Here is a 55,129-nt window from a genome sequence, read left to right as displayed (position 1 = left end):
GATGACTATGACTTCCGCAAGCCAAACGCGTGGCTGTTCCAGGCGCAGCAGAACCCGGCGTCGCCGAAACCGGGCAGCATTGATGTGTACGACTGGCCGGGGCGCTTTGTGGACAAAGGGCACGGGGAATTTTATGCCCGCATTCGTCAGGAGCGCTGGCAGGTTGAGCATCAGCAGATTCAGGCGACGGCCACGGCGGCTGGGATTGCACCAGGGCATACATTCACATTAACCAACGCGCCGTTCTTCAGCGACAACGGCGAGTATCTTGTAACTGCCGCGGGGTATCACTTCGAAGAGAACCGCTATGCGAGCGGCGAGGGTGAAACTATTCACCGTACCGACTTCAGCGTTATCCCGTCGTCTGTATCGTTCCGTCCGGCACAGTCCACGGCATGGCCACGCACCTACGGCCCACAGACCGCGAAAGTCGTCGGGCCGCAGGGGGAAAGCATCTGGACGGACAAATATGGCCGCGTGAAGGTGAAATTTCACTGGGACCGTCTGGCGAAGGGCGATGATACCAGTTCCTGTTGGGTACGTGTTTCCAGCGCCTGGGCGGGCCAGGGTTATGGTGGTGTGCAGATCCCGCGTGTCGGCGATGAAGTGGTCGTGGACTTTATCAACGGCGACCCGGATAGACCAATTATCACAGGCCGCGTGTACAACGAAGCAAGCATGCCGCCGTGGGCGCTGCCTGCTGCGGCCACGCAGATGGGCTTTATGAGCCGCACGAAAGATGGTTCTGTCGACAACGCCAACGCCCTGCGCTTTGAAGACAAGGCTGGCGCGGAGCAGGTGTGGATCCAGGCTGAACGCAATATGGATACCAGCGTTAAAAATGATGAAACGCACAGCGTCGGCGGCGAGCGCAGTCATTATGTGAAGAAAAATGAGCTGCACCGCGTGGAAGCAAATCAGATTCAGGCCGTGAAAGGCGGTACTGAGATCCTCACCGGCAAAGGCAAGCTGGATGCGGCGGTCGAACAATATGTGCTTGCCTCTGGCACGAAACTGCGGCTGGTCTCGGGGGAAAGCGCGATTGAACTTAATGCTAACGGCAAAATTAACCTGATTGGAAAAGAGTTTAACTTCTTTGTTGAGGGTGATGGTCATATCACCACGGGCGGCAAGCTACACCTGAATACCTCTGGCACCCAGCCCGGCACGACGGCACCGGGAGCGGGGCATAAAGGAGATATTGATGCGGCGGTGCAGGCGTATTTCTCTCCGGATAAGGCTAAAAAATCTGCTGGTGCGGTACTTGCAGGAGGAGCAGGTAAAGCGGCTCCGACGCAAAATAATCCAGCTGCCGCACCTGGCACAGACAAAACCAGTGAATATGATTATTCGTTGCAGAACATGGTGGATAAGCAAAGGAATTTAAAGGCTAAACCTCAAAAGTGGACACGACGCGGCTTTGTTGATGCTTCCGAAGAAGATATAAAGAAATATGCAAATCCGGATAACTACAATACTGGAACCGATAAATATCAGTTCCTTGATCTTTCATCTTCGTCAGGTGTTTCTGAAACTGATATGGCTTCCTTCCTGAAAGGGAAAGGTGTACTTGAAGGTCAAGAAAAAACATATCTGGATGCAGCAAAGAAATATAATGTCAGTGAAGTTTACCTGGCTTCACACTCTGCTCTCGAAACAGGTAACGGAGCGAGTGAACTGGCAAAAGGTGTCGATGTAAAGGGTGTAAAAGTTTACAACATGTATGGAGTTGGCGCTTTAGATGGCAATGCCGTTAAAACAGGTGCCAATTACGCTTATAAAATGGGATGGACTTCGCCAGAAAAAGCGATAGATGGTGGTGCGAAATGGATTTCCGAAAAATACATTAATAATGCGGATTATACACAAAACAATCTTTATAAGATGCGATGGAACCCGGCTTCGCCAGGAACGCATCAGTATGCAACTGATGTCAACTGGGCTGTAGCCCAAACATCAAACATGAAGAAAATGTTTGATAATTTCCCGGGGGCAAACCTATCATATGATATTCCAAAATTTAAGTAATGGATCAACTTATGAGTAAGAAAATTCTGAGTGTCTTCTGTTCGATTCTGGTGCTCTGCAGTTTGAACAATTATGCGGCGGCTGCTCAAATCAATAAAGAAGTTGGAAGTTCATCGCATTATCTTTTAGCAAAACCCGATTTTTCTGTACAAATAAACAAACAGTCTATCGCATTGGGCGACAGATGGACTAATGACGTTGCACGTAAAATTGAGTTGCCGGTTGAAGGTCATTTTGTCGGAGAAGTTCCTTTTGACGGAACCAATTATAAATTCTTCCAGCATCAAAAGTCTGGGTTAGAAATATTCAGTTCCAATCTTTGGTGGGATAAAGCGGAGCGAAGCGTTGATGATTATATCGTGTCGCAGATTACGCTAACTGCTACGGATAGCAAAACAGTTCGTGGGATTCATGTTGGTTCAACAATAAATGAACTTAATAAAGCTTATGGGGCCGGTCAAGTCGAAAATGATTCCGGGGAGCAGTGGGTTTCCTATGAATTGGGTAAAAAATTGCTCTCTTTTGAGATTAAAGACAGTAAGGTTGTGAAAATAACAATGAATTACGACAATGGTATTTCAGAGTGATTTATGATCAAAAAATATTTGGCGGTTGCATTATTCTCAGCCTTATTTACAGGCGTTGTTGAAACTTCATCGGCGCTTGAATTATCGCAATATAATAAATTCGATACGGTAAGTCGCATCATTAACGACAGCGAAGTGACAGACAATCTCAGGAAGATGCTGGAAAATCACTACCAGACCTTTATTGATAACTTTGATGTCTTTGGTGAACCGCATACCACCAAAGGTGGAGGATTGTTTGTTGAAGGCTGGCTAAAGGATCTCTATCGGGAGAACGCGTCAGCGCTGGTCATCAATCCTGACGGCAAAATCTTTGCGGCCTGGGTGGTTCCAGAGTCTGATGTTATTCAATATCAGTCATCTGATAATAGTCAGGTTATTAATGCCGATATTCAGCGATGGGCAGTCAGATTTAATACGATGCATTTCGCGACGACGGAGCAATCCTTGGTTGTGGGTTCTGAAACCAAAAAACTGGATACCGAAAAGTTCACTATTTCTCTGATAAATAAGTGCGGCCATTTTGATAGCGAATGTGACAAGATGTATTATCTCGGCATGCGCAAAAGCGATAACAGTACGATCTCTTTAAAGGGAAAAACGGTGCACGACTCCGCAGGTAAAATAATCGGCTCAACGTACAAGAATGGCGAGATCGCTTACACCGTGACGTATGCACCCGTGAAATTGGTTGTCAGCAAAGGCAACCATGTTTTAGTCGAACAGTCAGGTCAATGGCTTAAATAATAAAACAACCAGCCAAAAGGCCAGCATGGATTGGCCTCTTTTGTTTCTCACAATATTAATCATCCCGAGTTCACTTATGAAATACACCCTCCAGGAAGGTTCCTTTTCCCTGTTCCCTGCTGCCTGGCAGGATAACAGCATGAACATTATTCGTGATGACGAAAGCGGCTTATCCGTCGTCGTCAGTCGCGGTGCTATCCCGGATGGCAGCGACTATGAGAAAGAGTTTCACCGCCAGTGGGATTTATTGCGACCTCAGATGGGCGAAATTACCCAAAGCGAATTCCACCGCGTAAATGCAGGGCCGAAAAGCAACATTGACGGCATAGAAGTGGAGACCGCCTTCGACCGTAACGGCCAGCGCCTGTGGCAAAAACAACTTGCCGTACAAACGCCAGGCAAACCGGTATTAATGATATTTACCCTCTCTGCGCTACGGGCATTTACCGAAGAAGACGGGGTGCGCTGGAGCGCGCTTAAGCAAAGTTTGACGCTAAACGACAACCGGAATGTGTAAGGCATGAGCGATAACAACGCGGCCCGTCAGGGCGACGAGATTATTCACTCCAGCATTTTTGCGGATATCACCAGCATTGTGGCAGAAGGTGCCGCCTATGCGGTGATCGGTGCGGCCGTTGGTGCAGCGGCCACCGTGGCCGCGCCGTTGCTGGGGGCAGGAGCCGCTGCTGCAGGCGTTGCGGCGATTGGATCCAGCTGTCTGTTGAGTGGGATTATCGGTGGCGTGCTGGCAAATGTGGCGGGAATAACGGATGACATCAGCAACGCGGCTGAAGGTTTAGGCAATGCGCTTTTCCCTCCATCACCCGCGGGTAAAATTACCTCGGGTTCCGACAACGTGCTGACCAACACGCTTCCTGCCGCGCGTGCGGCCGGGACGCTGACGCCTGCCGATACCCCGTCACCTGAGCCGCAGTCTCCAGGCAGTTTTGCCGATTACGCGGGCATGTTGCTCTCCGCCGCCGGGCAGTTTGGTAGCGAAATGTGGCAGCCGAGCGTAGCCTCTGCGGCATCGGGTACTTCACCGCTGGAGCAGGATAAGGTGGCGTGCGAAAAGCACTCCGGACCGCAATATCTGGCGGAAGGTTCTAAGAGCGTCTTTATTAACGGCCAGCCTGCAGTGCGTGCGAAAGACCGTACCACCTGTGAAGCAACCGTTTCTGACGATGTTTCCCCGAATGTGATCATCGGTGGTGAGACGCTGACGGTTCGCGATATCAAAAGCGGTAAGACGCCTGGTCTTGCGCTGGGGATGATTGCACTCTCTTTGCTGCGTGGGCGACCAGGCAAAATATTAAAGAATATGCCCTGTGCGCTGGCTGCCGCGGGGGGCGGCATGTTGGCCGATATGGCCGTCAATGCTGTATTTGGTTCCTCGCACCCGGTGCATGCCGCGACCGGCGTGAAGGTGCTGAATGATGACGATGAACTCGATTTCTCACTGCCGGGGCGCTTCCCACTTCGCTGGCAGCGCAGCTATAACAGCCTGACCACGCGTGAAGGGCTGTTTGGTTTAGGCTGGGCGACCACCTTTGATAGTTATCTCGCCCTGGAAGAGAACAACGCGACCTGGTTCGATGAAACCGGACGCGAACTGAGCTTTGAGCTGCCGCCAGTCGATCGCGCGTTTTACAGTATCAGCGAAGGTATCATTATCCGCCGTAACGACAGCGGCGATGTAGCGATTGCCGATGACGACGGTGCGGTGTGGCGTCTGTACAAACCTACTCGTGCTAACCCTTCCGTGCTGCGTCTGGCTTCCCTCAGCGATGAGTATGGCAACGCACTGCTGACGGAGTGGGACGAATACGGCAGGCTGGTCAATCTTCACGACGAACCGAGGACGATAGACCTGACGCTGCGCTATGAAGATGAACGCTTCCCGCAGCGTGTGACGTCAGCCAGCCAATTTGACGGCAGCCGCAGTTGGCCATTAATGCAGTGGCGCTATGATGCGCGCGGTCAACTGGCGAGCGCGACAGATGCCTCTGGCGTGATAACCCGCGAGTATCGCTATAACGACAAGGGGTTGATGGTCTGGCATCGTTTACCGGGTGGGCTGGAAAGCGAATATCGCTGGCAAAAATTTGATCACTGGCGGGTGGTGGAAAACCGTACCAGCACGGGCGATGGTTGCCGCTTTACTTACGATTTAGACGCCGGGCTGACGACAGTCGAACACTACGATGGTCAGACGCGACTGCACTACTGGAATGCGCAGAGTCTGATCGTCTGCTACGTTGATGAACGCGGTGAAAACTGGCGCTACGAGTGGGACGAAAATGAGCTACTTACGCGCCGCATCGATCCGCTCGGGAATGCCGTCACGTTCGTCTATGACGAGATGGGTAATCGGGTACAGGAGATCGACGCCGAAGGCAATGCCCGTACGACAACCTGGCTGGAGCATCGCGCGTTGCCTGCGGCCATCATTGAAGCGGATGGCAGCGCCACCCGTTTCTGGTATGACGAACATCACGGCTTAAAGCGCGTGGTCGACCCGCTGGGGCAGACCACGCAGTTGCGCCGGGATGAGTTTGGTCAGGTCGTTGAGGAGGTTGATGCTGCCGGAAACAGTCGTTATCAGGAATACAATGAGGCAGGACAGGTTGTACGCGCGACAGACTGTTCAGGACGCATCACCCGCTACCGCTATCATCCGCTGGGCTGGCTGACGGCTGAAACTGGCGCTGATGGCGAAGAGACGCGTTATCGCTACGACGCTGCCGGGCGTCCGGTACAGCTTGAGCGCCCGGAGGGCTGGTCAGAATCATTGACGTGGAACGAACGCGGCCTCCCGGTTCTGCACCAGGGGGCCGACGGTAAAGAGAGTGCATTCAGATATGATGCTGCCGGTCGGTTAACCGCCACACGCAATACGCAGGGTGAAGAAGTTCGCCGCCGCTGGGACAGCCGCGGGCGGCTGGTGGCGCTGGAAAATGAAAACGGTGAAGCGTATCAGTTCCGTTGGGGGGCAGACTCGCTGCTGCTGGAAGAGGTGGGGCTGGATGGCGTGGCTTCGCAGTATCGCTATGATGCCTGCGGACGCACGGTAGCGCGTACCTTCGCTGCCGATCATCCGCAGGCCATCACCCACGCCTTCGCCTGGAGCGCAAGCGGCCAGCTTGTTGCCCGTACCACGCCGGAAGGACTGACCCGCTATCATTACACATCGTCAGGGCTACTGAGCCGGATCGGGCTGCATCCTGCGCTTTCAGCCAGCGTATGGAGCAATGAAGCAGAGCAGGAGCTGGCGTTCGAGTATGACGCGCTGGGCCGTGTTACGCGCGAACAGGGTGAGTATGGTGAGCTCGCATGGCAGTATGATGCCCTCGGCAACCGCACCTCGGTAACGCTACCCGACGGCCGTGAGCTGAAACAGTTTTACTACGGCAGCGGGCATCTGCTCGGCATTGCCCTCGATAAACTGTCGGTATCCGACTTTACCCGCGATGAACTGCACCGGGAAACCAGCCGAACTCAGGGGCTGCTGACCACCCGCAGCGAATATGACCGACTTGGCCGCCTGCATCGTCGGGATGTCTTTACCGGCAATGCCCAGCGCCCGTCGCCAAGACGCTGGTCGCGGCGCTGGGACTACGACTACCGCAATAACCTGGTGCGTGAAGAGCGTGACGATAACCCCTTCAACTGGTATCGCTGGCAATACGACAGCGCCGGGCGGTTGCTCGTTCAGGATGGCACGCTTCCCGGGCAGGAACAGTGGCGCTGGGATGCCGCGGGTAACCCGTTAGAAGGCATTGGGGAGACGATCACCCATAACCGCGTAATGCAGCTGAACGGCATTCGCTGGCGCTACGACATCCACGGCCGCACCGTGGAGAAGGATAACGGCCAGACGCGCTGGCAGTATCGCTATGACGGTGAACATCGCCTGACGGAGGTCATCAGCCAGCCGCGGGACCGCAACAAACCGCAGACCGTGGTCAGCTTCCGTTACGATCCGCTTGGCCGACGTATTAGCAAAACGCGACGCCAGATCCTCGGCGGACAACCTACAGGTAAGCCGGTTACAACCCAATTCGTCTGGGAAGGGTTCCGACTGCTGCAGGAAGTTCACGATGATGTGCCGCTGACCTACGTCTACAGCGATCAGGACAGCTATGATCCTCTGGCGCGTATTGATGGCGTTGATGCGCCGGAGATCTTCTGGTTCCACTGCCAGCCCAACGGCACACCGGAACGGATGACGGATGTCGAAGGACAGGTGCACTGGGAGGGAGTGAACAGCGCATGGGGCAAGCTGCTGCGGGAAAGTGAGACGCAGCTATCAGGATATTCTCAGAACCTGCGAATGCAGGGGCAATATCTGGATCGAGAAACAGGGCTGCACTACAATCTGTTCCGGTATTATGACCCCGACAGTGGGCGGTTTACGCAGCAGGACCCGATAGGGCTGGCGGGCGGGATAAACCTTTACCAGTATGCGCCGAATGCGCTGGGGTGGGTGGATCCGTGGGGGTTGTCGAGATGTAAAGCTCCGAATGGATACAAAACTGGCGATGTTGATCCACATGGTAATCTTTCTCCTGGTGTAAACAGAGCGTCGGGCCATACAAATAATAAAAATGATGGGTTTGTACAAAGCCACCATCCAATTCAAGACGCTTGGGCTAAGAAAAGAATAAACGGTTACCAGAGAAATACTGCACCTGCAACGTTACTTAAATCCGCATCAGGTAGTCCACACGCTAATATAAGTTCTGCTCAACGAACACGTAGAGCTATGCCTGGAGGTTGGGATACAACGTTGAAACAAGAGTTTCATATTAGTTACAAAGAAATGATTGATGCAGGTGTTCCAAAACAGCAGGCAAGAAAATCAATTGGTGATTCGTATAAATATTTTGACCAGTTGAGAGAGTCTAATAGTAATAACGTTTATTTTGATATATAACTTATTCTTTTTATAGGTAAACCGATATGGAAAAGCAGGATGTAATTGATCAGTTGAATAAAGTTGAAAAACTCATGCATATGTCCTTACCTTCTGAATATAAGCGCTTTATGATAGAGAACGTCAAGGACACTGACTCTTATGAAATTCAACGAGCAAATGGGGACCAGCTTTATGTATTCAATTGTTTTGATTTACTTGAAAGAAATGCTACATACACAATTCAAGATGTTGAACCTGACTTTTTATTGATTGGTCAAGATGGTGACTTAGGTTATTTTTTGAATTTTCGCAAGGGAACTGATGAAATTTATTCTTTAGATCTTGGGGCGTTGGGGAGTTTAGATATGGACAAAGAAAGTAATAATATATTTATGTTATAAGGTTTTTTGACCCATTGATGAAACACTAGTTTAGTATAACGGAAAAAATCCACGCCAAAGCGTGGATTTTTCATACATGCAAAACAAATCAAACGTTAAACAGGAAGTTCATGATGTCGCCATCTTTAACGACATAATCTTTCCCTTCCGCACGCATCTTGCCTGCTTCTTTCGCGCCTTGTTCACCCTTGTAGGTGATGAAGTCTTCAAACGCGATAGTCTGCGCACGGATGAAGCCTTTCTCGAAGTCGGTGTGGATTTTACCCGCCGCCTGTGGCGCTGTTGCGCCAACAGGGATGGTCCATGCACGCACTTCTTTTACACCTGCGGTGAAGTAGGTCTGCAGGTTCAGCAGCTCGTAGCCTGCGCGGATCACGCGGTTCAGACCAGGCTCTTCCAGACCCAACTCGGCCATGAACTCTTCACGGTCAGCGTCGTCCAGCTCTGCGATATCAGATTCAACGGCGGCGCAAACGGCCACAACCACAGAACCTTCAGCCGCAGCGATTTCACGTACTTTGTCCAGGTACGGGTTGTTCTCAAAACCGTCTTCGTTGACGTTGGCGATGTACATGGTTGGCTTCAGGGTCAGGAAGCTCAGGTATTTGATTGCCGCTTTGTCTTCTTCGGTCAGGTTTTTCAGCGCGCGCAGCATGCCTGCGTTTTCCAGCTGCGGCAGACATTTTTCCAGCGCGGCCAGTTCTGCTTTCGCGTCTTTGTCACCACCTTTGGCTTTCTTCTGTACGCGGTGAATAGCGCGTTCACAGGTGTCCAGGTCAGACAGCGCCAGTTCGGTGTTGATTACGTCGATATCGTCAGCCGGATCCACTTTGTTGTTTACGTGGATAATGTTGTCGTTCTCGAAGCAACGCACAACGTGACCGATAGCTTCGGTTTCACGGATGTTGGTCAGGAACTGGTTACCCAGACCTTCCCCTTTGGACGCGCCTTTAACCAGGCCCGCGATATCCACGAATTCCATTGTGGTAGGCAGAATGCGCTGCGGCTTAACGATTTCCGCGAGCTGGTCCAGACGCGGATCGGGCATAGGTACAACACCGGTGTTCGGCTCAATGGTACAGAACGGGAAGTTTGCCGCTTCAATACCTGCTTTGGTGAGCGCGTTGAACAGGGTGGATTTGCCAACGTTTGGCAGACCGACGATACCGCATTTGAATCCCATTTCTAAATCACCTTAATGTCTTGATAATCAATCCGTTAGTGATAACCGATTGAAGAAAAGTAAATAACTACGCCCATTATACACGTAACCCGCAGGCCGCGCGGTAAAAAAGCCGTATTGCGTGGATTATTGCGCTTTGAAGGCATGTAAGCGGTTTGTTGCTTTGGTTAAGCCTTCTTTCAGCCAGATTTCGGTGCAACGTGTCGCTTCGTCTACCGCCTCGTCAATTAATTTCTGTTCAGAAACCGGAGGTTTACCCAGCACAAAACCGACAACTTTGTTTTTATCGCCCGGATGGCCGATTCCTACGCGCAAACGGTGGAAATTAGGGTTATTGCCCAGTTTGCTGATGATGTCTTTCAGACCATTGTGACCGCCATGACCACCACCCAGCTTGAACTTTGCAACGCCAGGAGGCAGGTCAAGCTCATCGTGGGCAACCAGAATTTCATCCGGGTTGATGCGATAAAACGTCGCCATTGCCGCAACGGCTTTACCGCTCAGGTTCATGAACGTGGTTGGCACCAGCAGACGCACATCGGCACCGGCAAGGTTGATACGTGAGGTATACCCGTAGAATTTCGGTTCTTCACGCAGGGGAGCACGTAACCGTTCGGCCAGCAGGTCAACGTACCAGGCACCGGCATTATGGCGAGTGGCAGCATATTCAGCGCCCGGGTTGGCTAGACCGACAATCAGTTTAATCGTCACGATTCAATTCCTAATGGGTTCCAGATCTGGCGCGTAGTTTACTGTCTGGCGAGCCGCTTGACAAAATTCTGCAACCGGAACGGCAAAATACGAATAATTACTGAGTTGAACCATTAGAATTTCAATCTGTTCAGTTGCTTATTTGTAAACTTTTGTTCCAGCGTTGCCCATTATTGTGATCATTCACGCAACTCATAAAAGCAGTGTTGTCTATACTTTACACACAAGGATCAGGGGCTTTTCCCCTTACAACCCAAAGTTCCGGAGGTGACATATGAAACGCAGAAACGCTTCGTTACTCGGTAACGTGCTGATGGGGTTGGGGCTGTTCGTGATGGTAGCCGGTGTGGGGTATTCTATTTTAAACCAATTGCCGCAGCTTGACCTTCCACAATACTTCGCGCATGGCGCGGTACTGAGCATCTTTGTGGGGGCGGTATTGTGGCTCGCAGGGGCGCGCGTGAGCGGCCATGAGCAGGTCAGTGACAGATACTGGTGGGTGCGCCACTTTGATAAACGTTGCCGCCGTGACCAGCATAAGCACAGCTAGTGCGTTAACATAAAGAACACCGAAACGGCTCCAGATGGAGTCGTTTTTTTTTTTTGCATGATGGGTTGACCCTCACGTAACGTAAGGCTCCAGAGTTGCATCACTGGCAAAGAAAAGGAGCAGCTATGTTGATTCAGGTAGGGGAACTGGCAAAACGTGCCGGGATCACCGTGCGAACGTTGCATCACTACGAGCAAACAGGGGTATTGCTCCCTTCGGCCAGAAGTGCGGCAGGTTACCGGCTCTATAATCTGGCGGATGTGCAACGTCTGCTTATGATTCAGGCGCTGGCAAAAGCAGGGCTGGAACTTGCTGAAATCAGGGATTTTCTGGAGCAGGAGTCACTCCCGTTAGCCGGATTGCTCGATGCACAAATCAGCTTGCTGGAAAAGCAGTTGCGCAGCATTGACACGCTACGCGACAGACTTGTTGATTTACGTGCCGGGCTTTCCACCGGTGAGGCTCCCGATCTGGAATCCTGGCTACAGACTCTGGAGTTCATGAATATGTACGATCGCTGGTTTAGTAAAGAGGAATTACAGCAGTTGCCATTTGCTGTGCAAAAAGATGCGCTGGCGGCCATCTGGTCAGGGCTGGTTACGGAGGTGAAAACCCTGCAGGAACTGAGCGTTGAGGTTTCTGACCCGCGAGCGATGGATCTGGCTACGCGCTGGATGGTGCGTCTGGAGCAGGATACGGCAGGCAAGCCGGAATTTCTCACTCGTCTGAACGAGATGCACTGTGCTGAGCCCCAGATGCGGGAACAGACGGGGATCACCGCGGAGATGACCGATTACATTACGCGGGCGTTTGCGGAATCAAAACTCATCATCTGGCAGAACTATCTGTCACCGGAGGAGATGGCCTTTACCCGGGCACACTATTTTGACCGCATGCTGGAGTGGCCGCCGCTGGTGGCGAAACTGCACCAGGCGCAGCGCGAAGATCTGGATCCAACGTCTGATGCAGCGCAACGTCTTGCTGAAAACTGGCTGGCATTGTTCCAGTCATATGCGGGAACGAACCCTGAAACACAGCAGAAATTTCGCATCGCCATGCAGCAGGAGCCACATCTGATGAAGGGAACGTGGATGACGCCTGCCGTGCTCGGGTGGCTACAGCAGGCGATAGGCGTGATGATGCAGAGACGTTTCTCTGCATCAGGCCAATCACAGGTCGGCTAACGCGGCGTCGCGGTTCGGATAAAAGGTCAGGCGGCCAGGGATCGGCTGCACACCCGCGCGTGCCATCGTGCGCAGCGGCTGAAACTCCAGGTTACTCACCCGCAGCTCACAGCCTTCTGGCAGGCGCTTAACAAAGCGCTGGAAGGCATCCAGCCCGCCGGCATCCAGCACCGGTACTGCATCCCACTTCAGCACCACAATGCGTTTACCCGCGATACGGGACTCCAGATCGCTAAACAGACCTTCGGCAGCAGCAAAGAACAGCGGGCCTATCACGCGCAGCACCAGCACATCGTCCGGCACCTCAACGTTAACCGGAGAAAGGCGAGTCATCTTTGCAATGCGGCGCATAAACAGCAGCGATGCCAGCACGATGCCTACGCTGATGGCGATAACCATGTCGAACAGGACGGTCAGGGACATACAGATGAGCATCACGATGATGTCGTCTTTCGGCGCGCGACGCAGAAGATTAACCACCTTATGCGCTTCACTCATGTTCCAGGCGACCATCAGCAGCAAAGCCGCCATTGCGGAGAGCGGGAGCCACGAGAGCAGAGGCGCAAGAATAAGCAGAGCAAGGATCACCAGTACGGAGTGGATCACCGCTGACACGGGGGACGTTGCCCCCGCACGCACGTTTGCCGCAGAACGGGCAATCGCCGCCGTTGCCGTGATGCCACCGAAGAACGGTGCAATGAGGTTACCTAAACCCTGGCCGACCAGTTCGCTGTTCGCTTTATGTTTGGTGCCGGTCATACCGTCCAGTACCACGGCGCAGAGCAGGGATTCAATCGCCCCCAGCATCGCCATAGAGAATGCGGCAGGAAGCAGGGCACGCAGTGAATCCCAGCTCAACGTAAAGCTGGAGCCGGGCATATCCCACGGCAGAACCAGCTGCGGCAACAGCTGTGGAATGCCGCTGCCCTGTGATCCATCTGCCAGAATATAGTGGAACTGCGAGCCAATGGTGGCCACATGCCCGCCGAGTAAATTAACAATAGCCATCACCGCGCAGCCCAGCAGAAGTGCGGGTAGGTGACCCGGCAGGCGAATGCCTAAACGGGGCCAGACGATAAGCGTCCCTAGCGTAACAATACCGATGGCGGCATCGCCCAGGTTGGCGGTTGGCAGCGCCATAAACAGCGCCCCGACTTTTTGCAGGTAGTGCTCAGGGACGTGGGCTATCTGCAGGCCCAGGAAATCTTTGATTTGCATCGTCCCGATGGTGATACCAATACCGGATGTGAACCCCAGCGTCACGGAAAGGGGGATATATTCAATCAACCGGCCAAAGCGGGCCAGACCGAACAAAATTAAAAAGACGCCGGACATCAGCGTAGCAACCAGCAGGCCTGCCAGACCAAATTGCTGGGATACCGGATAGAGGATCACCACAAAGGCGGCCGTCGGGCCGGACACGCTGAAGCGAGAACCGCCCGTCAGTGCAATCACAATCCCGGCGACGGCCGAGGTATACAGGCCGTACTGCGGCGCAACGCCGCTGCCAATCGCCAGTGCCATCGCCAGCGGGATGGCGATAATACCGACGGTGATCCCGGCAATAAGGTCACGGACAAAACGTGACGAGGTGTATTTCTCTTTCCAGCAAGCGTCGATGAGGGCGCGAAAGGGCAGAACATGTGAGGAAGCTATATTTTTCACAATTATCTATTATCCGTGTGCGCATCATCTGTCATGTGAATGGCAGGTGAAGGAGGCATTAGTCATACAAATAAATACCAGAGACAAAAAAACCCGCCGCAGCGGGTTTTTTGGCCGTGTTCGATCAGTGCTCGAACATTGCAGAGATGGATTCTTCGTTGCTGATACGACGAATCGCTTCGGCCAGCATCCCGGACAGGGTTAACGTACGTACGTTTGGCAGTGCTTTGATCTCATCACTCAGCGGGATGGTATCGCACACTACCACTTCGTCGATAACGGAGTTACGGAGATTATTCACCGCGTTGCCGGAGAAGATCGGGTGAGTCGCGTAAGCGAACACGCGCTTGGCACCACGTTCTTTCAGCGCTTCGGCTGCTTTACACAGCGTACCGCCGGTATCGATCATGTCGTCAACCAGCACGCAGTCGCGGCCAGCCACGTCACCGATGATGTGCATCACCTGAGAAACGTTAGCACGCGGACGGCGTTTGTCGATGATGGCCATGTCGGTATCGTTCAGCAGCTTAGCAATAGCACGTGCACGTACTACGCCGCCGATGTCCGGAGAAACCACAATTGGGTTGTCCAGGTTCAGCTGCAGCATATCTTCCAGCAGGATTGGACTGCCGAATACGTTATCAACCGGAACGTCGAAGAAGCCCTGGATCTGCTCTGCGTGCAGGTCAACGGTCAGAACGCGGTCAACACCGACGCTGGACAGGAAGTCAGCGACAACTTTGGCCGTGATAGGCACACGCGCGGAACGAACGCGACGGTCCTGACGAGCATAGCCAAAGTAAGGGATAACAGCAGTGATACGGCCTGCGGAAGCACGACGCAGCGCATCGACCATAACAACCAATTCCATCAGGTTGTCGTTTGTTGGAGCACAGGTGGACTGGATGATGAAAATATCACCACCGCGTACATTTTCGTTAATTTGTACGCTGACTTCGCCGTCGCTAAAGCGACCTACGGCGGCGTCGCCGAGGGAAGTGTACAGGCGGTTGGCAATACGTTGTGCTAGTTCCGGGGTGGCGTTACCAGCAAAAAGCTTCATATCAGGCACGAGAAGAACCTCAGGCATGCGTCCAGTGGTGGATAACCTTCGCCAAAAACTGTGCGGGCCAGGCGAAAACTATCCAGGCGGTGTATTAATGAGCGCGATGCAACGTCTGGAACAGGGTGACGTTGTCACCGAAACTCAGTCTGCGCCAGAATGGCGTGCTGTAGTGGGGAGGTGTTCATCCCGCGTGCTACAAAACCATGCAGCCAAACCGGCGCTTGCTCAAGCACCTGACGAGCGGCGGATTCGGTGTCAAATTCAGCAAAGACACAGGCCCCTGTACCAGTCAGGCGCGACGGCGCGTATTCTAACAGCCAGGAAAGCACTGCATCAACCTCGCGAAAACGTTTTCTTGCGATATCCTCGCAATCGTTGCTGAATTCACAATTTAATAACGTTTCTATTGACCGCACCGGAGTATTTCGTGGCAGGTCAGGATCTTTGAAGATAACCGGGGTTGGAATGCTGACACCCGGGTGGGCAACCAGATACCATTTTTCCGGCGGTTCAACCGGGGAGAGGATTTCGCCAATCCCTTCCGCGAAAGCGGCATGGCCGCGCACAAACACCGGCACATCAGCACCCAGCGTTAACCCTAAGGCCGCCAGCTCGTCTTTCGACAACCCGCAGCCCCAGAGATGGTTCAGTGCAACCAGCACGGTGGCCGCGTTCGACGAACCACCACCCAGACCACCGCCCATCGGCAGACGCTTCTCAATGCGGATATCCGCGCCGCTCCCCGCAGGTAACCGACCCGTGTCGGCTGCCGCTTTCATCAGCAGTCGCGCGGCGCGAACGATCAGATTGTCTTCGTGCGCGACACCTTCAACGGGCGTCAGCAGGCAAATCTGGCCGTCATCGCGCAGCTCAATGGAGATGGTGTCGCCATAATCGACAAACTGAAATAGCGTCTGCAGGGTGTGGTAACCGTCAGCACGCTGCCCGGTGATGTATAAAAACAGGTTCAGTTTTGCAGGAGAGGGCCAGTGGGTCATCATTTAACGATCCAGTTGTCCATTTTCAGCTTGATGCGCTGGCTGCCCTGCGTCAGCTCCATATTGGATGGCAGCGACGGTTTACTGTTGCTGTCATAGGCGTTGTACACCACTTTCCAGGTTTTGCCGTTCTGAGCGTAGTTCACCTGGCTCAGACGGTACTGATCGTCGAGGGTGTAGTCGGTCGCCTCACCCGGCAGGCCAAGGATCCACTGGCGCAAACTGTTCAGCGGGATTGGCATACCGGTCAGCTTGCCAATCATCTCTTCGGCATCGGTGGCCGTGTAGTGCTGGCCTTTGTTATCGGTTACCTGCGCTTCACCTGGTTTGGCGACAAGCTCCAGCTCGGTGCTGCCCAGCGGGTTTAACAGCAGCAGACGGTAGTTGTCCTGACCCGTTTGCTGCCAGAAGAATCGCGCATACACTTTTTGCTCGTCAGACAGATAAGCAAAGGCACCACGGGTCTGATACTGACTTAAATTGCGCACATCTTGCTGGTGCTGACGCCACTGCGGCGAGTCAGGACTTTTACCTGGGCCTTTGGGTGGGGTGATTGAACACGCGGTCAGAACCAGCGCCGCCAGAGGCAGCAGGCGAATCAGTCGGGTCATAATGATGACAAATCCTTGAGATACGTTGCAGTTATAACTGTTAATGCTAGCGTTGAAGGGTGCCACCGTCTACGTTCAAATTATCTCAAAGCGTTGTATAACCTATTACTCCGAAAGGGTGCAGTCTCTTTTATTGATCTCGCGCATCCTGTATGATGCATCTTGCTAACCTTATTAACGCTGGTACTACTCCCGCTCAACATGACCCTATTAGCACTCGGTATTAACCACAAAACAGCCCCGGTTTCGCTGCGAGAACGCGTAACGTTTTCGCCGGATACGCTCGACCTGGCGCTGGATAGCCTGCTTGCACAGCCGATGGTGCAGGGCGGCGTGGTACTCTCGACGTGCAACCGTACCGAGCTTTACTTAAGCGTGGAAGAGCAGGACAACCTGCATGAAGCGCTTATCCGCTGGTTATGTGACTACCACAATCTCAATGAAGAAGAGCTGCGCACCAGTCTGTACTGGCATCAGGACAACGATGCGGTCAGCCATCTGATGCGGGTGGCCAGCGGGCTGGATTCACTGGTGCTGGGCGAACCACAAATTCTCGGTCAGGTGAAGAAGGCGTTTGCAGATTCACAAAAAGGACACCTGAAAGCCAGCGAACTGGAGCGTATGTTCCAGAAGTCTTTCTCTGTGGCAAAGCGTGTGCGAACCGAAACCGACATTGGTGCCAGTGCGGTTTCTGTTGCTTTCGCGGCCTGTACCCTCGCGCGTCAAATCTTTGAATCCTTGTCGACTGTCACCGTGTTGCTGGTTGGCGCAGGCGAAACCATCGAGCTTGTGGCGCGCCATCTGCGTGAGCACAAGGTGAAAAAGATGATTATCGCTAACCGTACCCGCGAACGTGCGCAGGTGCTGGCGGACGAAGTGGGCGCAGAGGTGGTTGCGCTGAGCGACATCGATGAACGCCTGAAAGAGGCGGATATTATTATCAGTTCAACTGCCAGCCCGCTGCCCATTATTGGCAAAGGGATGGTGGAACGAGCGCTGAAGTCCCGTCGTAATCAGCCGATGCTGCTGGTGGATATCGCCGTCCCGCGTGATGTCGAGCCTGAAGTCGGCAAACTGGCTAACGCCTATCTTTACAGCGTGGATGACCTGCAAAGCATCATTTCGCACAACCTTGCCCAGCGTAAAGCGGCGGCGGTTCAGGCGGAAACCATCGTTGAGCAGGAAACCAGCGAATTTATGGCCTGGCTGCGCGCGCAAAGCGTCAGCGAGACTATCCGCGATTACCGCGGGCAGGCAGAGCAGGTGCGTGATGACCTGACTGCCAAAGCGCTGGCGGCCCTTGAACAGGGCGGCGACGCACAAGCCATTCTGCAGGATCTGGCCTGGAAACTGACCAATCGCCTGATCCATGCACCAACCAAATCTCTCCAGCAGGCTGCCCGGGACGGGGACGATGAACGCCTGACTATTCTGCGCAACAGCCTCGGGCTGGAATAGCGCGCTATACCCATTTTCTATTACAAGGTGCATTTACGCCTATGAAGCCTTCTATCGTCGCCAAACTGGAAGCTCTGCATGAGCGTCATGAAGAAGTACAGGCGCTGCTCGGTGATGCCGGGACTATTGCAGACCAGGAACGTTTTCGCGCACTGTCGCGTGAGTACGCGCAGTTAAGTGATGTTGCAAAATGCTTTACCGACTGGCGACAGGTCCAGGAAGATATTGAAACCGCGCAGATGATGCTCGACGACCCTGAAATGCGTGAAATGGCGCAGGAAGAGCTGCTGGACGCGAAAACGCGTTCAGAAGAGATGGAGCAACAGCTCCAGGTGCTCCTGCTGCCAAAAGATCCGGACGATGAACGTAACGCCTTCGTGGAAGTCCGCGCCGGTACCGGCGGTGACGAAGCGGCGCTGTTTGCGGGTGATCTGTTCCGCATGTACAGCCGTTACGCGGAAGCGCGTCGCTGGCGCGTGGAAATCATGAGCGCCAACGAAGGCGAGCATGGCGGTTTCAAAGAGGTGATTGCCAAGATCAGCGGCGACGGCGTGTACGGCCGTCTGAAGTTTGAATCCGGTGGTCACCGCGTACAGCGCGTTCCGGCTACCGAATCACAGGGACGTATCCACACTTCCGCCTGTACGGTGGCGGTCATGCCTGAGCTGCCGGAAGCGGAACTGCCGGACATCAATCCGGCGGATCTGCGCATTGATACCTTCCGTTCCTCAGGGGCGGGTGGTCAGCACGTTAACACCACCGACTCCGCAATCCGTATTACCCACCTGCCAACCGGCATTGTGGTTGAGTGCCAGGATGAACGTTCCCAGCACAAAAACAAAGCCAAAGCCCTCTCCGTGCTCGGGGCGCGTATTCGTGCCGCCGAAGTGGCAAAACGCCAGCAGGCGGAAGCGTCTACCCGTCGTAACCTGCTGGGCAGTGGCGATCGTAGCGATCGTAACCGCACCTATAACTTCCCACAGGGGCGCGTGACCGACCACCGCATCAACCTGACGTTATACCGTCTGGATGAAACGATGGAAGGTAAACTCGATATGCTGATTGAGCCTATCGTGCAGGAATATCAGGCCGACCAGCTGGCGGCATTGTCCGAGCAGGAATAATGGATTTTCAACACTGGTTACGCCATGCCGCCAGTGCGCTTTCTGAAAGTGAAAGCCCTAAACGCGACGCTGAAATTTTGCTGGAGTATGTGACGGGGAAAACCCGTACTTACCTGCTTGCCTTCGGCGAGACGGTGCTGACTGCTGAACAGGAAACACAACTTACCGCGCTGCTTGCCCGGCGTAAAACCGGTGAGCCGGTGGCGCATCTGGTTGGTGAGCGTGAATTCTGGTCATTGCCGCTGTTTGTCTCACCCGCCACCCTGATCCCCCGGCCGGACACCGAGTGTCTGGTGGAGCAGGCGCTGGCGCGTTTACCGGCAAACTACTGTCGTATTCTCGATCTCGGTACCGGTACTGGCGCGATTGCGCTGGCGCTTGCCAGCGAACGCCCGGACTGCGACGTGACGGCGGTTGACGTGATGCCTGACGCAGTGGCACTGGCACAGCGAAATGTCGAACACCTCGGATTCCGCAATGTGACGGTGCTGCAAAGCAGCTGGTTCAGCGCACTTGAGAACCGCGCGTTTGAGATGATTGTCAGTAATCCTCCCTACATTGACGAACACGACCCGCACCTCGCGCAGGGAGATGTTCGCTTTGAGCCGCTGACGGCACTGGTTGCGGCCAACGAAGGTTTAGCCGATCTTGATCACATTGTGACAACGTCACGACAACATTTGCTTCCCGGTGGCTGGCTGCTGGTGGAACATGGCTGGACGCAAGGAGAAGCTGTCCGTGCTCTGTTTACGCAAGCAGGGTACGCCGCGGTAGAAACCTGCCGCGATTACGGCGGCAATGACCGTCTGACGCTGGGGCAGTGGTCATGAGTCTGTTTACCGTGCTGATAACTGTTCACCTGCTCGCCGTTGCGATGACCATCGGTTTTTTCATCGTGCGGTACTGGTGGCGCTACAGCAATAATCCACTGATTGACGTCCGCTGGGTGCGAATTGCACCGCACTGTATCGACACGGTGCTGTTTCTCTCTGGAGCCGGGTTAATGTGGAAGACGGGCTATCTGCCTTTTACTGATAAAGGTACATGGCTGACTGAAAAGCTGTTTGGCGTTATCATCTACATCGTTTTGGGTTTTATCGCGCTTGGGCGTCGTCGTCCGCGCAGCCAGCAGACCGGGTTTATTGCCTTTCTGCTGGGTCTGGTGGTGCTGTACATCATCATTAAACTCGCCACCACAAGAATACCGTTACTGGGGTAAGTCATGAAGTCCTTAGCCGATTTCGAATTTAACAAAGTGCCGCTCTGCGATGGAATGATCCTGATTTCGGAGATGATCCGCGACGATTTTACGTCGCAGTACGTCTACGCGGAGCTGGAAAATCTGGTCAGTCTGGCGCGTGAAGAGATCAATCAGGCGCGCCCGCAGGACTGGCAATTAGAGAAGCTTATTGAGCTTTTCTACGGCGAATGGGGTTTCTGCGACACGCGTGGCGTGTATCGCCTGTCTGACGCATTATGGCTGGATCAGGTCTTAAAAAATCGTCAGGGCAGCGCTGTGGCGCTGGGTTCTATTTTGCTGTGGGTCGCACACCGTCTGGATATCCCGCTGGTGCCGGTCATCTTCCCGACGCAGATGATCCTGCGGGCGGAGTGGCTGGACGGCGAGATGTGGTTAATCAATCCATTTAATGGCGACACGCTGGATGAACATACGCTGGACGTGTGGCTGAAAGGTAATATCAGCCCGGTGGCCGAACTCTTCAACGAAGATCTCGACGAAGCCGATAACTCAGAGGTTATCCGCAAGCTGCTGGATACGCTGAAGTCTGCGCTGATGGAAGAGCGGCAGATGGAGCTGGCGCTGCGTGCCAGTGAAGTGCTGCTGCAGTTTAATCCGGAAGATCCGTACGAAATCCGCGATCGTGGCCTTATCTATGCCCAGCTCGATTGTGAGCATGTGGCGCTGAATGATTTGAGCTATTTTGTGGAGCAATGCCCGGAAGACCCGATCAGCGAAATGATCCGCGCGCAGATCAACGCGATCTCGCACAAACAAATTACACTGCATTAATCTTAATTCCGATTCACACCTGAATAAGGCGATCCTATGAAACAAAAAGTGGTTAGCATTGGTGACATCAACGTGGCAAACGACCTGCCGTTCGTGCTGTTTGGCGGCATGAACGTGCTGGAATCACGTGATCTTGCGATGCGCATTTGCGAGCACTACGTGACCGTGACCCAGAAGCTGGGCATTCCGTACGTGTTTAAAGCCTCTTTTGACAAAGCCAACCGCTCCTCTATCAACTCTTACCGTGGCCCGGGCCTGGAAGAGGGAATGAAGATTTTCCAGGAGCTGAAACAGACCTTTGGCGTGAAAGTGATCACCGACGTGCATGAAGCTGCGCAGGCGCAGCCAGTGGCTGACGTGGTGGATGTGATCCAGCTTCCTGCGTTCCTGGCTCGCCAGACCGACCTGGTTGCCGCAATGGCGAAAACCGGTGCCGTGATCAACGTGAAAAAACCACAGTTCGTAAGCCCTGGCCAGATGGGTAACATCGTCGATAAGTTTATCGAAGGGGGTAACGACAAGGTTATTCTGTGTGACCGTGGTTCAAACTTCGGTTATGACAACCTGGTTGTGGATATGCTGGGCTTCAGCGTGATGAAGAATGTGTCCAACCAGTCTCCGGTGATCTTCGATGTGACTCACGCCCTGCAGTGCCGCGACCCGTTTGGTGCAGCGTCTGGTGGCCGTCGTGCGCAGGTAACGGAACTGGCGCGCGCCGGTATGGCAACTGGCCTGGCAGGTCTGTTCATTGAAGCGCACCCTGATCCGGCTCACGCGAAATGCGATGGCCCATCGGCGCTGCCGCTGGACAAGCTGGAGCCGTTCCTGAAACAGATCAAAGCAATTGACGATCTGGTGAAAAGCTTCGACGAGCTGGATACCAGCAACTAATAAAAAAACCCGCTTCGGCGGGTTTTTTTATGTTTTCTCCCTCTCCCACAGGGCTGAGGGTTCCCCACAAATGAATGCGGGCAGTGCACCATTCCCTCGCCCCTCTGGGGAGAGGGTTAGGGTGAGGGGAATATACGGCAGTGGTGGTGATTCCGTTCACTTTATGTCGATTGCTACTCTGTAACGACAATACCCGTGAACGTGCCAGGGTGGCTCAGTCGCCACCACCCTGGCAACCCGGGCTCCCGGCGGTAAATCGCCGCTTCGCGGTACCTTCGGCTTATTCCTTTCGGCTTATCGGGTACGGGCGGAGGAAACATCCCTGTAAAGCCCGCCCTCTCGGCGCATCCATGCGCCTCGCCCCGGCCTGCAGGAAGCGCCTCAGCGATTTACAGCCGGACCAGGCATCGCTGTAAGTCATTTATTCCGCATAAAAAATCGTCATCGCTTCGGATAATAAATTTACTGGGGAACCCTTCACCCCACAGGGAGAGAGTTGGGGTGAGGGCATCAGGCCGCAGCGGATGAAAACTACGCAAATATCGTCATCAGATACGCCACAAACAGCGCCATATGTGCCGCACCGTTCAGCACGTTTGTGCGTCCGGTTGAGAAAGAGATATGGCACAGCACCAGCGACGCTACCATCACAATCATCTCCGGCGCGCCCAGCGCAAACTGCAACTCATTTCCGGTCATAAAGGCAATCAGCGTCACCACCGGAACGGTGAGTGAGATAGTCGCCAGCACGGAGCCGAAGAACAGGTTCATTGCACGCTGCACCTGATTGCTCAGCACCGCCTTCAGCGCCCCCAGCCCTTCAGGGGAGAGAATGAGCAGCGCCACCAGGAAACCGGTAAACGCCACCGGAGCATTCAGCTCAGTTAGCAGTGTCTCCAGCGGGTTCGCGTTCATCTTGGTCACGGCGATAACCGCAATCAGATGCACAAGGAGCCAAACGGTGTGCCATAGGCTGCTGTGGGCGGACGGCTTACCGTGGTGCGGATCGTCGTCGTCGCTATCATCTTCATGCTCGTATACAAACAGGCTCTGGTGCGTTTTGGTCTGAATAAGCAGGAATACGCCATACATAGCCGCAGAAATCAGCGCCACCAGTAAGGCCTGCCCGGTAGTGAAGTTCGCGCCAGGCAGTGCCATCGGGAAGACCAGCACGATAATGGCCAGCGGGAACAGGGCGATAAGATACTGTTTAATGCCAAACAGGTTCATATATTGGGTGGCAAATTTACGGCCACCTAATAACAGAGAGAAACCCACCAGACCGCCCGTTACAATCATAATGATGGAATAGAGCGTGTCGCGCATTAGCGTGGGGGCAGCATCCCCGGTTGCCATTAGCGCGGAAATCAGGCTGACTTCGAGAATAACAACGGAAAGACTTAAAATTAATGAGCCATATGGCTCGCCCAGACGGTGGGCTAAGACGTCGGCATGGCGTACCACGCTAAAGGCACTGCTTAAGATCCCCACCAACGCGAGAATATTGATACCAACCACCACTGGCAGTGACTGACTGCTTCCCCAGAAGAGCAGCACCGCCAGCGCCAGAACCGGGAAAATGAGAGACGTCTCCTTGTGGCGGGTCTTTACCGCCTCGTGTGTTGCTGTCATGTGCTTCTCCATCAATGCAGGTGCTTGTAATTATAGATAGAATTTTGAGGGCGTTAAACTAACAGAACTCTGTTAAATTCCCTTTAATTTTTACTTAATTTTACCTTGATAAGGACATTGCCACTCAGAGTGACATAATAGCGACTCTTTTATGAATAAACATTAAATAACAGTCAATTAATGATTGTAATAATTCATAATTTTAATCTTTATTAGCGACAGGAAAGCGCTATTCAGTAGTGAAAACAGGACGTAGTGATACTATATAAAATGAAGTATACGTTACCAGATAACATGCCAAATGAGCTTCCCGCCATGAAATAATTAGCTGCCTTTGTTTTGACTTTTCAGGCGGTTGAACTTCCGTTGTATTGCAACTGGCCTGTGAATTGCTTATCGTTAATTAACTGCTGGCAAAATGACCAGCACATAATGCCGGGAAGGCGAATTACAGATGTCGCAAGGAAGCATGCAGTGGCGGAGGTGTAAAGTGTTAACGCGTGATTTCTTAATGAAGGCAGATTGTAAGACGGCATTTGGTGCTATTGAGGAATCGCTTCTCTGGTCGGCTGAACAACGTGCAGCATCGCTCGCTGCTACGCTGGCGTGTCGCCCGGATGATGGCCCGGTATGGATTTTTGGCTACGGTTCGCTGATGTGGAACCCGGCTCTGGAATTTATTGAATCAGCAACAGGTACACTCCCTGGCTGGCACCGCGCATTTTGTTTGCGCCTGACCGCCGGGCGCGGAAGTGCCTGTCAGCCAGGACGCATGCTTGCACTGAAAGAGGGCGGACGCACCACGGGCGTGGCATACCGTCTGCCGGATGCAACTCTGGAAGATGAGCTGACGCTATTGTGGAAGCGCGAGATGATCACCGGCTGCTATATGCCAGGCTGGTGCAAGCTGGAGCTTGACGACGGTCGCACCGTCAATGCGCTGGTGTTTATTATGGATCCGCGCCATCCGCTGTATGAAGCGGATACCCGCACGCAGGTAATTGCTCCGTTAATTGCTGCCGCCAGCGGGCCGCTGGGTACTAATGCACAGTATCTTTTTTCACTCGATCAGGAACTGACGCGCCTCGGCATGAAGGACGATTGTCTGGATGAACTGGTGGTGAAGGTGAAAGCGCTGCTGGAAGGAAATGTGCTGAATAACCCGCTGCACCCGGGTTTTGCCTGATAATACGCCCGGCTGCAAGCGTGCAGACCGGGCGTTCGTGTATTATGCCGCAACGTAGCTGACTGAATGCTCCAGCGACTGGCTGTGGCTGTCAATCAGAACATCCCATGTGCCGGTATACGGCACAGTAAGCCACGCTTTGTCATCCTGTACGGTCAGAATGTCTGCCTGCGATTGCCGCTGCGCTTTTGAACTCATCAGATGAATACGGCAGCGCTCTGAGCAACGAACCACTATTGTATCCCCGCCAAACAGTTTCAAACTTGTTTTAACCAGTGCCATTTTTTACCCCGTCGTCTTAAACAACGCTCTCCCTGCAACCCATTCCGAGCGTGATGTTGTTCACAATTCACTCACTGCATAACACCAAAGGGGAGGGGGTGGGATGCTGATTTTGATCAAAAAATGGCATAACATTTAAACAAAAATGACAAAACACCTGAAAGCTTTCAGCTGACGCGCGTTTCACCAGGCTAACGCGCGTCAGAAGAAAATTAAATGCGGAAATGTCCGGCTGTTTCAGCAAGGTCACCCGCCTGGCTTTGCAGGGCGCTGGCTGCAGCGGCGGATTGCACCACCAGCTCAGCATTCTGTTGTACCATCCTGTCGAGATGGGTAACCGCATGGTTAATCTCGTGAATACCTTTCATCTGCTCGCTGGTGGCAATGGAAATCTCACGCATGATGCCCGAAACGCTACCGATGCTGGAGCGGATCTCATTCATGCTTTCCCCTGCCAGGTGAACGTAGCGAGAGCCGGTTGCCACGCTGTTGGTGGTGGAGTCGATCAGCGTTTTGATCTCTTTTGCCGCCTGAGCACTGCGGCTGGCCAGGTTACGCACTTCACCCGCAACCACCGCAAACCCACGGCCTTGTTCCCCGGCACGGGCCGCTTCCACCGAGGCGTTCAGTGCCAGAATGTTGGTCTGGAAAGCAATGCCGTCAATTACACTGGTAATATCGCCAATTTTCGCTGACGCCACTTCGATAGACTGCATGGTGCTGATGGCCTGAGATACCACTTCGCCACCGCGTGAGGCGGCCGCAGAGGCCTTGCTTGCCTGATCGTTGGCTTCTGCCGCAGACTCATTCGACTGGGTCACCGAAGCGGTGATCTCTTCGACGGCGCTGGCGGTTTCACGCAGACTGGAGGCGGCCTGCTCGGTACGCCCGGAGAGATCCTGGTTACCGGCGGCAATTTCCTGTGCGGCGTTTTTCACCGATGCGCTGGCATCTCGCAGCTGAACCATTACCACCGAGAGCTTATCGCTGAAGGCGTTAAATGCATGTGCGATTTGCGCCACTTCATCCTCGCCGTTATCTGGCAGACGCTGTGACAGGTCGTTAGTTCCGTTAGCAATGTTGTTCATCGCGTCGCGGATATCGGACAACCGTTTGAGCAGACGGGCAATCAGGAAGTGAACAATTGCACCGCTCAACAGTGCCAGGATCACCAGCGACAGTGCTGACGCTTTCAGCAGCGAGCGCATGCCGGAGGTGGCATCGCTGTTGTCGAGCGCCACGATCAACATCCAGTGGGTACCCGGAACCGCCGTCGCGATGAAGGTTTTTTCGACACCGTTGAGCGACCCGTCAACCGGGTTACCGCTTTTCAGGGCCGCAAAATCGGTGTCTTTGATGGTTTCGCCAAAGGGTTTCAGGGTCAGGGCCGGATCGTTCGCGGCAATGACGGTGCCATCGCTGTCAAGGAGCAAGCCGCTGCTGGCCGGAGTAGGATGGATCCCGCGCACGTTAGCCACCACGCTGTCCATTGCTACGTCACCGGCGACGACCGCTTTCAGTGAGCCGTTTTCTTTCACCGGCACGGCAAAGGTCACCACCAGTTTCCCGGTGCCTGCATCAACGTAAGGCGCTGTCACGACGGGGGCGTCAGCGCTGACTACCTGCTGATACCATGGTCGAATGGTAGGGTCGTAATCCGCAGGAACACCGGCGGGATCGGAGAATTTCGCCGTTTTGCTGGTATAGCCAACATAAACGTTAGTAAACCCACCCGCCTGGGCGAGTTGTTTAAACACCGGAACCGGGTCGTCACTCAGCGCAACAGTCTGCGCCGAGGCGATCACCGTCATTTTGCTGTGTACCCAGTCCGCAATCGCCATGTTATGGCTGGCACTGGTGCTGTTCAGAATATCACGCTGTGATTGCTGGTTATCCTGGCGCGTGACCTGGAAGTTTATAACGGTATTGAGAAGAAGCGCGACGACCAGACAACCTGTCGTCGCGGCAATGATGCGTGCACGAATGGATCTGAACATAAGTAAAATACCTGCTGTGTTGTTTTCATGCCTATCGGCAACCTGGCAGGTAAACTTGATGCTGAAACCGCGTCCATAAGAAAATAATATTTTTTCGGATTTATTATTAAAATGTTAATACTTTATCGGCGTCCAGCGTCCACTCTGCCAGCTCGACGAGGGTTCCAATTTCAACCCCCTCAATCAACGGTAGCCCGGTAATGCCGCGCCCGTCGGTGCAGGTCTTACACAGTTTGACCGGTACATTTTGCGCAGTCAGGATCTCCAGCATTTGCTGAATATTGTACCCTTCTGCGGGTTTTTGCCCCTTCAGCCCGGCGGTGACGGCATCCGACATTAAAAAGAGACGTAGCGCCAGGTTGCTCTCCCGTTCGCGCAGTGCGATTGCCAGACGCAGGCTGTTAAAAAGGGATTCGCTGCCGTAGGCCGCGCCGTTGGCGACGATCACAATCTTCTGCATGTTGACTCCTGTTCTTTGATAAGGCACGAATATTGCTTATTTCTCCGGAGATTCGCTATCCGGGAGAGTAAGCATGACATTAATGGCTGGCAGTACGCCAGGTGCAACCGAATGGTTCCAGCGCGCAAGAGTGATGCGCCGGGAACAGCTCAGCAAACTGGCACAGTTGGGTGTGCTGGTGAGCGGCATCAGTCGGCTGGTGCATATGCTACAGTGCGAGCGTGGGGCATCTAACGTCTGGCTCTGCTCACAGGGTAAGCTGTACGCGCCTGAATGCAAAGCCAGCCGGGGTCTGGTGGATGAAAATCTCGCCGCGCTTTATGACATGCTTGAAAAGCACACCCCAATGCCAGGCAGTGCCGTCTGCGAACGTATCGCCAGCGCACTGCTCAGCCTGGAAATACTGCCTGCCCTGCGTGACGGGGTGAATAAGCAAACCATCACGTCACCGCAGGCGATGGAGCACTACTGTCGCATGCTTCGCCATCTGCTCAGTATCGTGCCACAGCTCAATGACAGCATTGACGATCCGCAAATTGCAGGCCGTTTTGTCGCGCTCTATAGCCTGATGCAGGGCAAAGAACTGGTGGGACAAGAGCGGGCGCTGGGTGCCATCGGTTTCACGCTGGGGAATTTTAATGATGACACCCGCCAGAGACTGGTTGACCGCATTGACGGTCAGCAGGCCTGTTTTGAGGTTTTTTTGTCGCACAGCCATGCCGACGTGCAGAACACATTCGCCCTCAACTGCCTGCCAGAGCGTGAGATCGAACAGCTCAGACGCGTGGCCTGTACCCGCCAGCCTGCCGCGGATAACGGTGACACCGCGCTGAACTGGTTTTCCCTGCAAACGACACGTCTTGAGCACCTGCGCACGCTGGAGGAGATGGCGATTGCCGATCTGATGATCGCAGTGGATGAGCGCATCCAGAGTGACGACGACATTACGGTACTGGCCGATGAGCACGACGATCCCCTTGTGCATTACCCGGATAAACCCTTGCTACCTCTGGTTCGCCAGCAGGCGCGCGAAATAGAGCAACTCTCCCGCCAGCTCGCTTCATTGCGCGATACGCTCGAGGAGCGCAAAACCATTGATAAAGCCAAAAGCGTGCTGATGATGCACCAGAGTATGAGCGAAGAGCAGGCGTGGACTGCCCTGCGCAAAATGGCGATGGACAAGAATCAGCGCATGGTGGATATCGCCCGCGCTTTGCTTACCGTGAAGACGTTGTGGCAGGTAACACCAAAGGAGTAGTTGCACAAGTTGTGGGCATTTTGTGCCTGATTGAGGTGCGTCAACGCGTGCCCGTTCTGGCAACCACCAGCAAAACCGCGGGTTAAAAACTGGCACTCCCTTTGCATTAACAAATTAACCATTTTTGACGATGCGCCAACGGCGGTGCATGCGTCTTCGGGATAAAGGCGTCCAACGGTGCTCCGGCACCGTCGGGCGCTTTTTTTTGTCTTTTTTTCAGGAGTGGGTCATGGCGGATGTGTCGAGACGGCGGTTTTTGCAGGCCAGCATGCTGGCGGGTGGCGCAATGTTGTTACCGGGTGTCATGCAGGCTGCGTGGGCGGCAGGGTCGGATAAACCGGAGCTGGAGACAGTGCGTATCGGGTTTATCCCGCTGACCGATTGCGCCCCGGTGGCGATCGCGGCGCTGAAAGGGTTCGATAAAAAATACGGCATTACCATTGTACCGACGAAAGAGGCGAGCTGGGCGGCAGTACGCGACAAACTGGTGGCCGGTGAACTGGATGCTGCACACATTCTTTACGGCCTGTTATACGGGCTGGAACTGGGCATTGCGGGTAAGCCGCAGCCAATGGCGAACCTGATGACGCTCAACCAGAACGGTCAGGCAATTACGCTCTCAGGTGACCTGGCGGAGAAGGGGGTTCGCGATCCCGACGGGCTGAAAAAGCTGATCGGGCAACAGGCTCCAGGGACGTACACCTTTGCGCACACCTTCCCGACAGGGACGCACGCCATGTGGCTCTACTACTGGCTGGCCAGCGCGGGCATTAATCCGTTCGACGACATCCGTACCGTGGTGGTTCCGCCCCCGCAAATGGTGATGAACATGCGCATTGGCAACATGGTCGGTTTTTGCGTCGGCGAGCCGTGGAATGCACGCGCCATTAACGATCGTATCGGGTTCACTGCTGCAACGTCCCAGTCTGTCTGGGCGGATCATCCGGAAAAAATTCTCGGTACGCGTCGTGACTGGGTAGAGAAAAATCCGCATACCGCGCGGGCTCTGGTCAGCGCGGTGCTGGATGCCGCCCGCTGGATCGATGCCTCCCCGGAAAACAAACGTGAAACTGCGCAGCTCCTTTCTCGCCGGGCGTGGCTGAACACCAAAGAGCAGTATCTCACCGGGCGGATGCTCGGCGAGTACGACAACGGGATTGGTCAACGCTGGCAGGATGCGCATCCGATCCGCTTCTTCAACGACGGTGCCGTCAGCTATCCGTATCACTCCGACGGCATGTGGTTCTTAACCCAGTTTCGTCGCTGGGGCTTGCTCAAAACCGCGCCAGACTACGCGGCAATCGCACAACGCATTAACCAGACGTCGGTCTGGCAGGATGCCGCCACGGCAGTGGGTGGTATTACCGCGCCGTCGTCACCGTATCGCAGCAGCACCCTGATGGACGGTACCGTCTGGAACGGCACCGATCCGGAAGGATACGCCAACCGCTTCGCTATTCACCGTAAAGGGGCCTGATTATGCAGCATCTGCAACGTACGACATCCAAAGAAAAAACGCCGGTGAGTGGGGAGGTGATTAGCCTGCCACCGGTACAGGTTCGCCGTCGTGCGCCAGCGTTTACGCGCCGTCTTAATGACGTTTTACAGCGCATCATTCCGGCGTTTCTCGGCCTGGGGTTACTGGTGTTGCTGTGGCAACTGGCGGCGATTAACAGTAAAGGCTTCCCGACTCCGCTCAGCACGCTGGATTCCGCCTTAACCCTGTTTGCCGACCCGTTTTACCGCGACGGGCCAAATGATATGGGCATCGGCTGGAACGTACTCGCCTCACTGCAGCGCGTGGCGGTGGGCTTTGGTCTGGCGGCGCTGGCAGGTATTCCGCTGGGTTTTCTGATTGGTCGCTTCACCTTTTTCTCCCGCATGTTTGGCCCGTTGATCGCCCTGTTACGCCCGGTCAGCCCGCTGGCATGGCTGCCCATTGGCCTGCTGTTGTTCCAGAAAGCGGAACCGGCATCGAGCTGGACGATTTTCATCTGCTCGATCTGGCCAATGGTGATCAACACCGCCGAAGGGGTACGTCGTATTCCACAGGATTACCTCAATGTTGCCCGTGTGCTGCAACTCTCTGAGTGGACGGTTATGCGTCGCATCCTCTTTCCGGCGGTTCTTCCGGCGGTACTGACCGGGGTACGCCTGTCCATCGGCATTGCCTGGCTGGTGATTGTTGCCGCCGAGATGCTGACCGGGGGGTTAGGGATCGGTTTCTGGATCTGGAATGAGTGGAACAACCTCAACGTCGAAAACATTCTCATCGCCATCGTCATTATTGGCGTGGTCGGGTTGCTGCTGGAGCAGGGATTGATGCTGATCGCCCGTCGCTTTAGCTGGCAGGAAAAATAAGGAGTGACTATGAAACCGTTAATTCAGGTACAGGCCGTGAGCCAGCGTTTTTCCACTGCCAGCGGGGAGTTTCTGGCGCTGCAAAACGTCTCTTTTGATATTCACGAAGGTGAAACCGTGAGCCTGATTGGCCACTCCGGCTGCGGTAAGTCGACGCTGCTGAACCTTATCGCCGGGATCACCTTACCGACAGAAGGCGGGCTGATTTGCGATAACCGCGAAATTGCAGGCCCTGGACCAGAGCGTGCGGTGGTGTTCCAGAACCACTCTTTGCTGCCGTGGCTGACCTGTTTCGACAACGTCGCACTGGCGGTGGATCAGGTGTTTCGTCGCACCATGAGCAAGGCTGAACGCCGGGAGTGGATTGAACACAATCTTGAACGAGTGCAGATGGGGCATGCCCTGCATAAACGTCCGGGGGAGATTTCCGGGGGGATGAAACAGCGTGTTGGCATCGCCCGTGCGCTGGCGATGAAGCCGAAAGTGTTACTGATGGATGAACCTTTCGGGGCGCTGGATGCACTCACGCGTGCTCATCTGCAGGATTCGGTGATGCAAATCCAGCAGACGTTGAACACCACCATTGTGCTTATCACCCACGATGTGGACGAGGCGGTCCTGCTTTCTGACCGCGTGCTGATGATGACCAACGGCCCGGCGGCAACCGTGGGAGAGATCCTGCACGTTGACCTGCCACGCCCGCGCAACCGGGTACAGCTGGCGGAAGACAGCCGCTATCACCATATGCGTCAGCAAATCCTCCATTTCCTCTATGAAAAACAGCCCAAAGCGGCGTAACGAGGAGGCCACGATGCGACTGGTGATTATCGGTAATGGAATGGCAGCAACGCGGCTGATTGCCTCGCTGACCGAACGTGCGCCCGGTCGTTTCGCCATCACCGTCATCGGTGAAGAGCAGGAGCATGCTTACAACCGTATTCAGCTCTCTCCGGTTCTCGGTGGTGAAAAACAGGCGGCAACGATCCGTCTGCAGGATGACAACTGGTATCGCGAACGCGGCGTCACGGTGCTGAGAGGGGAAAAGGTCACCGCTGTGGATGTGGCGGCGCGGACAGTTCACACCCAAAGCCAGACGCTGTTGTGGGATGAACTGGTCTTTGCCACCGGGTCAATACCCGTTGTGCCGCCAATACCTGGAGGTGATGCGCCGCATGTGTTGACCTTTCGCACGCTTGCAGATACCCGCGCCATCCTCGACAGGTCAGGTCCGGCAGTGGTGTTGGGCGGTGGTGTTCTGGGCGTTGAAACGGCAGCGGCGCTTGCCCTGACTTGTGACAACGTCACCATTGTGCATCGTGGTGCGTGGTTGATGGAGCAACAGCTGGATCAGCAGGCGGGTGTGCTGCTTGAAGAGGCGCTGGCGGAGCGCGGTGTTCGCTGTGAACTGTCGTCAGGCATCACTGCCGTGACGGCCGATTCGGTGACATTGCTGAACGGGCGTCAGCTTCACGCCACGCGCGTGGTGCTCGCCACCGGCGTGCAGCCCTGCATCACCCTGGCAAAAGCCAGCGGCGTTCACTGCGCGCGCGGCATTGTGGTGGATCCGCAGATGCAGACCTCCGCACCGAATATTAGCGCTATTGGTGAATGCTGCGAAATTGACGGCCAGACGTTTGGCCTCGTCGCCCCTTGCCTGGCGCAGGCGGATATCCTCGCGGCCCGACTGACCGGGGAGAAGACTGCACCCTTTGCGCTCAACGACAGCGGGATGCGGCTCAAGGTGACCGGCATGGCGTTGTTCAGCCTCGGGCGTGCCGCCGCGCAGCCCGACGATGTGGTCTGGAGCTCATGGGACCCACTGACGCGCCACTACCGTCGTTTATTGATCCATCGCGGCGTGCTGGCTGGCGTGCTGCTGATGGGGGATTGCCGTAGCGCGGCAACCTTTACCGATTTACTGGCAACGGCAGCTCCTGCTCACGCGGACTGGCTGTTCGATCGTTTCACAACGCAACCGCAGGTTGCAGGACAGAAAGCTATGACAAAACCTACTCTGGTGGTGGTTGGACACGGTATGGTCGGCCATCATTTTCTTGAAGATTGCGTTAGCCGCAATTTGCACCAGCAATACCAGATTGTCGTTTTTGGCGAGGAACGTTACGCCGCCTATGACCGCGTCCATCTGTCTGAGTATTTTGGCGGGCGTAGCGCGGAATCACTCTCGCTGGTGGCCGGGGATTTCTTTGCTGATAACGGCATTGAGCTGCGCCTGTCGCAGCAGGTGGTTGCTATCGATCGTGAGGCTCATGTGGTGCGCACGGCCAGCGGGCATGAAACCCACTGGGACAAACTGGTGCTGGCAACCGGATCGTATCCGTTCGTTCCCCCCGTGCCGGGCAACGATCTCCCGGGCTGTTTTGTCTACCGTACGCTGGACGATCTCGACAACATTGCTGCGCATGCTGAAGGTGCCCGTCGTGGGGTGGTGATCGGCGGCGGTCTGCTCGGGCTGGAAGCGGCAAACGCTCTGAAGCAGCTGGGGCTGGAAACGCATGTGGTGGAGTTTGCCCCCAACCTGATGGCGGTGCAGCTCGACAACGATGGCGCTTCAATGCTGCGTAAAAAAATCGAGGCGCTGGGCGTAGGGGTTCACACCAGTAAAGCCACCACCGAAATCGCCTCAACGGACGACGGGCTGGTATTACGCTTTGCCGGGGGGGAGCAGCTGGAAACCGATATGGTGGTCTTCTCAGCGGGGATTCGTCCGCAGGATGCGCTGGCCCGTAGCAGCGGTTTGCTCACTGGCGAGCGAGGCGGGATCTGCATTGATACGCACTGCCAGACTTCCGATAAAGACGTCTTTGCCATCGGAGAGTGTGCGCTCTGGGAGGGCAAAATTTTTGGTCTGGTTGCGCCTGGCTACCAGATGGCTCGCGTTGCCGCCGCGGCCCTGGCGGGCGAGGAGAAATCATTCGCCGGAGCCGATATGAGCACCAAACTGAAACTGCTCGGGGTGGATGTGGCCTCGTTTGGCGATGCGCATGGCCGTACGCCAGGCGCATTAAGCTACCAGTGGACGCACGGCCCACAGCAAATCTACAAAAAAATTGTGGTCAGCCATGACAGCAAAACCCTGTTAGGCGGTGTGCTGGTGGGCGATGCCAGTGAATACGCCACACTGGTGCAGATGATGCTCAACGGTATCAGTCTGCCAAAAGAGCCAGAAACGCTGATTTTACCCGCGCTCTCCGGCGGTGCGCCAAAAGCACTCGGCGTGGCAGCGTTGCCGGAAAGTGCGCAGATCTGCTCCTGCCATAACGTCAGTAAAGGCGATATCTGCCAGGCAGTGAGTGCCGGTGCGACGGATATCGGGGCCATCAAGCAGTGTACCAAAGCGGCAACCGGCTGCGGGGGGTGTAGTGCGCTGGTAAAACAGGTGATGGAATTCCAGCTTGCGGAGCAGGGTGTGGAGGTGAAAAAAGATATCTGTGAACACTTCCCGTACTCACGCCAGGAGATTTACCACCTGGTGCGCGTCAACCATATCCACACTTTTGAGCAGCTGATTAGCCGCTACGGGCAGGGGCACGGGTGCGAAATTTGTAAGCCGCTGGTGGGGTCGGTGCTGGCGTCCTGCTGGAATGAGTATCTGCTCAAACCGGCGCATCTGCCGCTGCAGGACACCAACGACCGCTATTTTGCCAATATCCAGAAGGACGGAACCTATTCCATTGTGCCGCGCATGCCTGCGGGTGAAGTGACTGCCGACGGGCTGATCGCCATCGGCCAGATCGCGAAACGCTATAACCTGTACAGCAAAATCACCGGTGGGCAGCGTATTGACCTGTTTGGGGCCACGCTCGACCGACTGCCGGAGATCTGGCAGGCGCTGGTGGAGGCCGGGTTTGAAACCGGGCATGCGTACGGTAAGTCGCTGCGTACGGTGAAATCCTGCGTCGGCTCGACCTGGTGTCGTTACGGTGTACAGGATTCCACCGGCCTCGCGGTGAAGCTGGAGCATCGTTATAAAGGCCTGCGTTCTCCGCATAAAATCAAAATGGCGGTGTCCGGCTGTACCCGTGAATGCGCCGAAGCGCAGAGTAAAGACGTTGGCGTTATTGCCACGGACAAGGGGTGGAACCTCTATCTGTGCGGCAACGGCGGCATGAAACCGCGCCATGCGGATCTGTTTGCCAGCGATCTGGATGACGAAACGTTGATCCGTACCGTCGATCGTTTCCTGATGTTCTATGTCCGCACGGCGGATCGCCTGCAACGCACCAGCACCTGGATGGACAACCTGGAAGGGGGACTCGACTACCTGCGTGAGGTGATCCTCAACGATAGCCTGGGTATTGCCCACGAACTTGAGCAGGAGATGGCCCGGGTGGTGGAGACATATCAGTGCGAATGGCAAACCACGCTTAACGATCCAAACCGGCTGGCGCTGTTCCGTACCGCAGTGAACGGCACCACGACGGATGACAGCAAGCGCTGGCAGGAAATTTGTGGCATCGATGATATTCCGAAGCAGGCGGGGATTGGCGCACGGCTGGGACGCAAACACATCGCACTGTTCCGTTTTGGCAAGTCTGTCTATGCCCTTGACGATCTGGAGCCGGGCAGCAACGCAAACGTGCTTTCACGCGGCATTCTCGGTGATGCGGGAGGAGAGCCGGTGGTGATCTCCCCGCTCTACAAACAGCGCATTCGCCTGCGTGATGGTTGCCAGATCGACAATGGTGAACCGGCGGTGCGCGCCTGGCCGGTGAAAATAGAGAACGGCAAGGTGTGGGTCGGTAACGATGCGCTGGTGATGCGGGCGGAGGCATCATGAATGAAACCCGAACAACGTGCCCTTACTGCGGGGTGGGCTGTGGTGTGGTCGCCAGAGTCGAGGACGATAAGATCGCTGTGCGGGGAGATGAAAACCACCCCGCAAATAGCGGTCGGCTTTGCGTAAAAGGTTCGGCGTTGGGTGAAACCACCGGGCTGCAGGGGCGCTTATTGCGTCCCGTTGTCGACGGTCATCAGGTGGAGTGGGGAGAGGCGCTGAGTACGGCAGGCGAACGACTGCGGGAGGTCATCGACACCTGGGGGCCGCAGGCCGTGGCGTTTTACGCGTCTGGCCAGCTGTTAACCGAGGACTATTACGCCGCCAACAAGCTGATGAAAGGGTTTATCGGCGCGGCGAATATTGATACCAACTCGCGGCTCTGCATGTCGTCGGCAGTGGTGGGCTATAAGCGAGCCTTTGGTGAAGACATTGTACCGTGCAGCTATGACGATGTGGAAAACAGCGATCTGGTGGTGCTGGTCGGGTCGAATGCAGCATGGACGCACCCGGTGTTGTATCAGCGGCTGGTACAGGCGCGGCAGGCTAATCCGGAGATGAAAGTGGTGGTGATCGACCCACGCAAAACCGCCACCTGCGATATCACTGACCTGCATCTGGCGCTTACACCCGGCAGTGACGCCGGGCTGTTTGTCGGTTTGCTTAACGTTATCCAGGGCACTGACGTGTGGCCGATGGCCCGCGTGGCGGAGTTTTGTGGCCTGTCGCCGGAAGAGATTGGCACTTTTTACGACTGGTTTCTCACTGCTCCGCGCGCCATCACGCTCTATACGATGGGGATCAACCAGTCCTCCAGCGGCAGCGACAAGTGTAATGCCATCATCAACGTCCATCTTGCCAGCGGAAAATTTGCTAAACAGGGCTGTGGTCCGTTTTCGCTGACCGGACAGCCAAATGCGATGGGAGGGCGGGAAGTGGGCGGCCTGGCGAATCAGCTGGCGGCACACATGAACTTTGAACCGGACGATCTCTCGCGAGTGGCACGTTTCTGGGGAACTGCGCGGCTGGCGCAAACGCCAGGGCTGATGGCGGTAGAGCTGTTTGATGCCATTGCCCGTGGTGAGGTGAAAGCGGTGTGGATTATGGGCACCAACCCGGCCGTGTCGCTGCCGGACAGTCACGCGGTGTGCCAGGCGCTGGCGAGCTGTCCACTGGTGATGGTGTCTGAGGTGATGGAGGAAACCGATACCAGCCGGTTTGCCCATATCCGTTTCCCGGTACTGGGCTGGGGAGAGAAAAACGGCACGGTGACCAACTCTGAACGGCGTATTTCACGCCAGCGTGCCTTCCTGCCTGCGCCGGGAGAGGCAAAACCGGACTGGTGGGTCATCGCTCAGGTGGCGAAACAGCTGGGCTACGGCGAGGCGTTTGCCTGGACACATCCGCAGGAGATTTTTTGCGAACATGCGGCGCTTACGGCATTTGAAAATAACGGCGAGCGGGCGTTGAACCTGCGCGAACTTGCTGCGCTCACCCGCGATGAATGGGATGCTCTGGAGCCATACCAGTGGTCGGCAGGGGATTTTCCGCGTCGGCAGATTGTGCCCGTTGAGCCGACGTCACACGCCGCTACCGTGGATGCACTTTATCCTCTGCTGTTAAACACCGGGCGCATTCGCGATCAATGGCACACCATGACCCGCACGGGGTACGTCGCCAGACTGATGCAACATATCGCCGAGCCGTTTGTCGATATTTGTGCTACCGATGCCACGCGGTTTGCACTGCACGACGGGCAGCTGGCGCGGATCAGCTCACCGCGCGGGGTGATGGTTGCCAGGGCTCGCATCCACGATGGACTGCGGGCGGGGGAGTTGTTTGTGCCGATGCACTGGAATGGGTGTTTCGCCCGTCAGGGAAAAGTGAATACGCTGGTGGAAGGGCGCTGCGATCCGCTCTCGGGTCAGCCGGAAAGCAAACAAACGGCCGTGAGGATCATGCCCTGGCAGCCCGGCTGGCAGGGTGAACTTTACGCCCGCACGCTGCCGGAACTGCCGTCTTCCGTTTACTGGTGGCGCAAAGCCTCACGTCTGACGATTGCAGGTGATAAGCCGCTGCTGGAATGGGTGATGAACTACTGCACGGCCCGGGGCTGGCAGATGCAAATCGCCCAGACCGGCGAACGCAGTAGCGTACTGGCCTGGCATCAGGGTGAGCTGATGCTCGGTTACTGGGAAGGTACAGAACTGCCGGCGCTGGCACATACGTTTATAGAAGAGGCATTTCGTAACGCCCCCGTGCAGCTTGCTGAACGCCATGCGCTGCTGAACGGGCAAAACCCGGGGACGCGCGTGGAGCCGGGGCGGATCATCTGCAGCTGCTTTAGCGTGGGTGAAAATGCAATACGTGAGGCGATTGCCGGAGGGTGTGATTCCGCTGCGGCACTGGGGGCAACATTGCGCTGTGGCACGAACTGCGGATCGTGTGTACCGGAGCTGAAGACATTGATTGGGTCGAGGGGATAAAGGCGTCGGGTGGCGCTTACGCCACATGAAGTACCATCCGATAGTCAGTTTCAGGATATTCCTGAAATTTCCGTTAAGACTGTAATTCACTCCCGATCGCGTTAAGGTATTAAGCGTATTTTCATAAACACAGGTTCTTATTTCCGACGTTGATGGTTGTATCGTCCCGCTTTCGCCCCCTGTTTTTACTCCTCCTTTTTTTGGCCGGAGCCGTTCACGGTGCGCCGGATGCTTTTATGCAACAGGCGAAAAACCCCTTTGATAACAATGGCGACGGTTTACCGGATCTCGGCCTTGCCCACCCTTCGGCTGAAAGGGAAAAACACCTGGCGGAGATGGTAAAAGCGTTTGGCGAAGCCAGTATGACCGATAATGGTTTGAACACCGGAGAGCAGGCGCGTCAGTTCGCATTTGGTCAGGTGCGTGATGCGGTGAGCGGGGAGGTAAACCAGCAGATTGAATCGTGGCTCTCCCCCTGGGGTAATGCCAGCGCGGATTTACTGGTCGATGAAAATGGCAAATTTAACGGCAGCAGCGGACGCTGGTTTATTCCCTGGCGCGACAACAACCGGTATTTGAGCTGGAGTCAGCTTGGCCTGACGCAACAAACGGACGGGCTGGTGAGTCATGCCGGGGTCGGGCAGCGCTGGATAACCGGAAACTGGCTGCTGGGTTACAACACGTTTTACGACAACCTGCTGGATGAAAACCTTCAGCGTGCCGGGTTGGGAGCGGAAGCGTGGGGTGAAAACCTGCATTTATCGGCCAACTACTATCAACCGTTTTCTGGCTGGCGCGAGCATTCCGACATTCAGGAGCAGCGGATGGCGCGTGGATATGACGTAACGGCCAAAGCCTGGCTACCGTGGTTCCATCACCTGAACACCAGCATCAGCCTTGAGCAGTATTTTGGTGACAACGTCGACCTGTTTAACAGTGGAACGGGCAATCACAACCCGATGGCGGTCAATCTGGGGCTTAATTATACCCCGGTTCCGCTGGTCACCCTGACGGCTACACATAAGCAGGGGGAGAGTGGGGTCAGCCAGAATATCCTCGGGCTAAAACTCAACTATCGCTTTGGCGTACCGCTCTTTAAACAACTTTCAGCCAGCGAAGTTGCCACCACGCGTTCTCTTCGCGGTAGTCGCTATGATTCGCCGGAACGGGATAGCTTACCGGTTATGGCGTTTCGCCAGCGCAAAACGCTGTCGGTTTATCTGGCAACGCCGCCGTGGGATCTGAAAGGGGGTGAAACCGTAATGCTGAAGCTCCAGATACGCAGCGCGCGCGGTGTTCGTCAGCTTCACTGGCAAGGGGATACGCAGGCGCTGAGCCTGACGTCACCGGCAAACAGTACCAAAAGCGATGGCTGGAGCGTCATTATGCCTGCCTGGGATGACCGCGAGGGGGCAAGCAACCGCTGGCGGCTGTCAGTGGTAGTGGAAGATGAAAATGGGCAGCGTGTCTCTTCCAATGAGATCACGCTAACGGTGGTGCAGCCGCTTATCGCATTACCGAATGACGATCCCCGGTGGAAGCTGCTGCCGGAGGAGTGACATCAGAAAATACGTTCCTGATGTACCCACACGGCGGCTTCGACGCGGGATTTTAACTTCATTTTCTTCAGCATGTGTTTGACATGCACTTTGACCGTGCTTTCGGTGATATCCAGGCGACGGGCGATCATTTTGTTCGGCAGGCCCTGGGCAATCAGCTTCAGAATATCGCGCTCGCGCGGTGTTAACTGGCTGACGTCACGGTCAGAGGTGGCACGGTTTGCCCGCAGGCTGGCGGCCAGCACTGGCGTTAATGCTTCGCTCAGTACCATCTCTCCGGCGGCAGCCTGTTGTAACGCCTTGAGCAGATCTTCTGGCTCCATATCTTTTAGCAGATAGCCGTCTGCGCCGCGCTTCAGTGCCGTGACGACATCTTCTTCGTGGTTCGAGACGCTAAAGACCACCACGCGGCCAGAAAGTGATTTTTCCCGCAGCTTGTCGAGGGTTTCCAGACCGTTCATGCCGGGCATATTCAGATCGAGTAAGATCAGATCGGGATCGAGGGATTCGGCAAGCTCAATACCCTGTTCGCCATTGCTGGCTTCGCCAACCACGGTGATATCGGGTGCCATGCTGACCAGCTGTTTTACGCCAGTACGCAGCATCGGATGGTCGTCGATCAACAGGATGGATGCCGGTTCCTGATTAGTCATGGTTTTCTCCTTGAGCAGTTGTAAGCGGTTTTTCGGGAATAAAGGTGACCACGACTTCAGTGCCACCGGGCTCTCTCCGACGAACCTGGCAATCACCGCGCAGGCTTTGCGCGCGGTCTCGCATGATAATTAAACCATAGTGGTTAGTTCTTTCGGCATTTTCCGGCACGCCGCAGCCGTTGTCCTGAACCGTGAGCTTCACCTGATTCGTGTGCTGGCTGACGGTTACCGTCACTGCCGTCGCGCCGGAATGTTTGAGCACGTTGCTCAGGGCTTCGCGGGCGATCTGCAATAAATGGATGGCCTGATGGGAAGGGACGAAACGCGGGGGGAGCTGGTAATCCAGCTTCACCGGGAACCCCAGTCGGGCGCTAAATTCTTGACAGCTGGACTCCAGCGCGGGACGCAGGCCCGGTTCGGTCAGCTGCAGGCGGAAAGTGGTCAACAGCTCGCGAAGTTGTACCCAGGAGGTATTCAGCTCGTTGCGGATCTGGCTCAGTAACTGTTTGCTGCTTTCCGGCATGCCCGCATCCTGCATCTGCAGGCAGCTCACCTGCATTTTCATACAGGAGAGCGACTGGGCAATGGAGTCGTGAAGCTCACGGGCGATGGTGGCGCGTTCTTCCATGACGATCAACTGCTGCTGTTTTTCCTGATGCCTGTCGAGCGCCAGCGTGGCCGTTAACTGTTCCACCAGAGTATCTACCAGCTGCTGTTGGTCGTGGCTGAGGTGGCGTCCGGCAGGTAGCGTTGCGAGTAAAATACCGTACTGCGTGTGGCTGTCTGTCAGCCGCCACTTAAGCGTTGTGCCGCTGGTGGTCAGAGGCGGTAAACCGCGTGGGCAAAGGTGACACCCTTTGTCATCGCAGGACATGTCCGACTGACAGGTAAATTCCTGATGATTTTCTTCATCTTCAACGTCGTAGACCCGCAGCTCCAGGTCATGGAGTAGCGTCAGGTTTTGCAGGCCGTTCAGTACCGGAGAGAGCCGCTCGCACAGCGGCACCTGCATATGCAGACGTCGGTTGGCCTGCCACAGGAACGAGAGGATTTCGTTTTTCTGCTCAAGCCCGGCCGTTTTTTCCTGTACCCGTTGCTCCAGCACCGCGTAGCTTTCTGACAGCTCTTCCGACATGGTATTGAGCGCCTGACCCAGCATCGCCATTTCGTTACGCCCGCTGATATGGGTACGCTGCGTAAAGTCTCTTGCCGTCACGGCGCGCGCCATCGCCAGCAGCTGTTTCCACGGATTCAACAGCCGCGCGCGTAGCCAGACGATGGTGAAAATCAGCAGCAGCGCCATGAACAGCGCCATCGCGCGGTGAACCATCACCACGCGGTTAATGCGTAGCTCAGTGGCTTGATCGAAAGAGGAGACCAGCGCATCAATGCGTGAAACGAACCCGGCAACGTCCTGGGCGACGGTGTCGGCGCGTGCAGCCTGTTTTAACCCCGGCTCCAGTTGCGTGTGCCAGTAGTTCTGCAGTGATTTAAGCTGAGACTCTTGTCCGGCGCGAATGGCGGCCTGTTCCAGCGCCGGGCTGAATGCGGTACGCTCCATGTCGTCAACCAGCTTCTGGTCATCCTGCGTCAACGGTACCGACGCCAGCAGACGGTAACTCTGCATGCGTAGTGAACCTGCCTCATTGATGGCATGTGCATTACCCTGTACCCCCTGTACCAGCCAGCCAGAGATAGCCATGCCAGTCACACCGATAGCAGTAGACAGCAAGACAATAAGCGCCAGCTGGTTAACCAGCGTCAACGGGGATAAACATCTTTTTAACATAGAGTTGCCGGGCTCCTGACGTGGCCTGCTTGCAGGAATGGCCGCTATTCTCGTGCATACCCTGGAGTATACCCATACCAATAAAGGATTACCTCTAAATTGCCAGTGGGGTAATGGTCAGGAGGAGGGATGCACAGGGATGCTTCAGTACCGTGAAAAACCACATCTTTTTTACCACCAAAGTCTACCCACTAAGAGTGATGGCTTTTTTTTCGCCGCAAATCCTCCCACTTTTCCTTTGATTTATATCAACTTACCGCCGCCCTAAAACCCTAATGTTTGCAGCATCATTCGAGAATCAGAGGTGTCTATGAGTCACTCATCCGCTCCCGAAAGGGAAAATGGTGCCGTTATTACAGAATGGCGTCCGGAGGATCCGGCGTTCTGGCAACAGCGCGGCCATCGTGTAGCAAGTCGTAATTTGTGGATTTCCGTTCCGTGTTTATTGTTAGCGTTTTGCGTATGGATGCTGTTTAGTGCCGTGGCGGTTAACCTGCCGAAAGTCGGTTTTGCCTTTACCACCGACCAGTTGTTTATGCTGACCGCACTGCCGTCGCTGTCAGGCGCACTGTTGCGTGTCCCTTACGCATTTATGGTGCCGGTCTTTGGCGGTCGTCGCTGGACGGCGTTCAGTACCGGTATCATGATCGTGCCTTGCGTGTGGCTCGGTTTCGCCGTGCAGGATACTTCCACGCCGTTTAGCGTGTTCGTGATGATTTCCCTGCTGTGCGGTTTTGCCGGTGCTAACTTTGCTTCCAGCATGGCAAACATCAGCTTCTTCTTCCCGAAAGCGAAGCAGGGCGGTGCGCTGGGTATTAACGGCGGTCTGGGGAACATGGGCGTGAGCGTGATGCAGCTGATTGCACCGCTGGCGATCTCTGTCTCCATCTTCGCGGCCTTTGGTGGCGGTGGTGTTGAGCAGGCGGATGGGTCTTCCCTGTACCTGCAGAATGCGGCCTGGATTTGGGTACCGTTCCTGGTGGTATTCACTCTGGCAGCCTGGTTCTTTATGAATGACCTGTCTGCGTCGAAGGCGTCGCTGAGCGAGCAGTTGCCGGTACTGAAGCGCGGTCACCTGTGGGTGATGGCGCTACTGTATCTGGCAACGTTCGGTTCGTTTATCGGTTTCTCGGCGGGCTTTGCCATGCTGTCGAAAACGCAGTTCCCGGAAGTACAGATCCTGCATTTTGCGTTCTTCGGTCCATTTATCGGCGCGCTGGCGCGTTCTCTGGGCGGGATGGTGTCTGACCGTCTGGGCGGGACCCGCGTCACCCTCGTGAACTTTGTTGTGATGGCTGTCTTCTGTGCGCTGCTGTTCCTGACGCTGCCGACAGGCGGACAGGGTGGTAACTTCATCGCCTTCTTCGGCGTGTTTATGGTGCTGTTCCTGGCGGCCGGTCTGGGCAGTGCTTCAACCTTCCAGATGATCTCCGTTATCTTCCGTAAGCTGACGATGGATCGCGTGAAAGCGCAGGGTGGAAGTGAAGAGCAGGCAATGCGTGAAGCTGCGACCGATACTGCGGCGGCGCTGGGCTTTATCTCGGCGATTGGCGCGATTGGCGGCTTCTTTATCCCGAAAGCGTTCGGTATCTCCCTGGATCTGACCGGCTCTCCGGCCGGGGCAATGAAAGTGTTCCTCGTCTTCTATATCGCCTGCGTCGTGATTACGTGGCTGGTATATGGCCGTAATACCAAGAAAAACAAGTAAGTTTGATTATCCGTTTGCGCGGCCTCCGGGCCGCGCTTTTTTTTGCTACGACAACATATCTTTTGTAATTGCTTTACCTACCTGCAAACCTAGCTGGTGATAGGCTTCCCATTGTTCCTCATCAAAGAACTGATCCCCTGTTGTTTGCTGTGGAAAATCGCTATGACGTTTTGCATAGCGCTCGGTGTCTAACCCCATGCCTTCCAGTAAGTGGGGTTTGACGACAAGCAATGTCCCTTTCATGGCGGGTTTGCCATCCTGTGCCGGGTAAAAAATGGTTGCCTTAATGAGAGGAGGAGTAATATCGCCTTTTTTTAATGTTGTAACAGCGCTGAATTCAGGGCCAGGAGAGGGGGTAAACACGATAGAAATGGCGTAATCAATCCGCGCTTTACGCACCAGATTTTCCAGATCGTCGAAGATAAACTCGGGGTCTGCGCCGCAGTCGGCAACGACGATGGTTTTAACCCGACGTTTCAGGAGGGGATAAACACCTGTATTTTCGAAATGCCCGCCATCCGAGAGATACCAGTATTCGCTGTTTTTACCGGGAAATTGGGCAAACATTTCGGCGAACAGGGCGGGAATTAAAGACGATTTGTTGGCTTTGGGGGTGAGATTCTTTTCCCAGTAGCCTAACCGGCCGCCAATCAGAAAAAGGATTAATGCCAGCCCCGGAGATGTCAGCGATCCCATTCCTGTTGCGGCTGCGGCCCCTGAGATTGCCACCCATTTTGATAATGTCGAACTCTCCAGTTCGGAAGAGGGCTTTGGAAAAGACGTTCCTGTTTCAAAACCAAATGAACTGACCGTTAACGCAATTCCTTTTCTGTCGGCGTTATAGTTTCCTGAACGGTCGTCTACCGTCTGGTTAATACAACAGGTGATGAGATGAATGGGTCCCTGATTGTTATGCGGCTGATAGTCTTTGAATTGCACGTCATCCATTGGCAGCGCATCGGTGACTTTCTTGATATCACCAGGCTTATGATCAAACCAGTCAATTAATGGGCTTTGCTTAAAACGGTTATTGTGCGAAGAACCCACATTGGCAACCGACAGCCACGCCCGCTCAATACGTGAACGATAGAAGTTATGCAGGGAGCTTAGATTCAGAAATTTGATTATTCGCTCCGGTTTACAGAGATAGCTGAGGAAACCCACGATTGCTAAACCCAACAGTGAGGGGTACAAGGCATAACGGAAAAGAGATGTGTAACTGAGAATATGGATTTCTGCGGCACATACAGTGACCAGCGAAAACAGTAACAAAAGGTAGCCAAGAATGTTGGCACCTTGCGTCAAACTGATTGAGATACGAGGGCCACTTTTTTTCATTTTACTGAGTAATTTTTTTACGCCATTCACTTCCCAGACGGCTTTTAACAGCGCCAGAAGTGTGGGGGGGATCAGCGCATCTGAAACTGAAATTCCTCTGGACCAGAGCAACCCCAGACCATAAATAATCCACAGACACAGGATTACCCCTGCCAGCCACAGGCAGTTTGCCATCGCCCGGGTGAGTTGCTGTCGGAGCGTTCCAGGGTCAGGACTGAGTATTTTCAGTGGGGCGCTAACGCATTTTATATTAATAAGCGTGATAATGAGCAGGGCGATCAACGGAATGTATGGTTGTACAAAATAACCGGGTAATTGGGTTATCCATGCGAACAGCACATAACAAAGCGTCGTAATCGTGAACGCGATTTTTAGCGATTTTTTGGGTTTGTTTACATCAAGTATCCAGTAAGAGAGCGACAGTGCTGCAGAGAAATAGACTGGAATGGCGAGCGCGATAAGCCAGGGGGGCGTTGCCAGTGCTTTGGGCTCTAAGACCAACAGGGTATTCAGGCTGATGGCAATACCGCTCACGACCAGACACATTAATGTCAGGAGAAATAACGACGCCAGGAAAGAGCGGAAAATTTGCGTGATCGCCAGCGATTTGTCGAGAAACCCCGCAGGGGTAAGATACCGGCCATTGTTTCGTAGCCATGCAAGCAAAATGGTGTCATCACTGGCAAGTGATTGCTCTACCGGGCGGTTCGTTGGCGGTAAAGCATATAAACGTCCCAACATGCCCCCTAAATATCCCCCACCTGAGACTGTCGACAGGTAATCTATTTTTTTTAGCAGCCCTTTTTTGGCCAGCGCGCGCACCAGACCCAGACAAAATGTGGCACTGCGAATTCCGCCCCCTGACAGCGCCAGACCCACGGTGCCCGTGTCATCGATTTCATTTAAACCCAGCTCTTTTCGGCGCGTGTTGATAGCTTTATTTTCTATTTCTATGTCAGATGTCTGGACATGAAGGGGGGACGGTTCACTCATCATTAAATCCTGGGTGGGGAATTTGGGATATTTAAAAGAACTCTAGACGATGAAATAAAAAATGAGACTCATGCACTGTTCTTAAACCCCCAAAAATACCTACCACTTAATAACTAATCGTCGTGGGTTTTTACAACTATAGTGATGGATGTTTGTTAAATTCATTTAAAAACAGATGGTTAGAAAATTAAAGTCGCTACTTCTTTGGTGGTATTTCGCGTAACCCTCCATAAAACAGACCCCTCCACCCTTGATCGTTATCAATTCTCCCTCTCTTTCAGGGCGTTACCTTCGCTGCAAATCAGCAATGTCGATTTAGAGAGCCACAGGCTCCACACAGGAGATACCCGATGAGCAAATTTTTGGACCGGTTTCGCTACTTCAAACAGAAGGGTGAAACTTTTGCCGATGGGCACGGCCAGGTTCTGGAGACCAACCGGGACTGGGAAGACGGTTACCGCCAGCGCTGGCAACATGACAAAGTGGTTCGTTCGACCCACGGCGTAAACTGCACTGGCTCATGTAGCTGGAAGATTTTCGTTAAAAATGGTCTGGTAACCTGGGAAATGCAGCAGACTGATTATCCGCGCACCCGTCCGGATATGCCGAATCACGAACCGCGTGGCTGTCCGCGTGGCGCAAGCTATTCCTGGTATCTCTACAGCGCTAACCGTCTGAAATACCCTCTGATGCGCAAACGCCTGATGAAAATGTGGCGTGAAGCGAAAGTCCGTTACAGCGATCCGGTTGATGCCTGGGCGTCTATTATCGAAGATGCCGACAAAGCCAAAAGCTTCAAACAGGCCCGCGGGCGCGGCGGCTTTGTCCGTTCCTCCTGGAAAGAAGTGAATGAGCTGATTGCGGCCTCTAACGTCTACACCGTTAAAACCTACGGCCCTGACCGCGTGGCGGGCTTCTCGCCAATTCCGGCGATGTCGATGGTTTCTTACGCTTCTGGCGCGCGCTATCTGTCCCTGATTGGTGGTACCTGCCTGAGCTTCTACGACTGGTACTGTGACCTGCCGCCGGCCTCTCCGCAGACGTGGGGCGAGCAGACTGACGTGCCTGAGTCCGCTGACTGGTATAACTCCAGCTACATCCTTGCCTGGGGCTCTAACGTTCCGCAGACGCGTACCCCGGATGCTCACTTCTTCACTGAAGTACGCTACAAAGGCACCAAAACCGTTGCGATTACACCTGACTATGCGGAAATCGCTAAACTGTGTGACCTGTGGCTGGCACCAAAACAGGGCACCGACTCCGCAATGGCGCTGGCGATGGGCCACGTCATGCTGCGTGAATTCCACCTGGACAAACCAAGCCAGTACTTTACCGATTACGTGCGTCGTTATACCGACCTGCCAATGCTGGTGATGCTGGAAGAGCGCGACGGCTACTATGCCGCGGGCCGTATGCTGCGTGCTGCTGACCTGGTCGATGCACTGGGCCAGGAAAATAACCCGGAATGGAAAACAGTTGCCTGCAACAGCAACGGCGAACTGGTTGCGCCTAACGGCTCTATCGGTTTCCGCTGGGGTGAAAAGGGTAAATGGAACCTGGAACAACGCGACGGTACGAGCGGCGCGGAAACCGAGCTGTGTCTGAGCATGCTGGGCAGCCAGGACGATATCGCTGACGTTGGCTTCCCGTACTTTGGCGGCGATGGTACCGAACACTTTAATAAAGTTGAACTGCAAAACGTACTGATGCACAAGCTGCCGGTGAAACGCCTGCAGCTGGCCGATGGCTCTACCGCACTGGTGACTACCGTTTACGATCTGACAATGGCCAACTATGGTCTGGATCGCGGTCTGAATGATGAAAACTGTGCCACCAGCTATGACGACGTGAAAGCGTACACTCCGGCCTGGGCGGAGCAGATCACCGGTGTTCCACGCGCGCAGATCACCCGCATCGCACGCGAGTTCGCGGAAAATGCCGATAAAACGCACGGTCGTTCGATGATCATCGTCGGTGCCGGTCTGAACCACTGGTATCACCTCGATATGAACTATCGCGGTCTTATCAATATGCTTATCTTCTGCGGTTGTGTAGGCCAGAGCGGCGGCGGCTGGGCACACTATGTGGGCCAGGAAAAACTGCGTCCGCAGACCGGCTGGCAGCCGCTGGCGTTTGCTCTTGACTGGCAGCGTCCTGCGCGTCACATGAACAGCACGTCTTACTTCTATAACCACTCCAGCCAGTGGCGTTACGAGACGGTTACCGCGCAGGAATTATTATCACCAATGGCGGATAAATCCCGCTACAGTGGCCACCTGCTTGACTTTAACGTTCGCGCTGAACGTATGGGCTGGCTGCCGTCTGCACCACAGCTGGGCACTAACCCGCTGCGCATCGCGGAAGAAGCGAAGAAAGCCGGTATGACCCCGGCGGATTACACCGTGAAATCCCTGAAGGACGGTTCCATTCGTTTTGCGGCTGAGCAGCCAGAAAACGGTAAAAACCACCCGCGTAACCTCTTTATCTGGCGCTCCAACTTGCTGGGCTCATCCGGTAAGGGCCACGAGTACATGCTGAAGTATCTGCTCGGTACTGAAAACGGTATTCAGGGTAAAGATCTTGGCAAGCAGGGCGGCGTGAAGCCGGAGGAAGTGGAATGGCAGGACAACGGCCTGGACGGGAAACTGGATCTGGTGGTGACGCTGGACTTCCGTCTGTCCAGCACCTGTCTGTATTCCGACATCGTGCTGCCAACCGCCACCTGGTATGAAAAAGACGACATGAATACCTCGGATATGCATCCGTTTATTCATCCGCTGTCTGCCGCTGTTGACCCGGCGTGGGAATCGAAAAGCGACTGGGAAATCTACAAAGATATCGCGAAGGTATTCTCCGAAGTCTGCGTGGGCCATCTGGGTAAAGAAACGGACGTGGTTACCCTGCCAATTCAGCACGACTCCGCTGCCGAACTGGCGCAGCCACTGGACGTGAAAGACTGGAAAAAAGGCGAATGTGACCTGATCCCGGGTGTGACGGCACCGCACATTATTGCGGTTGAACGTGATTATCCGGCGACATACGAGCGCTTTACCTCTATCGGCCCGCTGATGGAGAAAATCGGTAACGGCGGTAAAGGCATCGCCTGGAATACCCAGAGCGAAATGGATCTGCTGCGTAAGCTCAATTACACCAAAGCAGATGGCCCGGCGAAAGGCCAGCCAATGCTGAACACCGCAATTGATGCTGCAGAGATGATCCTGACCCTGGCACCAGAAACCAACGGTCACGTGGCCGTGAAAGCATGGGCGGCGCTGAGTGAGTTTACCGGGCGTGATCACACGCACCTGGCAACGAATAAAGAGGAAGAGAAAATCCGCTTCCGCGATATTCAGGCTCAGCCGCGCAAAATTATCTCCAGCCCAACCTGGTCAGGCCTGGAAGATGAGCACGTGTCTTATAACGCCGGTTATACCAACGTTCACGAGCTGATCCCCTGGCGTACCCTGTCCGGTCGTCAGTCGCTGTATCAGGATCACCAGTGGATGCGTGATTTCGGGGAAAGCCTGCTGGTTTACCGTCCGCCAATCGATACCCGCTCAGTGAAAGGGGTGATGGGCAAGAAATCCAACGGTAATCCGGAAAAAGCGCTGAACTTCCTGACACCGCACCAGAAGTGGGGGATCCACTCCACCTACAGCGACAACCTGCTGATGCTGACGTTGTCCCGTGGTGGCCCGATTGTGTGGATGAGCGAAGCGGATGCCAAAGATCTGGGTATTGAAGATAACGACTGGATCGAAGTGTTCAACAGCAACGGTGCGCTGACGGCCCGTGCGGTAGTGAGCCAGCGTGTACCCGCCGGGATGACCATGATGTACCACGCGCAGGAACGTATCGTTAACCTGCCGGGTTCAGAAATCACCGAGCAGCGTGGCGGTATTCACAACTCCGTGACCCGTATTACGCCAAAACCGACCCACATGATCGGCGGTTATGCGCAGCTGGCCTACGGCTTTAACTACTACGGCACCGTAGGGTCAAACCGCGATGAGTTTGTGGTGGTTCGTAAGATGAAGAATATTAACTGGTTAGACGGCGAAGGTAATGACCAGGTACAGGAGAGCGTAAAATGAAAATTCGTTCACAAGTCGGCATGGTGCTGAATCTGGATAAATGCATCGGCTGTCATACCTGCTCAGTCACCTGTAAAAACGTCTGGACCAGCCGTGAAGGTATGGAATACGCCTGGTTTAACAACGTAGAAAGTAAACCAGGCACTGGCTTCCCGACCGACTGGGAAAATCAGGAAAAATGGAAGGGCGGCTGGGTCCGCAAGATCAACGGTAAACTGCAACCGCGCATGGGTAACCGTGCAATGCTGCTGGGTAAAATCTTCGCCAACCCACATCTGCCGGGTATTGACGATTACTACGAGCCGTTTGATTACGACTACCAGAATCTGCACAACGCGCCGGAAAGTAAACACCAGCCGATTGCCCGTCCACGCTCACTGATCACCGGTCAGCGCATGGACAAAATCACCAGCGGGCCGAACTGGGAAGAAATTCTGGGCGGCGAGTTCGAAAAACGCGCCAAAGATCAGAACTTCGAAAACATGCAGAAAGCCATGTACGGTCAGTTCGAGAACACCTTCATGATGTATTTGCCGCGCCTGTGCGAGCACTGCCTGAACCCGGCGTGTGTAGCAACCTGCCCGAGCGGAGCCATCTACAAGCGTGAAGAAGACGGTATCGTACTGATTGACCAGGACAAGTGTCGTGGCTGGCGCATGTGCATCACCGGTTGCCCGTATAAAAAGATCTACTTCAACTGGAAGAGCGGTAAGTCAGAGAAGTGCATCTTCTGTTATCCGCGTATCGAAGCGGGTATGCCAACCGTCTGTTCCGAGAGCTGCGTAGGCCGTATCCGTTACCTCGGGGTGCTGCTGTACGATGCTGATGCAATTGAAAATGCGGCCAGCACCGAGAACGAGAAAGATCTGTACCAGCGTCAGCTGGACGTGTTCCTCGATCCGAACGATCCGAAAGTGATTGAGCAGGCGCTGAAAGACGGTGTCCCGCAGAGCGTGATCGACGCGGCACAACAGTCTCCGGTATACAAAATGGCGATGGACTGGAAGCTCGCTCTGCCGCTGCACCCGGAGTACCGCACGCTGCCGATGGTCTGGTACGTGCCGCCTCTGTCTCCGATTCAGTCTGCTGCTGACGCGGGTGAACTGGGCAGCAACGGTATTCTGCCAGACGTAGAAAGCCTGCGTATTCCGGTTCAGTACCTGGCGAATCTGCTGACCGCTGGCGACACCCAGCCAGTGCTGCTGGCGCTGAAACGTATGCTGGCAATGCGTCACTTTAAACGTGCGGAAACCGTTGATGGCGTTAACGACACCCGTGCGCTGGAAGAGGTCGGTCTGACTGAAGCGCAGGCGCAAGAAATGTACCGCTATCTGGCGATTGCCAACTATGAAGATCGCTTCGTGGTACCGAGCAGCCACCGTGAGCAGGCGCGCGAGGCCTTCCCGGAGAAAAGCGGTTGTGGCTTCACCTTTGGTGATGGTTGCCACGGTTCAGATACCAAATTCAACCTGTTCAACAGCCGACGCATCGACGCCCTGGATGTGACCAGCAAAACGGAGCCGCACCAATGATTGAACTCGTCATTGTTTCGCGTCTGCTCGAGTACCCGGATGCTGCGCTTGCGCAGCATCAACAGGAACTCTTTGATGCACTCGCGTCATCTGAAAACCTGGATAAAGAAGATGCCCGGTCACTGAGCGCTTTCCTGCGCGACCTGCTCGCGCGGGATCTTCTGGATGCACAGGCTGACTACAGCCAGCTGTTTGACCGTGGCCGTGCGACGTCGCTGCTGCTGTTTGAACACGTTCACGGCGAATCCCGCGACCGTGGTCAGGCGATGGTTGACCTGATGGCACAGTACGAGCAGCACGGTCTGCAGCTTGACAGCCGCGAGCTGCCGGATCATCTGCCACTCTATCTGGAGTATCTGGCCCAGTTGCCTGAAGAAGAGGCGCTCGGTGGTCTGCAGGACATCGCACCGATTCTGGCTCTGCTCGGTGCGCGCCTGAAGCAGCGTGAAAGTTGCTATGCGGTGCTGTTCGACCTGCTGGTGAAGCTGGCGAAAGCGGCTGTCGACAGTGAGAAAGTGGCGGAAAAAATCGCGGATGAAGCCCGTGATGATACGCCTCAAGCGCTGGATGCGGTCTGGGAAGAAGAGCAGGTGAAATTCCTGGCTGACCAGAACTGTGGCGAATCTGAAATCTCAGCTCACCAGCGTCGTTTTGCCGGAGCGGTTGCCCCGCAATATTTGGAAATCTCTAACGGAGGACAGCACTAATGCACTTCCTGAATATGTTCTTCTTTGACATTTACCCGTATATCGCGGGCACCGTGTTTCTGGTGGGAAGCTGGCTGCGTTATGACTATGGTCAGTACACCTGGCGTGCTGCCTCCAGCCAGATGCTGGATCGCAAAGGGATGAACCTGGCGTCCAACCTGTTCCACATTGGGATCCTGGGGATTTTTGCCGGTCACTTCCTCGGTATGCTGACTCCGCACTGGATGTATGAAGCCTGGCTGCCAGTCGAAGTGAAGCAGAAGATGGCGATGATTGCGGGCGGTGCCTGTGGGGTGATGACGCTGGTGGGTGGGCTGCTGCTGCTGAAACGCCGTCTGTTCAGCCCGCGCGTACGTGCCACTACCACCGGGGCAGATATCCTGATCCTCTCGCTGCTGATGGTGCAGTGTGCGCTGGGTCTGCTGACGATCCCATTCTCTGCTCAGCATATGGACGGCAGCGAAATGATGAAACTGGTCGGCTGGGCGCAGTCGGTGGTGACTTTCCACGGCGGTGCTTCTGAGCATCTCGACGGTGTGGCATTTGTCTTCCGTGTACATCTGGTGCTGGGGATGACGCTGTTTGTGCTGTTCCCGTTCTCCCGTCTGGTTCATATCTGGAGCGCGCCAGTCGAGTACCTGACGCGCAAATACCAGATTGTTCGTGCCCGTCGCTAATTCGTTGTTTTGATCCCAACCCCGCACTCGCGGGGTTTTTTTTCGCCCCAGCCCAGGTTGTTGCCTGCTGCCGCAAACAGAATCAGCGCACCACCTGCCAGTTGCGTGATGTTCAGCGAATGTCCAAATACCAGGTTATCGACAATGATTGCCACCACCGGATAAATGAATGACAGGGAACCCGTGATTGGCGTCGGGAGTTTCTGAATGGCGCTGTACAGCAGTTGGTACATGATGCCGGTGTGGACAATGCCCAGCGTTAATAAAATCGGCCACGTAAAGTCGCCCGAGAAGGCAGGTATCTGCGCCAGCGGCAGCAGCATCACCACGCCGGTTAGCACCTGGATAAAGGCGATATGCTGCGGTGCAATGGACCTGAGTTTGCGGGTAATGATTGCTGTCAGCGCGTAGAAGAAGGCGGCTCCCAGCGCCAGACCGATACCGGTGAACCATTCGCCACTGTGCGCGCCAGTTAACTCGCTGGAAAGCAAAATGACCACGCCGCCGAAAGCGAGGAACAGCCAGCCCCATTTTACCAGGCTGACGCGTTCGCCTAACAACATCCCCATCATCACCAGCATAAACGGTTGGGTGTTATAGACCACGGTAGAAAGGCCAATCGAGATGCGTTCGTAGGCTGCGAACAGCAGTAGCCAGTTCACCACTAACGCAATGCCGCCGAGAACGGCCAGCAGCAGCGTGATTCGGGTCAGCGGACTGAATGGCTTGTTACTCATCCGGATAAAAATAAAAAGAGCGATAGCGCCGATAAAACAGCGCCAGAACACCACTTCGGTCACCGGCAGGCCGGAGAGTAAAACAAACGCTCCGATAGAGCCGGAAATTAACATCGCCAGGCTCATTTGCCATACGCCTTTTTGCAGATCACGCATCATCCACCTCCTGATTAATGATGCTATTGTCGAAAAAGTCTGCCGGGTTTTACAGGGGTGATATAAGGTGAAATACATTAATGGCTTTTTAAAATCAGGTGAAAACGATGGAATACCTTCCCGATGATATCGACCGGCAAATTTTAACCTGCCTGGTGGAGGATGCGCGCGTGTCGCTGAAGGTGCTCAGCGGGCGTATTGGATTGACATCGCCCAGCACGGCGGAGCGTCTGAAAAGGCTGGAAGAGCGCGGCGTAATTCAGGGTTATGGTGCGCGGGTGAATCTGGGGGCGCTAGGGTATACGTTGCAGGCGCTGGTGCGCGTGCGGCCTTTGCCGGGGTTGTTGCATAAGGTGGATAAATACATTCAGGCCATGCCGGAGTGTATTGAGAGCGATAAGGTGACCGGGGAAGATTGTTTTGTTATCAGGCTGGTTGTGCGGTCGATAGAGCAGCTTGATACACTGCTGGATGGCCTGGCGGAGCACGCCCAGTGCAATACGTCGATTGTGAAAAGTTCACCAGTGAAGCGCCGGTTACCGCCGATGTAGTCGTCTGTGTTTGGGTTTATTCAG

General features: G+C 54.8%; 42 protein-coding genes. 28 read left to right on the top strand and 14 right to left on the bottom strand.

Annotated features, from left to right (window positions below):
- The 6 genes from tssI to ACJ9N4_RS10925 form a co-directional block, all read left to right on the top strand.
- Positions 1–2,028, top strand: a 2,028-nt coding sequence (tssI, locus tag ACJ9N4_RS10950; RefSeq protein ID WP_411500473.1) for a type VI secretion system tip protein TssI/VgrG, incomplete at its 5' end; no start/stop codon positions are given.
- 11 nt (positions 2,029–2,039) lie between these two features.
- Positions 2,040–2,615: a hypothetical protein gene (locus ACJ9N4_RS10945; RefSeq protein ID WP_411500472.1), complete on the top strand. Its 576-nt coding sequence runs from the start codon at positions 2,040–2,042 to the stop codon at positions 2,613–2,615.
- A gap of 3 nt (positions 2,616–2,618) precedes the next feature.
- Positions 2,619–3,362 (top strand): hypothetical protein, encoded by a 744-nt coding sequence (locus tag ACJ9N4_RS10940; protein WP_411500471.1) that lies wholly within the window; start codon positions 2,619–2,621, stop codon positions 3,360–3,362.
- 76 nt (positions 3,363–3,438) lie between these two features.
- Positions 3,439–3,879 carry a DcrB-related protein gene (locus ACJ9N4_RS10935; RefSeq protein WP_182271722.1) on the top strand — a complete coding sequence of 147 codons (441 nt, stop codon included), beginning with the start codon at positions 3,439–3,441 and terminating at the stop codon, positions 3,877–3,879.
- Positions 3,880–3,882: 3 nt separating this feature from the next.
- Entirely contained in the window at positions 3,883–8,298 is a 4,416-nt protein-coding gene (locus ACJ9N4_RS10930) for an RHS repeat-associated core domain-containing protein (RefSeq protein WP_411500470.1), read from the top strand.
- A gap of 26 nt (positions 8,299–8,324) precedes the next feature.
- Positions 8,325–8,681 (top strand): SMI1/KNR4 family protein, encoded by a 357-nt coding sequence (locus tag ACJ9N4_RS10925; protein ID WP_182919931.1) that lies wholly within the window; start codon positions 8,325–8,327, stop codon positions 8,679–8,681.
- An 88-nt stretch (positions 8,682–8,769) separates the two neighbouring features.
- On the opposite strand, the gene ychF is transcribed toward ACJ9N4_RS10925, so the two are convergent.
- Positions 8,770–9,864 (bottom strand): redox-regulated ATPase YchF, encoded by a 1,095-nt coding sequence (ychF, locus tag ACJ9N4_RS10920; RefSeq protein WP_182271720.1) that lies wholly within the window; start codon positions 9,862–9,864, stop codon positions 8,770–8,772.
- Between the two features lie 126 nt (positions 9,865–9,990).
- Positions 9,991–10,575 carry an aminoacyl-tRNA hydrolase gene (gene pth, locus ACJ9N4_RS10915; protein WP_182271719.1) on the bottom strand — a complete coding sequence of 195 codons (585 nt, stop codon included), beginning with the start codon at positions 10,573–10,575 and terminating at the stop codon, positions 9,991–9,993.
- A gap of 274 nt (positions 10,576–10,849) precedes the next feature.
- Between pth and ychH the strand changes: the two genes are divergently transcribed.
- Complete coding sequence (gene ychH / locus ACJ9N4_RS10910) at positions 10,850–11,125, top strand: stress-induced protein YchH (protein ID WP_182271718.1); 276 nt, start codon at positions 10,850–10,852, stop codon at positions 11,123–11,125.
- A gap of 125 nt (positions 11,126–11,250) precedes the next feature.
- A complete protein-coding gene (locus tag ACJ9N4_RS10905) occupies positions 11,251–12,309 on the top strand; it encodes a MerR family transcriptional regulator (RefSeq protein ID WP_196390075.1) in 1,059 nt (352 codons plus the stop codon).
- Here ACJ9N4_RS10905 and dauA read toward each other — a convergent pair.
- The 4 genes from dauA to lolB all read right to left on the bottom strand — a co-directional run bounded on the left by dauA (position 12,295) and on the right by lolB (position 16,649).
- Positions 12,295–13,974 carry a C4-dicarboxylic acid transporter DauA gene (gene dauA, locus ACJ9N4_RS10900; RefSeq protein ID WP_196390074.1) on the bottom strand — a complete coding sequence of 560 codons (1,680 nt, stop codon included), beginning with the start codon at positions 13,972–13,974 and terminating at the stop codon, positions 12,295–12,297. The two genes, ACJ9N4_RS10905 and dauA, sit on opposite strands and share 15 nt — an antisense overlap.
- A 124-nt stretch (positions 13,975–14,098) precedes the next feature.
- The gene (gene prs, locus ACJ9N4_RS10895) at positions 14,099–15,046 is read right to left on the bottom strand and encodes a ribose-phosphate diphosphokinase (protein ID WP_003856663.1); all 948 of its coding nucleotides are present in this window, start codon (positions 15,044–15,046) and stop codon (positions 14,099–14,101) included.
- A gap of 125 nt (positions 15,047–15,171) precedes the next feature.
- On the bottom strand, positions 15,172–16,041 hold the full coding sequence (ispE, locus tag ACJ9N4_RS10890) for a 4-(cytidine 5'-diphospho)-2-C-methyl-D-erythritol kinase (RefSeq protein ID WP_182271715.1): 870 nt from the start codon (positions 16,039–16,041) through the stop codon (positions 15,172–15,174).
- A complete protein-coding gene (gene lolB / locus ACJ9N4_RS10885; RefSeq protein ID WP_182271714.1) occupies positions 16,038–16,649 on the bottom strand; it encodes a lipoprotein insertase outer membrane protein LolB in 612 nt (203 codons plus the stop codon). The genes ispE and lolB overlap by 4 nt, the downstream gene beginning before the upstream one ends.
- A gap of 201 nt (positions 16,650–16,850) precedes the next feature.
- Between lolB and hemA the strand changes: the two genes are divergently transcribed.
- From hemA to kdsA, 6 genes are read left to right on the top strand one after another with little or no spacing between them, the layout of a single operon-like run.
- The gene (gene hemA, locus ACJ9N4_RS10880) at positions 16,851–18,107 is read left to right on the top strand and encodes a glutamyl-tRNA reductase (protein WP_182274527.1); all 1,257 of its coding nucleotides are present in this window, start codon (positions 16,851–16,853) and stop codon (positions 18,105–18,107) included.
- Positions 18,108–18,148: 41 nt separating this feature from the next.
- Entirely contained in the window at positions 18,149–19,231 is a 1,083-nt protein-coding gene (gene prfA, locus ACJ9N4_RS10875) for a peptide chain release factor 1 (RefSeq protein ID WP_182271713.1), read from the top strand.
- The gene (gene prmC / locus ACJ9N4_RS10870; protein WP_411500469.1) at positions 19,231–20,061 is read left to right on the top strand and encodes a peptide chain release factor N(5)-glutamine methyltransferase; all 831 of its coding nucleotides are present in this window, start codon (positions 19,231–19,233) and stop codon (positions 20,059–20,061) included. Before prfA ends, prmC begins: the two co-directional genes overlap by 1 nt.
- The gene (gene sirB2 / locus ACJ9N4_RS10865; RefSeq protein WP_411500468.1) at positions 20,058–20,450 is read left to right on the top strand and encodes an invasion regulator SirB2; all 393 of its coding nucleotides are present in this window, start codon (positions 20,058–20,060) and stop codon (positions 20,448–20,450) included. Before prmC ends, sirB2 begins: the two co-directional genes overlap by 4 nt.
- Before the next feature lie 3 nt (positions 20,451–20,453).
- The gene (gene sirB1, locus ACJ9N4_RS10860) at positions 20,454–21,263 is read left to right on the top strand and encodes an invasion regulator SirB1 (RefSeq protein ID WP_182919933.1); all 810 of its coding nucleotides are present in this window, start codon (positions 20,454–20,456) and stop codon (positions 21,261–21,263) included.
- 36 nt (positions 21,264–21,299) lie between these two features.
- Positions 21,300–22,154 carry a 3-deoxy-8-phosphooctulonate synthase gene (kdsA, locus tag ACJ9N4_RS10855; RefSeq protein WP_182271709.1) on the top strand — a complete coding sequence of 285 codons (855 nt, stop codon included), beginning with the start codon at positions 21,300–21,302 and terminating at the stop codon, positions 22,152–22,154.
- Between the two features lie 531 nt (positions 22,155–22,685).
- Here kdsA and chaA read toward each other — a convergent pair.
- A complete protein-coding gene (gene chaA / locus ACJ9N4_RS10850; RefSeq protein ID WP_182919934.1) occupies positions 22,686–23,786 on the bottom strand; it encodes a sodium-potassium/proton antiporter ChaA in 1,101 nt (366 codons plus the stop codon).
- Between the two features lie 490 nt (positions 23,787–24,276).
- Here chaA and ACJ9N4_RS10845 point away from each other — a divergent pair, with 490 nt between their 5' ends.
- The gene (locus ACJ9N4_RS10845; protein ID WP_182919935.1) at positions 24,277–24,972 is read left to right on the top strand and encodes a gamma-glutamylcyclotransferase; all 696 of its coding nucleotides are present in this window, start codon (positions 24,277–24,279) and stop codon (positions 24,970–24,972) included.
- 42 nt (positions 24,973–25,014) lie between these two features.
- Here the strand turns inward: ACJ9N4_RS10845 and ACJ9N4_RS10840 are convergent, their stop codons facing one another.
- The 3 genes from ACJ9N4_RS10840 to ACJ9N4_RS10830 all read right to left on the bottom strand — a co-directional run bounded on the left by ACJ9N4_RS10840 (position 25,015) and on the right by ACJ9N4_RS10830 (position 27,711).
- The gene (locus tag ACJ9N4_RS10840; protein WP_182271705.1) at positions 25,015–25,254 is read right to left on the bottom strand and encodes a DUF1883 domain-containing protein; all 240 of its coding nucleotides are present in this window, start codon (positions 25,252–25,254) and stop codon (positions 25,015–25,017) included.
- Between the two features lie 212 nt (positions 25,255–25,466).
- Complete coding sequence (locus ACJ9N4_RS10835) at positions 25,467–27,251, bottom strand: methyl-accepting chemotaxis protein (protein WP_182271704.1); 1,785 nt, start codon at positions 27,249–27,251, stop codon at positions 25,467–25,469.
- Between the two features lie 106 nt (positions 27,252–27,357).
- The gene (locus tag ACJ9N4_RS10830) at positions 27,358–27,711 is read right to left on the bottom strand and encodes a DsrE/DsrF/TusD sulfur relay family protein (RefSeq protein WP_182271703.1); all 354 of its coding nucleotides are present in this window, start codon (positions 27,709–27,711) and stop codon (positions 27,358–27,360) included.
- A 73-nt stretch (positions 27,712–27,784) separates the two neighbouring features.
- Here ACJ9N4_RS10830 and nasR point away from each other — a divergent pair, with 73 nt between their 5' ends.
- From nasR to ACJ9N4_RS10795, 7 genes are all read left to right on the top strand, one after another.
- On the top strand, positions 27,785–28,969 hold the full coding sequence (gene nasR / locus ACJ9N4_RS10825; protein WP_182919936.1) for a nitrate regulatory protein NasR: 1,185 nt from the start codon (positions 27,785–27,787) through the stop codon (positions 28,967–28,969).
- Between the two features lie 229 nt (positions 28,970–29,198).
- Positions 29,199–30,446 carry a CmpA/NrtA family ABC transporter substrate-binding protein gene (locus ACJ9N4_RS10820; protein ID WP_182919937.1) on the top strand — a complete coding sequence of 416 codons (1,248 nt, stop codon included), beginning with the start codon at positions 29,199–29,201 and terminating at the stop codon, positions 30,444–30,446.
- A 2-nt stretch (positions 30,447–30,448) separates the two neighbouring features.
- Positions 30,449–31,330 carry a nitrate ABC transporter permease gene (ntrB, locus tag ACJ9N4_RS10815; RefSeq protein WP_182271700.1) on the top strand — a complete coding sequence of 294 codons (882 nt, stop codon included), beginning with the start codon at positions 30,449–30,451 and terminating at the stop codon, positions 31,328–31,330.
- A gap of 9 nt (positions 31,331–31,339) precedes the next feature.
- Entirely contained in the window at positions 31,340–32,128 is a 789-nt protein-coding gene (locus ACJ9N4_RS10810) for an ABC transporter ATP-binding protein (RefSeq protein WP_182271699.1), read from the top strand.
- A 13-nt stretch (positions 32,129–32,141) separates the two neighbouring features.
- Entirely contained in the window at positions 32,142–36,128 is a 3,987-nt protein-coding gene (nirB, locus tag ACJ9N4_RS10805; protein WP_411500467.1) for a nitrite reductase large subunit NirB, read from the top strand.
- The gene (locus ACJ9N4_RS10800; RefSeq protein ID WP_411500466.1) at positions 36,125–38,611 is read left to right on the top strand and encodes a molybdopterin-dependent oxidoreductase; all 2,487 of its coding nucleotides are present in this window, start codon (positions 36,125–36,127) and stop codon (positions 38,609–38,611) included. The genes nirB and ACJ9N4_RS10800 overlap by 4 nt, the downstream gene beginning before the upstream one ends.
- 152 nt (positions 38,612–38,763) lie before the next feature.
- Entirely contained in the window at positions 38,764–40,170 is a 1,407-nt protein-coding gene (locus tag ACJ9N4_RS10795) for a YchO/YchP family invasin (protein WP_182274526.1), read from the top strand.
- Between the two features lie 2 nt (positions 40,171–40,172).
- Here the strand turns inward: ACJ9N4_RS10795 and narL are convergent, their stop codons facing one another.
- Both narL and narX read right to left on the bottom strand, forming a co-directional pair.
- Positions 40,173–40,823: a two-component system response regulator NarL gene (gene narL, locus ACJ9N4_RS10790; RefSeq protein ID WP_003856701.1), complete on the bottom strand. Its 651-nt coding sequence runs from the start codon at positions 40,821–40,823 to the stop codon at positions 40,173–40,175.
- Positions 40,816–42,612 (bottom strand): nitrate/nitrite two-component system sensor histidine kinase NarX, encoded by a 1,797-nt coding sequence (narX, locus tag ACJ9N4_RS10785; protein ID WP_182919941.1) that lies wholly within the window; start codon positions 42,610–42,612, stop codon positions 40,816–40,818. Before narX ends, narL begins: the two co-directional genes overlap by 8 nt.
- A 310-nt stretch (positions 42,613–42,922) precedes the next feature.
- Between narX and ACJ9N4_RS10780 the strand changes: the two genes are divergently transcribed.
- The gene (locus tag ACJ9N4_RS10780; RefSeq protein WP_182271695.1) at positions 42,923–44,320 is read left to right on the top strand and encodes a NarK family nitrate/nitrite MFS transporter; all 1,398 of its coding nucleotides are present in this window, start codon (positions 42,923–42,925) and stop codon (positions 44,318–44,320) included.
- Positions 44,321–44,365: 45 nt separating this feature from the next.
- Here the strand turns inward: ACJ9N4_RS10780 and ACJ9N4_RS10775 are convergent, their stop codons facing one another.
- On the bottom strand, positions 44,366–46,654 hold the full coding sequence (locus ACJ9N4_RS10775) for a patatin-like phospholipase family protein (protein ID WP_411500465.1): 2,289 nt from the start codon (positions 46,652–46,654) through the stop codon (positions 44,366–44,368).
- A 347-nt stretch (positions 46,655–47,001) separates the two neighbouring features.
- Here ACJ9N4_RS10775 and ACJ9N4_RS10770 point away from each other — a divergent pair, with 347 nt between their 5' ends.
- The 4 genes from ACJ9N4_RS10770 to narI are packed head-to-tail and all read left to right on the top strand — an operon-like array spanning position 47,002 to position 53,661.
- The gene (locus ACJ9N4_RS10770) at positions 47,002–50,745 is read left to right on the top strand and encodes a nitrate reductase subunit alpha (protein ID WP_182271693.1); all 3,744 of its coding nucleotides are present in this window, start codon (positions 47,002–47,004) and stop codon (positions 50,743–50,745) included.
- Positions 50,742–52,277, top strand: coding sequence for a nitrate reductase subunit beta (narH, locus tag ACJ9N4_RS10765; RefSeq protein WP_182271692.1), 1,536 nt, complete (start codon positions 50,742–50,744; stop codon positions 52,275–52,277). The genes ACJ9N4_RS10770 and narH overlap by 4 nt, the downstream gene beginning before the upstream one ends.
- On the top strand, positions 52,274–52,984 hold the full coding sequence (gene narJ, locus ACJ9N4_RS10760; protein WP_182919945.1) for a nitrate reductase molybdenum cofactor assembly chaperone: 711 nt from the start codon (positions 52,274–52,276) through the stop codon (positions 52,982–52,984). Before narH ends, narJ begins: the two co-directional genes overlap by 4 nt.
- The gene (gene narI / locus ACJ9N4_RS10755; RefSeq protein ID WP_182271690.1) at positions 52,984–53,661 is read left to right on the top strand and encodes a respiratory nitrate reductase subunit gamma; all 678 of its coding nucleotides are present in this window, start codon (positions 52,984–52,986) and stop codon (positions 53,659–53,661) included. Before narJ ends, narI begins: the two co-directional genes overlap by 1 nt.
- Here narI and ACJ9N4_RS10750 read toward each other — a convergent pair.
- A complete protein-coding gene (locus tag ACJ9N4_RS10750; RefSeq protein ID WP_182920027.1) occupies positions 53,658–54,554 on the bottom strand; it encodes a DMT family transporter in 897 nt (298 codons plus the stop codon). The two genes, narI and ACJ9N4_RS10750, sit on opposite strands and share 4 nt — an antisense overlap.
- 107 nt (positions 54,555–54,661) lie before the next feature.
- Between ACJ9N4_RS10750 and ACJ9N4_RS10745 the strand changes: the two genes are divergently transcribed.
- Positions 54,662–55,105, top strand: a complete 444-nt coding sequence (locus ACJ9N4_RS10745; protein ID WP_182271689.1) for an Lrp/AsnC family transcriptional regulator — start codon at positions 54,662–54,664, stop codon at positions 55,103–55,105.
- Positions 55,106–55,129: the final 24 nt, after the last annotated feature.

It is taken from the genome of Enterobacter sp. LM3 (genome assembly GCF_046622475.1).
Lineage (GTDB): Bacteria > Pseudomonadota > Gammaproteobacteria > Enterobacterales > Enterobacteriaceae > Enterobacter > Enterobacter cloacae_P.
This window is presented reverse-complemented; position numbering and strand designations above follow the sequence as displayed.

What these genes read in the sequence shown, in the direction of transcription:
- ACJ9N4_RS10945 (WP_411500472.1), top strand. Translation starts at nt 2,040, where the DNA reads ATGAGTAAGAAAATTCTGAGTGTCTTCTGTTCGATTCTGGTGCTCTGC.
- ACJ9N4_RS10940 (WP_411500471.1), top strand. Translation starts at nt 2,619, where the DNA reads ATGATCAAAAAATATTTGGCGGTTGCATTATTCTCAGCCTTATTTACA.
- ACJ9N4_RS10935 (WP_182271722.1), top strand. Translation starts at nt 3,439, where the DNA reads ATGAAATACACCCTCCAGGAAGGTTCCTTTTCCCTGTTCCCTGCTGCC.
- ACJ9N4_RS10930 (WP_411500470.1), top strand. Translation starts at nt 3,883, where the DNA reads ATGAGCGATAACAACGCGGCCCGTCAGGGCGACGAGATTATTCACTCC.
- ACJ9N4_RS10925 (WP_182919931.1), top strand. Translation starts at nt 8,325, where the DNA reads ATGGAAAAGCAGGATGTAATTGATCAGTTGAATAAAGTTGAAAAACTC.
- ychF (WP_182271720.1), bottom strand. Translation starts at nt 9,864, where the DNA reads ATGGGATTCAAATGCGGTATCGTCGGTCTGCCAAACGTTGGCAAATCC.
- ychH (WP_182271718.1), top strand. Translation starts at nt 10,850, where the DNA reads ATGAAACGCAGAAACGCTTCGTTACTCGGTAACGTGCTGATGGGGTTG.
- ACJ9N4_RS10905 (WP_196390075.1), top strand. Translation starts at nt 11,251, where the DNA reads ATGTTGATTCAGGTAGGGGAACTGGCAAAACGTGCCGGGATCACCGTG.
- ispE (WP_182271715.1), bottom strand. Translation starts at nt 16,041, where the DNA reads ATGATGACCCACTGGCCCTCTCCTGCAAAACTGAACCTGTTTTTATAC.
- lolB (WP_182271714.1), bottom strand. Translation starts at nt 16,649, where the DNA reads ATGACCCGACTGATTCGCCTGCTGCCTCTGGCGGCGCTGGTTCTGACC.
- hemA (WP_182274527.1), top strand. Translation starts at nt 16,851, where the DNA reads ATGACCCTATTAGCACTCGGTATTAACCACAAAACAGCCCCGGTTTCG.
- prfA (WP_182271713.1), top strand. Translation starts at nt 18,149, where the DNA reads ATGAAGCCTTCTATCGTCGCCAAACTGGAAGCTCTGCATGAGCGTCAT.
- prmC (WP_411500469.1), top strand. Translation starts at nt 19,231, where the DNA reads ATGGATTTTCAACACTGGTTACGCCATGCCGCCAGTGCGCTTTCTGAA.
- sirB2 (WP_411500468.1), top strand. Translation starts at nt 20,058, where the DNA reads ATGAGTCTGTTTACCGTGCTGATAACTGTTCACCTGCTCGCCGTTGCG.
- sirB1 (WP_182919933.1), top strand. Translation starts at nt 20,454, where the DNA reads ATGAAGTCCTTAGCCGATTTCGAATTTAACAAAGTGCCGCTCTGCGAT.
- kdsA (WP_182271709.1), top strand. Translation starts at nt 21,300, where the DNA reads ATGAAACAAAAAGTGGTTAGCATTGGTGACATCAACGTGGCAAACGAC.
- chaA (WP_182919934.1), bottom strand. Translation starts at nt 23,786, where the DNA reads ATGACAGCAACACACGAGGCGGTAAAGACCCGCCACAAGGAGACGTCT.
- ACJ9N4_RS10840 (WP_182271705.1), bottom strand. Translation starts at nt 25,254, where the DNA reads ATGGCACTGGTTAAAACAAGTTTGAAACTGTTTGGCGGGGATACAATA.
- ACJ9N4_RS10835 (WP_182271704.1), bottom strand. Translation starts at nt 27,251, where the DNA reads ATGTTCAGATCCATTCGTGCACGCATCATTGCCGCGACGACAGGTTGT.
- ACJ9N4_RS10830 (WP_182271703.1), bottom strand. Translation starts at nt 27,711, where the DNA reads ATGCAGAAGATTGTGATCGTCGCCAACGGCGCGGCCTACGGCAGCGAA.
- nasR (WP_182919936.1), top strand. Translation starts at nt 27,785, where the DNA reads ATGACATTAATGGCTGGCAGTACGCCAGGTGCAACCGAATGGTTCCAG.
- ACJ9N4_RS10820 (WP_182919937.1), top strand. Translation starts at nt 29,199, where the DNA reads ATGGCGGATGTGTCGAGACGGCGGTTTTTGCAGGCCAGCATGCTGGCG.
- ntrB (WP_182271700.1), top strand. Translation starts at nt 30,449, where the DNA reads ATGCAGCATCTGCAACGTACGACATCCAAAGAAAAAACGCCGGTGAGT.
- ACJ9N4_RS10810 (WP_182271699.1), top strand. Translation starts at nt 31,340, where the DNA reads ATGAAACCGTTAATTCAGGTACAGGCCGTGAGCCAGCGTTTTTCCACT.
- nirB (WP_411500467.1), top strand. Translation starts at nt 32,142, where the DNA reads ATGCGACTGGTGATTATCGGTAATGGAATGGCAGCAACGCGGCTGATT.
- ACJ9N4_RS10800 (WP_411500466.1), top strand. Translation starts at nt 36,125, where the DNA reads ATGAATGAAACCCGAACAACGTGCCCTTACTGCGGGGTGGGCTGTGGT.
- ACJ9N4_RS10795 (WP_182274526.1), top strand. Translation starts at nt 38,764, where the DNA reads ATGGTTGTATCGTCCCGCTTTCGCCCCCTGTTTTTACTCCTCCTTTTT.
- narL (WP_003856701.1), bottom strand. Translation starts at nt 40,823, where the DNA reads ATGACTAATCAGGAACCGGCATCCATCCTGTTGATCGACGACCATCCG.
- narX (WP_182919941.1), bottom strand. Translation starts at nt 42,612, where the DNA reads ATGTTAAAAAGATGTTTATCCCCGTTGACGCTGGTTAACCAGCTGGCG.
- ACJ9N4_RS10780 (WP_182271695.1), top strand. Translation starts at nt 42,923, where the DNA reads ATGAGTCACTCATCCGCTCCCGAAAGGGAAAATGGTGCCGTTATTACA.
- ACJ9N4_RS10775 (WP_411500465.1), bottom strand. Translation starts at nt 46,654, where the DNA reads ATGATGAGTGAACCGTCCCCCCTTCATGTCCAGACATCTGACATAGAA.
- ACJ9N4_RS10770 (WP_182271693.1), top strand. Translation starts at nt 47,002, where the DNA reads ATGAGCAAATTTTTGGACCGGTTTCGCTACTTCAAACAGAAGGGTGAA.
- narH (WP_182271692.1), top strand. Translation starts at nt 50,742, where the DNA reads ATGAAAATTCGTTCACAAGTCGGCATGGTGCTGAATCTGGATAAATGC.
- narJ (WP_182919945.1), top strand. Translation starts at nt 52,274, where the DNA reads ATGATTGAACTCGTCATTGTTTCGCGTCTGCTCGAGTACCCGGATGCT.
- narI (WP_182271690.1), top strand. Translation starts at nt 52,984, where the DNA reads ATGCACTTCCTGAATATGTTCTTCTTTGACATTTACCCGTATATCGCG.
- ACJ9N4_RS10750 (WP_182920027.1), bottom strand. Translation starts at nt 54,554, where the DNA reads ATGCGTGATCTGCAAAAAGGCGTATGGCAAATGAGCCTGGCGATGTTA.
- ACJ9N4_RS10745 (WP_182271689.1), top strand. Translation starts at nt 54,662, where the DNA reads ATGGAATACCTTCCCGATGATATCGACCGGCAAATTTTAACCTGCCTG.